The following is a 57,671-nucleotide window of genomic DNA, read 5'->3' on the forward strand; positions in this document are numbered from 1 at the left end:
CAAGATTAGTTAATTATCCTTCACTTGGCAACTACTGGAAGCTTGTTAAGTCAGATAGGGTGGTGCAAAATATTGGAATGACAAGAGAACACAGGAAGAATTTTTTACTATCCTCTATTAAGATGGCCGTTGCAACTTTATCAAGTCGTGTATTGGGTTTTGCTAGAGAAATTTTAATGGCCAAACTTTTTGGTGCTTCGGGGCTTACTGATGCCTATCAAATTGCTTTTCGTATTCCGAATATGTTGCGTGACTTATTTGCAGAAGGTTCTTTCTCATCTGCCTTTGTCCCAATATTTACTTCGGCCAAAAAAGATGGCGATGAACACGCTCGCAAGCTTCTATGGTCAATGGCCATTGTCTTACTAGCTATCACTTCGATTGTTTGTTTACTGATTTTTATCTTTGCTCCACAAATCATTCAAGTATTAACAAATGAGCTTTTTACTTCTGATGTAAATCGATTTGAATTATCTGTATTGTTAACAAGAATGATGTCACCTTTCTTAGCATTCGTTTCTGTGGCCGCACTTTTTATGGGAGTTCTTAACACTTATAAAATGTTCTTTGCTCCTGCGATGGCACCAGCTGTTTTTAATATCATTATGATCATTGCGATGGTGACATTACCAAAGTACTTAGAAGCAAAGAATCTTCATCCGATTATTTCTTTAGGAATAGGGGTTCTTGTTGGTGGATTTTTTCAGATGCTTATTCAAGTACCGATGCTATTTTCAAAAGGACTTGTAAAGGTTGATGGTATTGATCTTTTTTCAAGTGATGTAAAAGAAATTTTAAAACGAATGAGTATTGGAACAATAGGTGTTGCTGCAACTCAGATCAATCTTTTGGTTTCAACTTTCTTAGCTACAGGTACAGTTGTTGGAGCTGTTTCTTGGCTACAATATGCTTTTCGATTATTTCAATTCCCTGTAGGAATTTTAGGTGTTTCGATTGGAAATTCCAATCTCGTTTACTTCTCTGAACTTTGGAGGGGAGGCAAGGAAGAAGAAGCAAAGGCAGCACTTCAAACAAGTTATATAACAAGTCTTTTTGTTCTTATGCCAGCAATGGCCTTAATGTTTGCACTTGCCCAAGACTGCGTTGCAATTTCTTTTCAGCGTGGAGCCTTCGGTCTTGATGATACTAAGATGGTAACAGAAGCACTTTATGCTTATTTATTTGGACTTCCATTTTATGGACTCTATAAGGTGTTTTCTCCGAGTTTTTACACATTAGATAAACCAAAGATTCCTGTAATTATCTCTTCGATTGCTGTCGGAATTAATATTGTCTTCTGTTTTTCACTTGTTGGTACATACGGTTTTAAAATTCTTGCTATGGGGACATCTGTATCGATGATTTTTATCATCCTTATTCAGTCGATTCTATTATTTAAATTACTAGATCTAAGGCTTAATTTCTTCTTCCCGCTAAGATTTTTTAAAATTGGTTTAAGCTCACTATTGGCCTTTTATGCTACACAATATGTACGTGGCCACTTCCCAAATAATATTTTTTCGACTCTTGATAATCTCGCGGCCTTCGTTACTGCAGCGTGTGCAGGTGCTATTGCTTATGTTATTGTGCTGAGTGTCTTAGGGGATTATGTTTTAATTCAGCGCTTCTTAAATAAGATAATCCGCCGAAATTAGAATGGAAGTAATCATAAATTCTCTTGCTTGATGAGAGGCAAGTCGTTAAACTTAAAGAGATTACACATTTGGAGCAGTAAATGAGAACTAGTTTTGAAACACTCGAAAATTTAGCGAGTCATACAATTAATACACTTAAGGAAAAGGGTGTTATTGAATTCGATATTGCAAATCGTGAGAAGCTTATTGAATCAATGGCCACTGAATTTGGTGTATGTCTAGCAACTGATGAAGATATTCGCGATCAGGCTATCGAAGAAGTTGAAGAGAAGATGGGTGTAGATAATATGCCTGAAGACGTAACAGAGTCTGAAATGTTCAACCATGCTCGTAAAGAAATTATTAAGTCATTTAGTGGTGAAAATATTGGTGGTCTTTACTTAGTAGAGTCACTACATAATATTGCAAATCGTATGACTGCATTTTTAATTGATTGTGAATTCATTGATGATGTTTTTGGAACTGATGAAGAAATTCACAACTTCCTAGTACAGAATATTAGAACATTTAAGACTAGATAATAAAAAAGCTCCTTAAGGAGCTTTTTTTATTTCTTTTTAATATTGTGTAGCGACTGTTCGAAAAACGGACCTTCAAGCAAACCATTTAGAACCGAACTCTCACTTTCTAAAATGACAATACCATCATCAGTTTTTAGTAGAGCAGCATCGTAGTAGACACGAAGCTCATGTCCCTTTGTGGCCGTTCCTTCAACTCTTAGAGTTTCTATTCCTTGCTCATATAATTTCTCGAAAGATTTAGGCTCGTGGATAATTGTTGTATCTTTATCAAAGACGAGTTCATTATTAATAGCGAGCTCTTCAAATGCCGATTGTAAATCTGAATAGTTTTTATTAGTGAAGCTAAAGCGCGATTGCCACTCGTAGCGAGTATCAGTTCTTTCAAATATTTTTAATTCAGATTCATCTGTCGTTAGAGTCCACCAAGGGGGAATTGGAATTTCAAGCCCGTGAAAAGGGAAGCTGATAGCATTCTTTAAGGCGACTTTTTTTTCACCTTTAATAACAAATGCTGCATAAGTAGCAAAAATTAAAATGCAAATGAGGATGATCCACCAAAAAATATTACTCATAATCCGCAATTTATCCCTAATTTTTGGCTTCGTAAACGTAATATTAATCAGTTAAATCAATACTTTATAGAAAAAGTCGATAGTTTACTCAAGTTTCATTCATAAAGTGTCGTTAAGTAGTTGAGGATTGTTAAAGTTTTTATGGAGAAAACTATGAAGTTAAGACTTATTGGCACGAAAAGCATCTTATTGGCGATGATGATGCTAAATACATATGCTGAGATCGACATCAGTGATTGTATCTATTTAAGAGACAATGGCTATGAAGATGATGCTCAGGCATGTGTGACAAGAGCATCTCGTGGAAGCTCTGGAAGTAATGACTTCTGTGTCGATTGTTTACCTAAACTTCCTGAAAGAAATGAGTGGGCCGAAGTTGCAAAAGTTGCAATTCCTTCACTTGCAGCAATGGGGAGTGTTTTTTTCGCCACTAAACACCAAGCTGATTCTCAAGAGTCATGGGCAAATGCTTATGAAAATGGAATTAAATCATGCCACGGTCAAATCGATGGCTATTTAGATTATAACCTTGAAAGGGGTGCAAACCCAATTCTTCCAAAAGAGCAAACTTCAATGCTTAATTCTTGTAACGGTTATGGCTACGGTATGTACGCTGGTGGACTTGGTCTTACTGGTGGAACTTTTGGTGGAGTTGGTAACGGTTGGCTAGGTCAAGGTTACACTTCAGGATTCCTAGGTGGAATGGGTGGACCAAACTTTGGTGGAAATATCTATGGCAATGCCGGTTGGGGCATGGGTAACGGCATGGGTAATGGAATGGGGATGGGCAATGGCTTTGGTGGAAACTACCAAGCGAATGTTTATATGAACCCATTAGGTTCTCTTGCAGGTTCGGCACTTGCTGGACTTCTAACAGGTGGTAATGCTGGATTTGGTGTAAATATCAACGGCGGAATGGGCATGGGTGGACACCCAGGAATGTACCCAGGAAATATCTATGGTGGAATGTACCCTGGATTCGGAATGAACACGGGATTCGGAATGGGCATGGGTCAATACCCATATGGAACAGGTTTTGGAACTGGCTTTGGTGCTAATTTTGGCATGGGAATGGGCAATGGTTTTGGAATGGGGAATGGTTTCGGAATGGGCAACGGTTTCGGACTTAATACTGGTTTAAATTTTGGACTAAATATTGGTAACACTGGTGCGTTCCCAGGAATGAATACTGGCGCAGGTTGGGGGATGTACCCTGGATCTGGCTGGGGAATGTATCCTGGAACAGGTATTAATGCTGGTTTCAACCTTGGTTGGGGTGTTAATGGCGTAGGTAATGGTAACTGGGGTAATGGTGGAGTTTATCCAACATATCCAGGTCCTGGAAACGGTGGAGTTATCTCTGGCGGTTGGGGCGTCAATGGCGGTGGAAACGGCAATTGGGGTGTTAACGGCGGTTGGGCCAATGGCGGCGGAAACCCTGCATGTATGTGTATTTCAGCACCATGTGCTTGTGGAAATACTTTTCCTGGTGGAAATGGAAATATTAATGGCGGATGGGGAGTCAACGGAGGTTGGGGAACTGGCGCTAATAATGGTTGGGGTGTTAACGGAAACGCTGGTTGGGGAGTCAACGGTGGAAACGGTTGGGGCCTAAATGGTAATGCTAACGGAGGTTGGGGTGCCAACGGAAACTGGGGAGCAAATGGAAACTATAATAATGGTTATCAAGCACAACAGTTCCAGAGCTACATCAACGGACTTCAAGGACAAGCTGTTGCTCAAGGTAATTATCAAAACCAAGCGAACGTAATGTATGCTAACCAAGCTCTGTATCAGAACTTACAAAATGCTCAACAAAATATTTATGCAAATTCATATAATGGTTATTACAACTCTGGTACTAACTTTGGATCAATGGCCGGAGGGGCCCTTAATGGTCAATTTAGTGTCGGAATTGGTGGAAGTGCGGGAATGAATTGGAATTAAAAAATAATTTCAAGAGAGATGAGAGATAAAAAGAAAGCCTCCTGTATGGGAGGCTTTTTTATAAAAAAAAATAGCGCCAGTGGCGAACCGAGAAACCTAAAGGTTTCTCTCTCGAATACTATGTGCACCGAATAGGGGCGCACAAATAAAAAAAGAGGCTATCAGCCTCTTTGTATTGCGTTTGTTGCGAACCGAAAGACCTAAAGGTCTTTCTCTCGTGTACGTCTTCATTCCAAATGAAGGACGCACAAATAAAAAAAGAGGCTATCAGCCTCTTTTGTTATTTGTTATGCATAAGTATTTTAATTGAACCTCTGAAGAGGACTTCGATTTTATTAGCATCGAGACTCTTTTCAACAAGCCCTGGCCCAAAAGTTGGGTGAGCAAGTATGTCACCAACTTCAAATTTGTGACGAATATTATATGCAATAGGTTCACCTTCTAATTTTTGAAGCGCGTTTTCCCAAACATTAATAATTTTATCTTCAGTTGAAATTCTTTTTTTCGCAGGAGCTTTGCGACGAGTAGCACTTGGAGATGCTACCTTTTTTGGCTTGTATGCATGAGTTGCTTTACAAGTATTACACAGAACTTTGTATGGAGTATCTGCGTCTTTCATTGCTACAATTAAATGAGCAAGATCTAACTTACATTTGCTACAATATGTTACAATTTCCTTACCAACACCTAGTTTTGACATATTCTCTCTTCCTTTTGCTTAATTAGGTCAATTTAATGGCGAATAGGATTAAAGTAAAGAGAATAAAAGGTAATATGTAGATAATTATAATGAAGAAAAATACTTTAGCACTGCTGGAAAAAGCAAAACATTTACCGACAAAATCTGGATGCTATTTAATGAAGCGAAAGCGCGCTGGCATCGAAGAAATTCTTTATATTGGAAAGGCGAAAAACCTTCGTAGTCGAGTGTCTAGCTATTTTAATAGTTCTGAAAAATCACCAAAGACTCAAATTCTTGTCTCTCATATTCAAGACTTCGACTTTATAATGACTAAGACAGATGCAGAAGCATATATCTTAGAAAATAACCTTATTAAAAAGCATATTCCTAAGTATAACATCCAACTTAAAGACGATAAAAGTTATCCTTATATTCAAGTCGATATGAATGAAAAATTTCCACGACTTGTTTATACGAGAAGACCAAAGAGAAAGAAGAAGATTAAATTATTCGGCCCTTTTACAACGGGAAGTAACATCTTAAAAATTTCTAGAATTCTAACAAAGTCTTTTACTTTACGAGACTGTTCGATTGAAGAAATGAGAAAGAGGAAGCGCCCGTGTCTAATTTATCAAATGAAGCAATGTTCTGCTCCTTGTGTGGATTATATTTCTGAAAAAGATTATTTTAATGATCTTAACTACGTTATCAATTTCTTTGAAGGCCAAAGTCGTAATGTCTTAAAAATTTTAGAAGAGAGGATGTTTGAAGCTGCTGAAAGTGAGCACTTTGAAAGGGCCGCTGAAATACGAGATAGTATCGAAGAGTTAAAACAATTCTCATTAAGTTATGAAAAGCAAAATGTTGAACTTACGACTGAAAAAGACTTTGATATTGTTGCCTACCATGTTGGTGAATTAGAAATTGATATTTCAATTTATATGATGAGATCTGGAATCCTTCTTGGTCATAAAAACTATCACTTTGGAAAAGGTGATAGTGAGAATGAAAATCACGAGCTTTTTCAAACCTTCTTATTTCAATACTATTCAAATACAAAAGAGAAGCTACCAAGTCGTATTTATATTGATGAGAAAAAAGCTGATCTTTCAATGATTAGTGAAGCATTTAACGAAGTACTCGATCAAGAAGTCGAAGTCCAAAAGCCAATTGGGAAGATGAAAACTCTTTATGAGTTAACTCTTGATCATGCAAGAGAGCATCAACGCTTTAGAGTTAAAAATCTTGATGGACCATGGATTGGTTTAAATAAATTAAAAGAACTTTTAAATCTAAAAGAAACTCCTAAAATTCTTGAGTGTTTCGACGTTGCCATTTGGCAAGGAAAGTCACCAACAGCATCGCAAATTGTTTTTCGTGATGGAAAACCGGATAAGACTCAATATCGCTATTATCACTTAGAAGAAAGGCCAGAGGGCAATAACGATTTTGCCATGATGAGGGAAGTTTTAGCGAGAAGACTTAAGAAAGGAAAGCTTCCTGATGTCTTCATTGTTGATGGTGGGAAGGGACAAGTTTCAAGTTTTCTTGCAGTTCTTGAAGATTTCGAACTTGATATTCCTGTCGTGGGAATTGCTAAAATTAAAACGAGCAAACAAGACTCTTTTAGAGATAAGGAAGTTTCAAGTTCAGACGAACGTCTTATTATTCCTAATCGAATTAATCCTTATATCTTAAAAAAGACACCGTCTCTAATGAGAATTGTTGTGCAAATGAGGGATGAGGCCCACAGGTTTTCGAGAAAGCTTCATCATAAGAAGGAGAGAGATCGTATTTTTTCTTCGTGGTTTGATGATATTGAAGGAGTTGGTGAAAAGACTCTTAAAACAATTCATGAAAATATGGATTTAAATCTTAAAGAACTTTCGCAATTAAGTGTGATTGAAATAAGTCACAAGTTAGATATAAAAGAAGGGCTTGCTGAGAGAATCCATGCCAAGCTTATGGCCGAATTCCCTCAGAAATAACTGTCTAGTTAAGGTGGTGGATTTTTTTACGATTGCCGTGCCCGCAATCAGTACATCTCGAATTCTCGTGTATGTACAAGTTTTTATAATCCGATAGGTGTGTGTGAACCATTTTAGAGCCACAAACAGGACAATCATTTAAAACCTTATGTACTTGATCGGCATCACCAAATAACTCTTCAAAGTTTTCAAATTGGAAATCTGGATCGAATGACATTGTAGCAACTCCTTTAAATATTAATTACCACTGGGGATTTGAGATTGTGCAGAGTGTCCCAAGCAGTGGATGTAGTTGATTTATCGGCGGCTTAACAATGTTCTGAAATTTATGCTTTTTTTTTTAAAGACTTAGGGATATTTTACCCATAGGAAATAAAGTAATGGCGCAATTTTTAACCAAATTAACTAAAGATTTTAATAATATTTTAAAAGTCTCACGTGATGAGAAGCCGAATTACTGTGCCAAGTTATTTGAAAACACTCTTTGGTATCCTAAGTTAAAAGAGAGCAAACTTACTGCTAGCAAGGCTTCTTCGGATGAGCCTAGGGCCACACAAGTTGATTCTAAGCCGATTGTGGCCGCAGCTCAGCAAGAAGTTGCCAGAGCTGAAGAAACAGTCACAGCTCCAAAAATAGAAGTTCCTGTGGCACCTCAAAAGAGAAAGATTGATATTGCTGCCGCTTCAAATCCTAGTGAATCGACTCACACTCTGAAAGTTAATGATGATATAAATAAATTCCTTTCACAATATAATACATCTTGGAATCTTGAAACAATTCCTGGCTATCAGGATTATCAAGGCGAGGTAGATATTATCTTTTTTGGCCTTGATGAAATTGAAGAAGGGGAGCTCCCTGATTTTCTACCTTTATCAATGATTGAATCAGATCAAGATATTATGGGACGTATGATTAAGGCCATGAAGATCTCAAGTGGCCGCTTTATTCGTGTACCATTTATTAAAAAAGATGCCCGCGAGTTCCTCTTTACATGTTGTGCTCACTTTAAACCAAGATTACTCATTAGCCTTGGGGCTGCCGCAACAAATCTATGTTTAAATAAACGTGTTCGTCTTGCAAATGTTCACGGAGACTTCCATTCAGTTCAAATAGAAGTTGATGGAAATGCTCGGTTAATTGATGTCATGCCTTTATTTCATCCTAAATTACTAGAGGTAAATGAGTCCATGAAGAAAACGGCGTGGACAGATATGCAAAAAGCGATAAAATTTCTCTCAAGTTGAGTAGCTTAGTAAAATCATATATCATTTTATTAGATAAGTTGCTGGGCAAGGATGCCGCACAAATCAGGACGATCTTCGTTGAGAAATTTATTTATCTCTTTCATTATACTTTCTTCATTGAATTCTCTGGCGAGAATTAGCCCATTAGATAATTTACGATCAGGACACACGATAAAAGTTAGAGTAGCAAAAGACCTTGATAACGTTATGCTTGAAGGTGTTGATCTGACACGAAAAGTTGTTGCAACAAGGAATCGTAAAAGTTTTAAGGGCTTTAAGAAAATAAAAGTAAATTGCCAAAATTTACAATCTGCCAAGTCTGTTAAACCTCAGTACTTGGCCTCTCTTACATCGCAAACAGGACTAATTAGTTTTGATCGCAAGCAATTCATGGGGCAGATGCATATTGTAACGAGTGCCGATGGAAATTCTTGTGACGTTGTTAATGAGATGGATCTTGATGACTATATTGCAACACTTCTTGCTAAAGAGATGAACGCTTCTTGGCCAATTGAGGCCCTTAAAGCTCAAGCAGTTGCTGCTCGTACATACGCTCTTCATCACATGATGATTTCTGGACTTAAAAATGACACTCTTTATGATTTAGAGAACTCTGAAAAGCATCAGGTTAATGGAACATTTAATGATGTGACAGCAAGTACACTTGAAGCTGCAAAAGATACAGCAGGTCTTGTTTTAACAAATGGTGAAGGTAACCTTGTTCCTGCTTTTTTTCATGCAAGTTGTGGGGGAACAACATTAATCCCTTCTGATGTTTGGAGAAATGATGTTCACGGTTATTCAACTGTGAAGTGTGATTACTGTCAGAAAAAGAAGAATTGGGATTCTAAAATTACAAAGCTTCGATTTAAAAAATTTTTAAACTGGGCAATGAAAAAAAATTACATTGAACAACAAAGTTTAAAAAAGAAATTATTCTTGTATCCAGATAAAAGAGATGAAAAAAATCTTTACGTACAAAATGGTGTAAAGAAGATCAAAATCAAAAAGAGCTTATTCCGTCGCTACTTTGGCCGTGTTGAATTTCCTTCAAATCATTTCTATATGGTAGATGTTGGTGGAGCTGGTCTTCACTTTGTTGGAAAGGGCAATGGTCACGGTGTTGGTTTATGTCAGGTTGGTTCTTTAGGGCTTGCTCAAAAAGGAAAGGGCCATCGTGAAATTCTGGCCCATTATTTTCCGAAATTAAATATCTTAAAACTTTATTAGTTTTTAAATCATTAAGGACATGGTGTTGAGAAAGTCACATTCATCATAACAGGTCCTAGTGTTCCTTGCATTGGCTGAGAGTACTGGAAAGGTGCTGCCGTAATTTGAAAGTGAGCAGCATCTATTGTTGCCGCTGGACAATTCGCTCCTGTTCCTAAACTCATTCCTGTACTTAGCTGTATTCCTTGAAGTCCACGATCATCACCAATGATTGGGAACCTATAATTCTGATATGTAAAGTAACGTGAGCAAAGTGAGAGGCGAACATTGTATCCTACAACAGAGTTTCCATTAAGAACCTTTGTCATAATAAGAATATCACCGAAGCTATTTACTCCAACGTGATGTTGGTTTGATTCATTAGGAAGCATTCCTTCTTGTAAAGGACCATAAACAGAGTCATTATTATAAGAATATCCAGATTGAATATTAGCTACAATCGTTGCGCGTCTTTGACCAATCTTAAGGTAGTTTCCATAGCTATCCATGTTGAATCGATCATTACCATATTGCTGACAACTAAAAGCTTGAGCATTTACGAGACTATCGAATAAAGCCTGTCCTTGTGAGTCCATTCCTGTTGAGCCTGTATTTGAACCACTTCCACCTGTACCCCAGCCAGAGTAGTAGCCACCACTACCCTTAGAGTCTTGTCCACAGCTTGTTACAAGCATCGAAGCAATTGTCACAACCATTAATAACTTAAACTTTTTCATAATATCCTCAAATATTAGTTTTCACGCTATTTCTTGTATCGGTGAAAATTTAGGATTTCTTTAGAGATTGATAAAATTAATTAAGAATTTTTTTAAATTACCCGAAATAGTAAGTAATTATGACAGCTTATGAACAAGTAAAAGAATCAACATTTAAGATTATTACAGGCTCCTTTAAAGACTTTAAAAAGGATGATCAGGCGAAGTTTCGTTTAAAGATGGGACTAATTTTTGCAGTCATACCTTTTATCTCAATTTTTGTGGGATTCATTCTTAATTGGATTCTTTTAAAATCAACAATCATTTATATTACAGCTTATCGAAAGGATATTGATTATATCATCGATTCTCTTATTTATGACTATCTACAAATTGGATTAATGGAAGCCTTACCATGGATGATTATTTCAATTGCCTTCTTATTGGTAGCAGGAATTGTTCTTGCTCAACTGATGCTGAGACCATTTGATGAGATTGCACAATACTGTTTGGACTTTCTTGGAGCTGAAGAAAAAGTTACGAATTTCGATGGAGAGTTTAAATCTGAGTTAAGATTGTTATCAAGTTTTAGTGATTGGTTCTTTACCACCACTTCGACGCTGCGAATGAGTGGAAAATTAACTCAAATTGAAGTTCCTTCTAAATACAAGAGGATACACAAACCGGTCTTTGAAACCATGTTTTTTGTCCATAAGAGTATTTATGTGGCCATTACTTGTATTTTGACTGGGATGATTATTTTAATTATCAATTACGCTCTCTTTGATGCTGTGATTTCTGTAGTTAACGAAATCTTTACCAATGGTAAATTTGCTAAAGATTACTTTAGTAACATGGCCTTAATTCAGGACGACATTGTTGGTATTACAATAATTATTAATATTGTTTCTTATGGCTTTTTCATGGCCTATCTTTATAACAAAGTTGCAACGCCAGCATTTGGTATTTTTGCGACGATGCGATCATTCATTAGTGGACGATATACATCAAGAGTTCACCTTATCGGATACAAGTACGTTCGTCATCAGACGCGTGCCATCAACAAGTATTTGGACTATATGGAAAAAGAGTACTCAGTAAAAGATGATTGAGTATTTAACTTTGTTCAAGTAAAATCATAATAATAATTTGATGTGAAATTTGTTCATAATAACAAAAGGGATAGTAATGAAAAAAGCATTAGGCATTGTAATGTCATTAGTTTTACTTACGAGTTGTGTAGGTAAAGATGAAATCAAAAAAGCATTAAAAGATGATCCAACGATTTTAGCAGAAGCAATTAAAGCTAACCCTGCTGAAGTTATGGAAGCTCTTCAAGTTGCAGCTCAAAACGCAAAAGAAGCAATGGCGAAGAAAAGAGAAGAAGAGGAAAACAAAAAACTTCACGAGTTTATTGAAAACCCTCTTAAGCCAGAAATTAGATCAGATGAATCAGTTAGAGGTACTAAAGGTGGAATCATTACTCTAGTTGAATACTCTGACTTTCAGTGTCCTTACTGTACAAGAGGCTTTGATAATGTTGTTAAGCCAATGCTTGATAAGTACAAAGGTAAGGTTCAATTTGTTTACAAACACCTTCCACTTTCTTTCCACTCAGAAGCTAGAATTGCAGCGGCTTATTATGAAGCTGTAAGACTTCAATCAGAAGAGAAAGCATTTAAATTTCACGACATTCTTTTTACTCAAGAAGGTCAACAAAAACTTAGAAACCTAAAAGAAAAATACCTAAAGAAAACAGCGAAAGACTTAGGTGTTAATATGACTAAACTTGCTAAGGATGTTAAGTCAGATGCAGTTGAAAAAAGAATTGCTCAAGACGAAGCTGAAGCTAGAAAGTTTGATATTCAAGGGACTCCAGGTTTCGTAATTAATGGTGTACCAGTAAAAGGTGCTTACCCATTATCACACTTCGAAATGATTCTAGGTCTACTAAAAGAAAAAGGTAAACTAGATATCTAATCAGTGATCAAATTCAATTAAAATATGAAGGCCCACCATCGAGTGGGCCTTTTTATTTTTCCATGTTATAATATGATCATTGGAGGTTATTATGGTGAACTTCTTTGATCATAATCAGGTAAAAGTTAATAAAGAATTCTTTCGTGAAACGGCAAGACAAATTGATTATTCAATTGAAGATTTTCTTCATGATGATGTACCTCATTCTTTAGTTGAACAAAATGTTTTAAATACTGCATATATAAATCATCTAACATCTTTGTTAAAAATTAATTCAATTTTTGATTTGGCCCAAGAAGTTTTAGAGCTTGAAAGAAGCTTAGAGAAGCTTTCTCATCGTCTTCCTATTGATATAAAGATTCCAACAATGGAAACTTTTTATCATCAACTCGGACCTGTTTTTATACAACTTTTTGTCGAAGTAAGAGACCTTGAAGATCATAAAGAACTTGAAGGAGAGTGGCTAAAAGCAGTGAGAATCGCACTAGAGGAAGAGATAGTAGTTTGGCAAGAAAAAAACTTAAAATAAGTGTAAAAATAAAAAAAATCTTTAAAAGTTAAAAAAAACGCTAAAAAGCCTTGTCAAAGCGTGTTTCAAACTTCATCCTACTTTTACAACAACTAAATAACTAACTATTTGGAGTTAAAATGAACAGAAAAGAACTTGTAGAAGCAATCTTAAAAAACAAAGAATTAAGCCACCTAACTAAGAAAGATGCAGATGCATTCGTATCAACTACTCTTGAAACAATCAAGAAAGCAGTTAAGAAAGGTGACGATGTTTCACTAATCGGTTTTGGTACTTTCACAAAAGTAAGAAGAGCAGCTAGAACTGGTATCAACCCAGCTACTGGTGAAAAAATCAAAATCAAAGCTAAGACACTTCCAAAATTCAAGCCAGGTAAAGCTTGGAAGGAAATGTTCTAATTTTTGTTTGAAATTAGTTTCATAATAAGAAGCCTCCCTTAGGGAGGCTTTCTTATTTCTAGAGGCATATTTTGCCTATCACACCCTGTCAGCGTCAAAAAAACGTCGACATTTTGACACCACCACTTTTTTACATTTCTCATAAAGTCTTAAAATTGCAAAATTAATGGGCAGAATCTTCCGGAACATACTTTACTATCTTGTAGAAAATGGCCGCTAGATGTATAATTTTTGACGAGGCACAGTTTTTAAAGGAATTTTTTTCTGTGTGAAGTAAAGGATTTATAGATTATGGCAGATGGAAGTGCTGACAATTCATATCAAGGAAGTGGAAAGAACCCTCTACTAACAGTAGCTCTACTACTGAATATCGTATTAATGGGTGTTATCGCTTACTTTCAATACCAAACTCATTTAAAGATTTCACAGCAATCGTCTGTGGAAGATATTGTTAAGGCCCAAATGGCCGAACAATCTCAAGATAAAGATGTTGTAACTACTGGTGAAGCACAAGAAGAGGAAGGAAAGTTATTTCCACTTGATAGCTTTACGGCCAACCTTGCACAAGGCGATGGGCCACAACGATACATTAGATTAAATGCTGTTCTTAAACTATCGCTTAATGCGAAAGAAGAGGAATACAAAGCAAGAAAGCCTCAAATTAGAGATTCAATCATTAGTATTTTGAACTCTAAGAGGCCAAATGATCTTCTTAAAGTACAAGGTAAGGAATACCTTAAAGAAGAGATCAAATCAGCTATTAACTCTTATTTAGTTGATGGAAAAGTTTTAGATGTTTACTACGTTGGTTTCCAGATCAACTAGTTAATATAAAGTTTTAAGTTTAATTTTTGGCAGGATGCCAAGATCATCAAATCCTAGGAGGGGAACGATGGCACAGGTTTTAAGTCAAGACGAAGTCGACGCTCTATTAAACGCTGTTAACGATGGTGACGCAGATGATTTTCTAGGTGAAGGTGGAGATTTCGATGATGAAGCTGAAGACGAAAATATTCAGCCCTATGACTTAACTAATCAAGACCGAGTCATTCGTGGGCGAATGCCTATTCTTGAAATCATCTACGAAAGATTCATTCGTTCATTTCGTGTATCACTTTCAAACTCTCTAAGAAAGATCTCGACTATTTCGATGATCTCAACAGATCTTTTAAAGTTTGGTGAGTTTGTAAACACACTTCCGATTCCTTCGTGTATGTGTATCATGAAATTTAACGAGCTAAGAGGTCCGGCACTATTAGTATTCGAATCAAAGCTTGCTTATGCAATCATCGATTCTTACTTTGGTGGAACAGATCGTCCTTTCACAAAAATTGAAGGAAAAGAATTTACAGCGATTGAACTATCTTTCATGAGAAAGGTTATGGATATGGCCATTGCTGACCTTGAGGAAGCATGGGCACAAGTTCACCGTATTGATGCACAATACGTAAGAACTGAAATTAACCCACAATTCGTTGGTGTTGTTCCTCCATCAGATGTAATCATCGCAACAACTTTAGAAGTTGAATTCGAATCTGCTTCAGGAACAATTATGATCGTGGTTCCATACTCAACTATTGAGCCGATCAAGCAAAAACTTTCTTCAAATTACCAAACTGATAATGATATGGCCGATAGTATTTGGACAAGTGCTATGAATGAGCACATCAAAGATACTAAAGCCGAAATCGTTGTAAAACTTGGTGAAGCAGAGATGACTGTAGGAGACCTGCTTACTCTTCAAACTGGAGATATTATCCCTTTAAATCAAGAAGCTTCAAGTGAAGTAAAGGGAGCAATACAAGGTGTTGAGAAGTTAAGGTGTTTAATTGGTACATATAAAGGAAACAGAGCGGTGCAAGTTACACATGTTGATAAGACACCTAAAGTTTCTATGGATATTGATGTCGAATAATTAAGGGAGATATAGATGAGTGATCAAACAGAACTAAATAACCAAACACAAGGGCTTGAAAATTTCAATACTATGGAAGTTGAAAAACTTGCAGATGAAATCAGAGCTGGTGATGATGCAATCAATAAACTTAAGGTTCAAAACCTAGATTTTATCTTAGATATTCCTCTAAAGGTAACAGTTGAACTAGGTAGAACAGAAGTAATTATTAAAGACCTTCTTCAACTAGGACAAGGTTCGGTACTAGAACTTGATAAATTAGCTGGTGAGCCTCTAGAAATCCTAGTTAATGGAAAGTTAGTAGCAAAAGGTGAAGTTGTTGTTGTAAACGAAAAATTTGGTATTCGTTTAACAGATATCATTTCACCAATCGAGAGAATTGAAAATCTAAAGTAGTAGAAAAACGTAGGAACTAATTATGGCCAGACAACTTAAATTATTATTTTTAGCACTTTCACTTATTACGACGAATGCATTTGCTAGAGTTGAAGTAGGGAAGGTTAAGTTAACTAAAAATGGTTCAACAGGAGTTGTTACTGTTGGATTAAAAGGGAAGTTTGATACTACTCCTGAGTTAACAATTAAGGATGATATTATTCAAATTGCTCTTCAAGATGCAATCGTATGGCCAAAGATTGAGAAACAAGTATCTGTTAATGAAAAATTTGATACGAAGCTTCTAGCTTATCAATTTACTAAAGATGTTGCTCGAGTTCGTGCAATTCTCCCGTACGATATCAAGGGTAATGAAGATAAGGTAAGTTTAGAAGTAAGTGATAATGAAATTAAAATGTACTTTCCAATCACAACAAATAAAAAAGAAGTTGCAGTGACTAAAGCAGCTCCAGTTAAGAAAGCTCCTGTAAAGCAAAAGAGTGCAGAAGCTTATGATGAAAGCTACCTTGCAAAACTACTTAAAGATAAAGAAGAAGTATCAAAAAATAATAATAAGAATAACGTAAAGCTTGAAAAGACTAGTGAGTCTTTACTTGCTCTTGCCAAAGAGAAGAATGAGCAGATTGAAGATACTGTTAGCAATCTTTCTTCAGGTGTTGAAAAAGGTGGATTTCAGATGTCGACTTATATTTTTAAATTTATCGGCTTTTTTGCTCTATTTGCTGCAGGGATTTTCTTTTTAATGAACTTCTTTAGAAAGGGAATGTTAAAGAAGGGTGGATTAGGACTTTTCTCAAATGCAAAAATGGTTGAAGTTTTATCGACAACTTATCTTGCACCGAAAAGAAGCCTTCTTGTTGTTAGAGTACAAAAGCAAGTCTTTCTAATGGCACAATCTGAAAAAGGGATGGATTTCTTAACTGAAATTAAAGATACAACTGAGTTCTTTAAAGAAGGTGAGAAAGCGTTAACTGGATCTAACTTTGATACTAATTTAGATACTGCTAATTCAGGTTCTAAGGAATTTAAATTAAAAGAAGTTGCTATGAATATGAAAGAGGCGAGTAACTCGACGACTTCATCACAACAAGATATTTTAAATAGCCTTGCAGGGCAAGCAACTCAAGAAGAGAAAGTTAGCTTAACTGCTCAAATTAAGAAAAAAGTAAAAGACATGAAGTCTTTACAATAATTTTATTAAAAATAATTCAATAGGAAGTTGGATGAAGAATTTTTTAAGAGCATTATTAATATTTAGTATTGGGGGATGGCTAAGTACGATCTTTGCTCAACAATCAACTAACCTGGGACTTCCAGGTCTTTCTGTTAATTTCGGACAGGGTGTTGATCTCGTTGATACTATCGAACTAACTATTCTTTTTACAGTACTAACTCTTGCACCGGCGGTTTTAATTCTTTGTACATGTTTTACAAGAATTATCGTTGTTCTATCATTCATGAGACAAGCAATTGGTACGCAAAGTATGCCACCAAATCAACTTCTAATCGGTTTTGCACTCTTCCTTTCTGTATTTGTTATGCAGCCAACGGGAGAAGAGATTTATGCAACAGCTGTAAAACCTTATATGGATAAGAAAATTACGACAACTCTAGCAGTCGATCGCATTGAAGGTTCTCTGAGAAAGTTTATGAACAAGCAAGTTCGTAAAGCTGATATAGGTCTTTTCTACGATGTAACTAGTCGTCAGGCACCTCAGTCAATTGATGATGTTCCAATTCATTTTTTAATTCCTGCTTTTATTATTTCAGAGTTAAAGACAGCATTTCAAATTGGATTCTTACTATATATTCCATTTCTTATTTTAGATATGGTTGTGGCTTCAGTTTTAATGGCCATGGGGATGATGATGCTTCCTCCGGTAGTTATTTCTCTGCCTTTTAAATTATTACTATTTGTTCTTGTGGACGGTTGGCAACTTGTTACTGGATCACTTTTACGTTCATTTAATTAGGAGTAGTCATGGACTTTTTTTCTGACATCGCAAGACAAGCAATCACAATTGGACTAATGATTTCAGCACCAATGTTAGCAGGTGCACTTATTATGGGTATCTTAGTTTCAATTTTCCAAGCGGTTACTCAAATCAATGAGCAAACACTTTCATTTATCCCTAAGATCTTAGTTATTGTTGGAGCTCTTGTTCTAACTGCTCCGTGGATGACGGATCAGTTAACAACTTTTACAAAAGATTTAATTATTTCAATTCCTAGTCTTGTTACTGGAAGGTAGGCGAAATTAGATGACAATTCAAATTACTGACATTGTCCCAATCATTGCGTTCTGGTTAATTTTTACCAGATTGCTGGCCATTAATTTTCAACTACCTATTTATGATAACTTACCAATCCCAATGATTGTTAAGATCTTATCGACACTAGTCATGAGCTTTTGCTTCTACCCATATATCCAAGGAGAAGTAATCAAAGACATCATGTATGTAGGCAAGGACCAGTTCTGGGCGCTAACTATTATTTACACACTTATTGGATTGGTAATCGGATATTTGGTAAAATCAATTATGGGTATCTTCCTGTCAGCAGGTAGTATTATTACCCAGCAAATTGGATTTGCGGCCATTCGCTACTTCGATCCATCTTCGGGTCAGCAAGTAGGTCCTTTCGAAAGGCTAATACAATGGACTGTTCTCGTTATGGTTGTTTCTTCAGGTGCTTTACTACCAATGTTTAAAGGGATTTTTGAATCTTTTTATACAATTCATATTTATGATTTTGGTGTATTTGCGAAGTCACACATCTTCTATATCGAAGCATTCAAATCAATTTTTATTGCTGCAATTATGCTGGCAACACCATTAATTTTTACAAATATGCTCATCAGTACGGTTCTAGGAATTATTGCTCGTACTGTTCCACAAATGAATATCATTATGGTTAGCTTTGTCGTCAATATTGGACTAGGTCTACTAGTATTTACGGCAACAAGCGATGAGTTCTTTCAAGTAGCATTTAGAATGTATACTGAAAGACTTGGCGAGTGGTTTAACTTTATACTTTAAAGGGGTAAGTCGTGGCCGAAGATACAGATCAGGAAAAAACGGAAGATCCTTCCCAGCATCGAATTGACGAGTCGAGAAGAAAGGGTGAGGTCGCATCCTCAAAAGAACTAACAAGTGTGTTAGTGCTGGCCGCCTGTATCATGACATTAGGTCTTTCACTTCTTTTTATATATCAAGAAATGGAAGAGTTCATTAGATGGATTATGCATCTTGATCCAGCAACGGCATTTACAGAAAAATCGCTTAAGACTATTGCAAATAAAACGGCTACAACAGCTCTTATTTGTGCAGCACCTGTTTGTATTGTTTCACTATGTGCTGGTATTATTGCAAACGTTGCTCAAATTGGTTTCATCTATGCGCCAGAAGTTCTTGAGTTTAAACCTGAAAGAATTGATCCAATCAAGGGAACTAAGAATTTGTTTTCAATGAAGGCAGTTGTTGAGGCAATTAAAGGTGTCTTCAAATTCATAATCGTTCTTGGAATTGTTTACTTATATATGAAAGACGATATTGCTCAATTTGTAGGATTTCTACATGTTGATTTCTTTCAGGCTTTTGTTATTGGTAAAGATATTCTAATTAAATTAGGTTTCTCAATTCTTGCAGGACTTGTTGTTGTTGCTGTAGGGGACTTTGCTTATCAAAAATATGCTCATAAGAAAAAACTTATGATGACAAAAGAAGAAGCCAAGCGTGAGTCTAAAGAGCAAGACGGTTCTCCGGAAGTTAAACAAAGAATTCGCCAAATCCAAAGAGAACAAGCGCAAAAAAGAATGCTTGCCGATATTCAAACAGCAGATGTTATTGTGACAAACCCAACTCACATTTCGATTGTTATCAAATATGATCAAGAGACTATGATCGCTCCAGGAATTGTTGGAAAGGGTGCTGATCACTTGGCCTTAAGAATTAGAGAAATTGCTAAAGAACATAATATTCCAATCGTAGAAAATGTTCCTTTAGCAAGAGCACTATATAAGTCAGTTAAAGTAGGGGAAGGAGTCCCTCGTACCTTATATAAAGCAGTAGCTGAAGTTTTAGCATTTGTTTATAAACTTAAGAAAAAGCAAAAAGCTATAAGTTAATTAGAATTTAGGAATATATCATGGATGATATCTTTAAAAGATTAAAAGTTTTAACAGAGAATTCAGATCTCGCGGTAGCAATAGGTATTCTAGCAGTTCTTGCTGTTATGATTATTCCTGTTCCTCCAGTCGTTCTTGATTTACTTTTAGCAATTACTTTATCATTCTCAATTATTATTTTATTAGTTTCTGTTTATACTAAGAAACCTCTAGATTTTTCTACTTTCCCAGCAGTTCTTCTTGTAACAACTCTTTTTAGACTTTCATTAAACGTTGCTTCAACTCGTAACATTCTTCTTCGTTCAGGAAGTGAGGGAACAAGTGCTGCCGGTGAAATTATTAGAAGCTTCGGTGAATTCGTTGTTGAAGGTAACTTTGTTGTAGGTATTATCGTTTTTATCATTCTTGTTATTATTAACTTCATGGTAATCACTAAAGGTGCTGGAAGGGTTGCTGAAGTTGGTGCGCGTTTCACTTTAGATGCGATGCCTGGTAAGCAGATGGCCATCGATGCTGACTTAAATGCTGGTCTAATTAACGATGAGGATGCAAAAAGAAGACGTGCTGAAGTTGCTGAAGAAGCTGACTTTTACGGGTCGATGGATGGTGCTTCTAAATTCGTACGAGGGGATGCCATTGCTGGTATTCTAATTACTGCTATTAATGTTATCGGTGGTATTATTGTTGGTGTTGGCCAATATAATATGAACTTTAGCCAAGCAGCTGAAACATACACTCTACTTACCGTCGGGGATGGTCTTGTTTCTCAAATTCCTGCTCTAATTATTTCAACTGCAGCCGGTATTATTGCTACAAGAAATACAAGTGAAGATAATCTTGGTGCTCAAATGAGTAAGCAATTTAAGCTTCACCCGAAAGCAGTTCTAATCGCAGGTTGTGTTCTTTTAATTTTTGCTATGATTCCAGGACTTCCAAAATTACCTTTTATCACAGTTGGACTGGCGCTACTTTATGTTTCAAATAAAATGGAAAATCAAATTACTCAAGAGAAGCTTGCTGCTGAGACAGTTGTCGAAGATGAGAAGAAATCGACACCAGAATCACTTGAAGATCTACTTAATCTTGAACTTGTTGAACTTGAAGTTGGTTATGGACTAGTAAATCTTGTCGATTCATCTCAAAATGGTGATCTTCTTGAGCGTATTACTTATATGAGAAAACAATTTGCACTAGATTGGGGTGTAATTATCCCTTCTGTACGAATTAAGGACAATCTTGAGCTTGCTCCAGGTGGATATTCTCTAAAAATTAAAGGTGTTGAAGTTGCTCAAGGTGAACTTGTACCTGACCACTACCTTGCAATGGATCCAGGAAGTGTTATTGAACCAATTGATGGAATTGAAACAATTGAGCCAGTATTTGGTCTACCAGCTGTGTGGATTACTGAAGATCAGAAAGATGATGCTGGATTCAATGGTTATACTGTAGTGGATCTGTCAACTGTTCTGGCAACTCACTTAACTGAGATCCTGAGAACAAATCTACATGAATTATTTGGTCGTCAAGAACTTGTACGAGTTATGGATAATTTCAAAGAACACTATCCAAAAATTGTTTCTGATCTTGTTCCTGAGATTCTACCTCTTGGTGCCGTATTAAAGGTTTTACAGAATCTTTTAAGGGAAAATGTTTCCATCAGAGATCTTCGTACGATATTAGAATCGCTTTCTGAGCATGGGGTTAGAATTAAGGATACAGATCTTCTGACTGAAAATGTCAGACAATCGTTATACCGCACTATCACTGAGTCTATAAAGTCTGCCAATGGTGATTTGCCGATATTTACGTTAGATCGTAAAATAGAAGAACAGGTTGCTGGCAATCTCATACAAACAGAAAATGGTCAACAAGTTTCTTTAGACCCAAGAATTACCCAATCGATTTTGGCCAGTTTAAATGAGAAAATAGAGGAGGCCACAAACATGGGAGAAAAGATGGTTGTTCTTTGCTCACCAGTTATTCGTGGACACTTTAAGAAATTGACAGAAAAATTCATACCAAACTTGATTGTAGTAAGTCATAATGAATTAAGTCCGGATGTGAATATTAGGTCACTTGGAACGGTGAGGTTATAGGATGTACGTAAGAAAATTTGAAGCAGATTCTTTAGATGAGGCGTTAGCGAATATTAAGGCCGAACTGGGACCTGATGCAATTATTCTTAAAACGCAGACTAATAAAGGGATCAAAGGTGCTTTCAAAAAGAAAAAAATTGAAATTACTGCTGCGATCTCTGAAAAGAACTACACTAAGAAAGCTAAGGTTGATAACGTACTAACATCTGATCAAAAAAATTCTTTTTATAAAAACAATTCATCTTATATCGCAAATATGATTAATTCACATGACCAAAATACTAGTTCTCAAGCACAATCAAATTCAATCAATGGATATGGAAATTTAGGTCTTAATAGAAAGGTGAGTGCTGTTGAAGAGAACTCTTCACAATCAAATTCAGGTTTAGATGATTTCTTAAACTCAATTGATAGAGAAGAAGTAAAAAAAGCTGCCGCAAATACTGAATCTGAATATTTTAATGATTTCTTAAATGGAGATTTCTCTTTAGAAGAGGAAATTCAGGAAGAAGAAGTTATTGAAAGACCTCAAGTTCAAGCAAGGCCAATTCAGTCTCAACAACTACATGAGTCTCGTGTAAGTAATGATGAGGTTAGTGACTTAATTGAAAATCAAAGAAATAAAATCGATGATCTAGAAAAGAAAATTTTCGAATTAACACAAAGTGTGCAGGGGATGACTAAGCCTCAAGCTCTTGGTGTAAAAGAGATGGTAACAATTTTTAGAAGTTTAGATATCGAAGAAAGATATATTCAAAAAGTTGTTCGTAAAGCAAACTTTGAATTATCAGATGAAGAGAAAGAAAATCCAGATACTGTTTTTGAATTTGCTCTTAAAGAAATGATGGGAGAAGTGAGAACTGCGCTACCTCTATTTTCTTCTGTTGATAATGAGCAGTCTAAAACGGTTACAGTACTTATTTCAGATGCTTCTTGTGGGCAAAGCTCAATGTTAACAAAGCTTTCAGCTCTTAAGCAAGATTCGGTAATTATCAGAAATAAAGCAAATACAGGATTTAAAGATAATACTTCTTTCTCTGAAAAGTTCTTTAATGTTGAATCAAATATCTGTGAATCAATTTCTGAAATCGTTGCACAAACAAGAAAATCAATAGAAACAAAGAAAAATGTTTTTATCGACTACAAGGCGACAAATCAAGAGATCAATGAAATCAAGAAGTTCGTGGATGGTCTAAGACGCTCATTTGAAAATGTGGAAGTTTTAATCTGTCTATCGGGAATCAATACAGAGTTGTATAATAGAAAGGTGCTAAATCGTTATGCAAATATTGCAAATGGTTTAGTGGTAACACACTTAGATCAGTGCTTAAATTATGGATCACTCTTTAATCTAGCCATTGACTTTAGTTCGTTACCTTACAAGTTTTTTGGAACGGGTGAGATTGTTCCTGATGACCTAGAAGCTGCTACTGCCGAAAGGATTTTGGCCGGTATTTTTAAACTGTAGCTTTTTTTGTTATTAGATTAAATTTTTAAGTTTTGTTTAGGAGACAGGATGTCCAGAAACGATCTTTCAACATGGTTGTTGTCGCACCGTAGTGACGATAACTGCGAATTGAATGTTAAAAGCCCTCTTAATTACCTTAATGAAGAATGTGAAATTATTGCAGTTGGTTCAGGTAAAGGCGGTGTAGGTAAGACTACAACTGCTTTAATGATCGCAAATGAATTAAGTGCAAAAGGAAAGAAAGTTCTTTTAATCGATTGTGATTATAATCTTTCAAACACGGCCGTAAAATTAGGTCTTCCTTTGAACGATAACTTCTACTCACTTCTTTCTCTTGAAAAATCATTTGATGAGTGTCTATACAAACTTGGAAATATTCATCTACTAAGTGGTTGTAATGGAAACAGTGATCTGTTTGATACTAGTTTTGAGCACGATAAATTCATTATTGATATTATCGCTGCCCATAGAAGTGAATATGATCATGTAATCCTTGATTGCCCGGCTGGAGTGAACAAGGAGACGATCAATCTACAAGCTTATGCTGATTATCGTTTTATGGTTGTTAATCCTGACCGTTCATCTATCACTGATACTTATGCATTAATTAAAATCCTAAACCAAAAATACCAAATTAAAAATAATCACCTAATTGTAAATAGAGTTGACTCAAATCAACAGTATAGAAAAGTAGTGAAGTCACTAGTGGATACTGTTGCAAGCTTTATGCAAGCAAACTTAAGAGTATTGGGTGGTGTAAAGAATTTAGAAATCCCATCTGACAAATTTGATCACGCTCTTTTGAAAACGGAAAAGAATTCCCTTTCGAAATATTACACTAACATCATTAATAAATTTACCGACGAGGACAGTACTAGTCGAGTCGCGCCTGTATTACTGAAGGGATTCAGTCATTCAGGTAGTAACCCACAGCAACTAGCTTAATCAAGGAGTGAGAGAGATGTCATCGTTGGCCAGAAAATTAAAGAATTTAAAAGACTATAGATCAACTGTAGATCCAAAAGTAAAAGATGAAATCGTAGTGGAATACGCTCCACTTATTAAGTATATTGCACAAAAAATTGCCTCACGCCTACCATCAAATATTGAGCTAGATGATCTAATCTCATGTGGTGTTATTGGTCTTATGGATGCGATCGAAAAATTTGATCCTTCACGTGATAATAAATTTAAAACTTATGCTGAATTTAGAATTAGAGGAGCTATCTTAGATGAGCTTCGTTCTCAAGACTGGGTACCACGTTCAGTAAGAGAAAAGGCTAAGCTAATTGACCGCGCATATTCTAAACTTGAATCAGAGCTTGGACGTCCAGCTACTGATGATGAAATGTGTAAAGAGCTTGAGTGTTCTAAAGAAGAATTTCACTCAATGCTTAATAAAGCAAAATCTGTTTCTATCCTAAATATTGATGACTCTGCTACGTTTAATCGTAATGATAAGCGTGCAATGGCAGGTCTTAATGAAGACAGTAAGGCAATGAATCCATTTACTGCTGTTTCAAATAAAAACTTCAGAGATAAAATTAAAGAGGGAATCGAGCAGCTTCCTGAAAAACAAAGACTTGTTCTTTCACTTTACTACTATGAAGATTTAAACCTTAAGGAAATTGGTCAGGTACTAGATGTTACTGAATCACGTGTTTCTCAACTTCATACTCAAGCAGTAATGAAGCTTAAAGCTAAGCTACAAACGATGTTTGAAGGTTATGAAGAACTAGTAAGCTAATCACAATTTTATTCTAAAAAAACATACTTATTTACTCAGGCCCTTTTCATTAAAGGGCCTTTGTTTGCCTATAAAATAAATTAATTAACCCTTTAAAATTCACTCAAAAAATTGCATAATGGATGTAGAAATTTCTTACGTTCACAGGATGTGAAGGACCGTTAACATATGGAAGTGATTTTCCCATTCCGACATTTAGGAGACCTATAATGAAGCTTCGTTTCAGTAAGCCGTTGTTTATCTATTTCTCTGTTTCTCTTGTTCTAACGACAGCTCTTGTTTCATTTGGAGTTTGGTCCTTTTGGAAGAATGGCCCGGCCAACTTTGACCGAATGACGATGGTATATGAATCGACATCTAAATTTGATGAAGTTAAAAATTCAAATACACTTCAAGATATAAAAGAATTGGTAAGAGTTGATCGTTCAAAAGAGGCGACTTCAGAGTTTGATCAATTTGAAAATTCAATTAAAAGTTTAAATGAAATCGTAACTATTGCTGAATATGAAACACTAAGTGGTAACTTAAGTGAACTAAGAAAGAAACTTGATGATATTACGACTTCTGCAAATAAATCGACACTGATTAATGTTTTAAGAACAAAGATGATTGGCTTCCAAAATTTTGTTGTACATAATCAGTGGAGAACACTAACAAGAGTTTCAAATAAAATTAAAACTAAAATTTCTGTAGGTACGACAAAAAGCTCCAACTTTTATAGTTATGGAAATTTAAAGCGTTTACACGAATCAATCGTTGCAGATGTAGACTATATGGAAAAGGTTACAATGAAGTCTGTTCTTTCTGATGAAGATAAGAACTTAATTGTTGTTCGCCTTGGAACACTTAGAACTGAATTAAATCTATTAGAAAAATCATTAAATACACTACGTGACTTCGATAGCATTTGGAAAACAACGAATGAAAGTTATCTTGCATGGAGTGAGAAGTTTGGGCCAAAGCTTACATATCAAAAAATTGAACTTAACCAAACTTCTAAAACAACTCTTTATGGATTAATTGCTATTGTTGGGATTCTTATTACAATGTTTGCTGGTGGAATCTTTATGTACTTTTATTCTGAAAAAAGAGCGAAGAAATTATTAGAAATTACTTCTCTTGATTTAATTAAAGATGGTGTTATCCCAGTTAAAGCAAGTCTGAAGGGTGATTGGACACATCCATTTAAAGAAGAAATTGAAAAATATCGCGGTTATATTCACAAGAGAATGAGTTTCGGATCGATCTTTCAAGATGCTATGCCATTTTCATCTCTACTTCTGGATTCAAATCTAAATGCTGTTTGGGCAAACTCGCTATTCTATGAGCACTGGAGTATCGATAGCGCTAAAAAAGATATGAGTATCACATGGGATTATCTAAGTACTTTTACAAATCTTGGTGAGAATGATCCTGTTATTAGTGCAGTAAGAGATGGTATTGCTGGAATTTATCAAATTCAGGTAAAAACAGAAAACTCTAGCGAAGCTGCACCTTTTGAAATGTACGTTTCACCTGTTGAATATGCTGATCAAAAAAGAATTATGGTTATTTTCTATCCATTGAGAAGTTTAGAGGAAACTCTATCAAATCAAATGAAGTCGGTAGTGTCTCCTGTTTGGAAGTCTCTAGATGCTCTAGTTGAAGATAAGTTTAATGGAGAACTAAGAGAAAAATTACAGCAAGACTTCTCTGCTGCTGGAATTGATAACGTTTATGAGAAATTCACAAAAGTAAACGATCACTTCTTAATGCAAAAAGCTTCATTCTTAAAAGAGATTGAACTTTTAGAAAATAATCTTTTTGAACAATATAAAATTATTGATGATGTAAGAATTATTTTTGAAGGTCAAAAAGATCTTCAAAAAGATGCGATCAATAAATTCAAAATTGCTAAAGACAAAATCGTCTCTGTAGTTGAGATGAGAGCAAAGTTTGAGGAAATGAATCGTTATATGATTGAGATGACGAATCGTTTATTTGATGAGGAAATAGAATTAGCAACTCGCTCAAGTGAGATTGTAGAGATTATTAATGAGAATAAAGCAGCATATGCAGGACTTGTGAGATCTCGTGATCAATTTAAATCTCTTAAGTCACAAGTTGAATTATTTAGAGCAAGAAGTTCTCAAATTATCGATCAAATTCAACGTGGGGTTGCAAGTGAAACAACTGTTGGAAAGTTTGCAGGAGAACTAAGAGAGTTCAATTCAACTCTTGGAAGTTTCTCTAAAGTATCGACTCAGCTTGATGTTGGTCTTTCTAAAGTACAAATCATTATGGACAGTAAAGAAGTTCCAGATGTTGGAGTTATAAAAGATACGTTTAAGGCAATCAGAAATGAGATTAATGAAGTTGCAACTCAAACGCAGCACCTTTCACGTTTTGCTCAAGAAGAAGATGAGCAATTAATTTCTTCACTTCGTGGGCTTTATGGAAGTTTTCAGAATCTTCGCACTCAAAACGGCGAGATTGAACACACTGTCGCTGACAATAATCCAATTATTTAGAAATAAAAAAGGCTCCGTAGGGAGCCTTTTTTAATGCATATCAAAGTGATCAAGAAACATATTTAAATTCAAATCTTCAGGTTTTCCTGAGTTATCGATGACTGTGTCAGCAAGTTTTGCTTTTTCTTCAATATCGATTTGTTTTGCTAGAATTTTACAGGCCAAATCTTTTTCAATTCCGTCACGGGCCATAAGGCGCTCTACCTGCTTTGCTCTTGGGCAATAAACAACGGCCTTATGATCAATAAAAGAATCAAGATTCTTCTCATATAGGAGAGGCACGTCGTAAATGACAACTTTTGGTGAACCAAGATCTTTGAATGCTTTTAAGAAAGCTTCTGGAAGTTGGCGATAAATTAAACTTTCAATATCATTTTGAATTTGAATATCTTGAAAAAAGTACTCACGAAGAAGTTTGAAATTGATTGAATTGTCTTCTTCTACAACACGTGAATAGTACTTCTTCAAATGATCGATTGATTCTTTTGTTTTATAAACTTCTTTTACAAGAGCATCTGCATCGATAATAGGGAATCCTTTATCATGTAGTATTTTTGACACCGTCGATTTTCCGGTAGAAATACCTCCTGTTAGTCCAACAACTGGACAAGGCATTTGGTATAGACGTTTATCTTTCTTCAAAGTGATAAATTCTTTTTTAAGTTTAATTGGTGATGCTTTCATAATTAGTTACTTTTTTCTTTTTCTTTTACGCGAGACCAAAGGGTTTCAAGTTCGTCCTGAGAGCTTTCACGAATAACAATGCCTTCTTCTTTAGCAATGTCTTCAAGTTGATTGAATCTTCTTTTAAATTTTAAGTTTGCTTCTCGCAGCGTGATCTCTGGATCAAGATCGAGATGTCTTGCAAGTTGTGCAACTGAAAATAAAAGATCTCCCATTTCTTCTTGAACTCTTTCTTTATTAAGCTCACGTCCTGGAGTGATTTCTTCTTTTAGCTCCTGCCACTCCTCTTCGACTTTATACATTACTTGTGTGTAATCTTCCCAGTCAAAGTTTATTTTATTTGTTTTCTTTCCAATTTTTGCAGCACTTGTAAGGGCCGGAAAAGAGAGAAGTTCATTACAAATTTCATATTTTTTAAGGCTTTCTTCGTTTGCTTTTTCAGCTTTCTTTATTTCTTCCCAGCGTTGTTTAATTTCGGCAACGTCTTTTGCCTTATTATCTGTAAAAACATGAGGGTGTCGTCTTACCATTTTATCTGCGATTGTTTTGGCCACAGAGTTGAGATCAAATTTTGATTTCTCACTTGCTAACTGAGAGTGAAGGACTACTTGTAAAAGAACATCACCTAATTCATCTTCCATCTTACGATAGTCACCGTCTTCCACTGCATGCATGAACTCATAAGATTCTTCCATCAAATATTTTAGAAGTGACTTGTGAGTCTGCTCTAGATCCCATGGACAACCGTCTTTAGGATCTCTTAACTTTGCAACAACTTCTCTTAATCTTTCCATTTCGCTTAGTGACATAACTTCGCCTTGGTAATATAATCTATGTAACCTAAGACAGAATAATACACCCTTAAAAAGAGATTGGAAATAATGGCCCATAGCGCAACTATTCAAGTAAACAAATCAAGACTTATTGTTAACTTAGCTGACAATTCTAGAGCTGATTGGGGACTTAAGGCCTGCGAAAATATGTTAAAGGATTCGCTTATTGTCTTAAGTAATTTCCTTTATTCAAAGAACACTTGTTTAGACAAGAAAGTTCACGAGGAGATTGAAGTTGATCTTCACTTTTGTGGCGACTCTCGTATGAAACAGATCAATCGCGAACATCGCGGTAAAGATAAAACAACAGATGTTCTTTCGTTTCCAATGTATGAAAGTCTTCGTCCAGACAGTACGGATTTCGTTCTTCCTGGTCCAGTAATGCTTGGGGATATCATTATTAGTCGAAATGTTGCCGCAAAACAGGCTCGCGAATTTGATATCGAGTTAGAGCAAGAAGTTATTCACTTATTTTGTCACGGACTTCTTCATTTGTTAGGATATGACCATGAAATCTCACAAGAGGAAGAAGAAATTATGGAAGCTCTTGAAAAAGAGATTCTAATGAAAATTAAAAAATCTAGGCAAAAAAAATAGGAATTAAAAATGGAAGAAAGTATTCGCATTGCCCTTGGTGAAAAAAAATCACTAATGGTAAGTTATGATGAGAAGCTTGCAAGTCTAAGGAGGTCACTTTGATGTTGACCAAAAGTCAGCACGCATAGGTGAAATTCAAGATATGGAGGCCATGCCTGGCTTCTGGGACGACAATCAAAATGCTGCCAAAGTACAAAAGGAAAAAAACCTTTTAGAAGATGTCGTTAATACTTATACAAAATTAAAAGATCTATATGATGAATTTGAAATTTTAAATGAATACGCTGCTGAAGGTGATGAAGAATCTGCTACAGGTGCGATTGAGATTTCAGATGAATTCGTCGAAGCTTTCAATAAAGCGGAATTAAAAGTTCTACTCTCTGATGATGCTGACCCAAATAATGCGATTGTTAGTATAAATGCTGGTGCAGGTGGTACCGAATCTTGCGATTGGGCAAGTATGCTATTTAGAATGGTAAAGAGATGGGCCGAACATAAAAAGTTTAAGGTTCAACTTCTTGATGTTCAAGATGGTGATAGTGCAGGGATCAAATCAGCAACGATGTTAATTGAAGGCAATTACGCTTACGGAAATCTTAAATCTGAAACAGGCGTACATCGTCTTGTGCGTATTTCACCATTTGATTCAGCTAATCGTAGACATACTTCTTTTGCTTCAATTTTTGTTTCACCAGAAGTCGATGACGATATTGAAATTGAAGTTTTAGATAAAGATATTCGTATTGATGTTTACCGCTCTGGTGGTGCAGGTGGACAGTCAGTAAATACAACTGATTCGGCCGTTAGAATTACACACTTTCCAACTGGTCTTGTTGTAACTTGTCAAAATGAAAGGTCACAGCTGCAAAATAAAATTCAGGCCATGAAAGTTCTTAAGTCTCGTTTATATGAGTTAGAGCTAGAAAAGCAAAGAGCAGCGGCGGCTGAAGAAGAAGCTAATAAGAAAGAGATTGGATGGGGGGCACAGATTCGCTCTTACGTTCTACATCCTTATAAAATGGTTAAAGATCACAGAACTAACTATGAATCATCACAAGCTGAAAAAGTTTTAGATGGTGATATCGATGGTTTTATGGATGCATATTTAAGATGGTCAGTTGATGGGATGAAGGAAGAGTAATTTGAGTTTTTTCTATCTATTTAAAGATTTTCAATTACTTTTTTTTCGTGATCGATCGTCACGTTATTTTATTACGGCCACAATTATAGGCCTTATGTTTTCTCTTGCCGTTATTCTTTGTAGTTTGGCCCTGATGGATGGCTTTGGGGTAACTCTTAAGAAATCCCTCAATGCAGGAAGTGGTGAGATTATTCTTACGGCAACGAATGGATTCTTTGAGTTAAATGAAAATGAACAAAAGGATCTTGATAACTTTCCAATTCAAACTAAAATTCCAATGCTTCGTACACAATCATTTGTAAATAAAGATGAGAAGGGAAAGGCCGTCTTTGTCGTTGGTGTTAATGAAAAGATTAATCAACTCGATAATGGTCTAGTTGAGCCTGGCGAAAATGAAGTTATAATTGGTGATCTTCTTGCACAAGATTTAAAGGTTAAAGTGGGAGATACTTTAAAGTTCAGTTTTTCGGCGGGTAAATTAGGTGAGCGATATCTTCCAACAAATGCGGTTTTAAAAGTAAAAGATATTAAAACTTTTAAAATTCACGAATATCGAAATCGTTTTGTTTATGTGAACTTAAAAAAGATTCAAACTCTTTTGGGAGTTAAGGATCGTATTAACTTAATGAGCCTAAGGCTCAAACCTGAGTATCGAAGTCTTTCGAAGATCAATGAAGTTGTAGCTGATATGAAAAGTGTCTTCTACTATGAATATACTATCGCACCTTATTGGAGCGATTTTGCAACTTTCTTAAAGGCCGTTGAATTTGAAAAATATATGATTTCGATTGTTTTCTCAATTGTTGTTATCTTAGCTATCTTTAACTGTTTAGCTTTTATCATATTTTCAAAAGAGAGAAGGTCACAAGAAATCTTTTTACTATATGCTATTGGACTTTCTCCTAAGAAATTTAGAACACTTTGGATGGTTCAGAATATCGGGATTTGGCTTATTGCATTTTTAGGCTCTCTCGTTTGCGTAGAGATTTTTGATTATCTTCTATCAACTCTTGATATTTTTTCTCTTCCAACAGATGTTTATCACCTAAATCGAATTGAGCTATTCTTATCCCTAAGAGATATTTTTATTGTTGGATTAATTTCATTTATCTTTATTATATTCTTAACCTTTGTAGTTCTTAAGAGATTAGATTCAAAATCAATGGCCCAAGGCCTTAGAGAGGAGTTTTCGTAAATGGCAGTTTTAAATGTATCGAATGTTTACAAAGACTTTGGAAATTCTCATATCCTAAAAGGGGTTGATCTTGAACTTTCACAAGGTGAACAATGTGTAATTAAGGGATCATCGGGGTGTGGTAAATCAACTCTTTTGTATCTTATTGGGGGACTTGAGAATATTACTTCAGGTCAAATTACAGTTGATAACTTGAATATTGGTCAAATGAATGATGCGAAGTTAGCAAATTATCGTAATTCCAAAATAGGATTTGTTTTCCAATTTCACTTTTTACTTTCATCTCTAACATGTCTTGAAAATATTCTTCTTCCGGCCCGCTTAGGTGGACATGATGTGTCAAAGGTAAAGAAGTATATTCTCTCTCTGGCCAAGACTTTAGGTGTATCTGAGTGCCTTAAGCGCTACCCATATGAGATCTCTGGTGGGCAGCAGCAGCGTATCAATCTTATACGCGCTCTATCACTGCGTCCAAAGCTTTTACTGTGCGATGAGCCGACAGGTAATCTCGACTCTAAGAATTCAAAAATTGTTGCTGATCTTATCTTCGAATTATCAAGAGAGCTTGGAACAACTCTTCTTGTTGTAACGCATGACGAGGAAATGTCTCGTAAGTTTAGTCGTGTTCATACGATGATCGATGGAATCCTGCATTAATACATCACTTTTTTGTGCAGGATGTTCGTTTTTCTTTTTGTAACTTTGTAAGATTATTGATATTTTTTTACTCAAGTATTTTTTGTCTGCACACACATGACAGGATCGTGAGATCACGGAGACTAGATGATTAACTCTTGGAAGAGTTTTATATATATAATTGTTTTTTCAATTACCTTAAGTATTCAAGCAAGTGAAATTGGACCACGTGTTCGTCTGTTTAAAATCTCAAGTGTTGAAGTTCAAGGTTTAAAGAAGGTAGAGAAAGAAGCTGTTCTTGATAAGCTACGTTCTCGCGCTGGCCTTACTCTTACAAATGAAATTCTATTTGATGACATTAAAACAATTTATAACCTCAAGTACTTTGAGTCCGTAGAGGCTCATCAGGATGGCAATAAGCTAATCTTTCAAGTTGTTGAAAAGCCTATCATTGCTAAGATCGTTTTTAGTGGAAATGATGAAGTCGATAAAGACGACTTAAGTGAAAACTTAAAGACAAGAGAATACTCAATCCTAGACATTAACTCAATTCAAGCTGATGTTCGCCAAATGGAGAAGACCTACGAAGAAAAGGGCTTCTACCTGGCCAATGTTTCGTATGAAATTAGACATGTCGACAAAGAGAATGTTCACTTAGTTTATAAAATCAGTGAGTACGATAAGGTTCGAGTTAAGAAAGTGACTTTCTTAGGTCTAACTGCTTTTGCAGAAGAAGAAGTTAAGTCAATTATGGAGACAAGAGAGGAGAGTCTATTTTCATTCCTTTCTGGTTCAGGAAACTTTAAAGAACTAAATTTTAAAACAGATATTGAAAGAATTAAGTATTTCTATTCGACTAAAGGTTATCTTCAAGTCAACGTTGCTGTCCCTGAAGTAACAGTTTCAGAAGATAAGAAATGGGTATTCATTACTGTTAAGATTAAAGAAGGTCCTAAATTTGATGTTCGTGATGTTTACTTCCAAGGTGAGCTTCTCTTTACTGAAGATGAACTTAGAGAAAAAACAAAACTTAAGGCCGGAGAAGTTTATTCAGAAGAGCTTTTAAGACGTGATATTCAAACTCTTACTGAGTCATACCAAGACCTTGGTTATGCCTTTGCCAACGTTATCAGAAATATCCAACTAGTACCTGGTGAAAATAGAGTTGATATTCAGTACTCATTTGAGAAAGGGAAGCTTGCGAAGTTTGGTCGCATCTCTGTAACTGGAAATACTAAAACTCGTGATAAAGTAATTCGTCGTGAGCTTAAAATTCATGAAGGTGGGAAGTATTCTGGTTCAGGTCTTCGTGAGTCAAAAGAAAATGTTAATCGTCTTGGTTTCTTTGAACCAGGTAGCGTTATCTTCAATACTGTTTCATCTCCGGGACAAGACGATATTCTTGATGTTGAGATTAGTGTTAAAGAAAAGAGTACAGGACAAATTTCTCTTGGTGCTGGTTACTCAACGGCAACAGGTGGTTTCTTTCAAGCTTCTATTTCTCAAAACAACTTTAGAGGTTTAGGACAACAATTATCGTTCTCAACAAATATTGCAAAAGAGCAACAAAACTTCTCTCTATCATTTACTGAACCATACTTTATGGATTCGAAATGGACTCTAGGTGGAGAGGTGTTTAGAACAGTTGATACTCAACTTGATTCATACGATTATAAGAAGCATGGTTTTGCGGCCCGTATTGGTTATCCTATCTTCGAATACACAAGGCTATATACAACATATAAGCTTGAAGAAACTGAGCTTACAGATATTAAAGATCCAACAGTCGATGAGAACGAAGATGGTGTGACTTCTTCAGTTCGTCTTGCTGTTGTAAAGGATAAGAGAAATAACCGTTTTGAGCCTACTGATGGTTACTACTGGAACCTTGCTACTGAGTATGCAGGACTTGGTGGTGATAAAGAATGGTGGAAGAATGAAATTGATGTACGTTATTTCTATCCGGTATGGAAAGAGCTAGTTTTTAGAAGTCGATTCTACACTGGGAAAATTGAAGATAAAGGTGTTCCTGTACCAAGAAATGAGAAATTCTCATTAGGTGGTGCGAGAAACTTACGTGGTTATGACATCGAAGATATTGGTCCAAAAGAGACTGTTACTTATGATGATGATAATGACCCGGGAACTCCTAATGTTACTGAAACATTTAATACAGGTGCCCCGTTCACTGTGTTTACAACACTGGAGCTAGAGCACCCACTTGCCAAAGAAGCAGGCCTTAAATTTGTTACTTTCTTTGATGCAGGTACGGCCAAAAGGCTAGAAGATATCGATAAGATATATATGGATTATGGTTTTGGTTTCCGTTGGTTCTCACCAATTGGTGTTCTAAGATTTGAGTGGGGTATTCCTATTAACCCTGACCCAGATATGAATGCGGGAACAAAATTCCACTTTGATATTGGACAATTATTTTAATTCGTAAGGAGACGATATGAAAAATTTATTAGTAATTGGATTACTTTTCTCTTCATTAACAGCATCTGCAATGAATATCGGTCGTGTTGATGTTCAAAAAGTTCTTTTAACAGTTAAAGAGTCTAAAAAGATTAAGGATAAACTGCAAAAAGAAATCGATAAGAAGCAAGCTGAGCTTAAGAAAGAAGAAGAAGCTCTAGTAAAAGAAAAAGAGAAGTTTGAAAAACAAGCTCTTGTTATGAATGAAAAAACTAAGCAACAAAAAGGTCAAGAACTACAGAAGAAGTTCTTTGGTTTCCAACAGAAAATGCAACAGTACCAAGGTGAGCTTGCAAAAATGGAACAAAGTGCAAAAGGACCAATTTTAAATAAAATTAAAACTGTTGTTGAAGAAGTATCAAAGAAGAAAGGTCTTGATTGGACTTATGAGACTTCGACAACTCCAATTCTTTACATCAATAAAGTTACTGACATTACTGAAGATGTAATTAAAGCTTACGATAACAAACATAAGTAAATTGCTAATAAAAATAGACTCATGAAGGGAATACGAAGGTATTCCCTTTTGTCGTTTTAAAGGAGGGGATAAAATGTCCATTCTGATTAAAAATATTATCGAAAACGATAGCGATATGAGTTTTCTATCTGGAAATCTTGAGTACTCTGTTTCTGGGATTTCATCGATAGAAGAAATTATTGAAGAAAAAATTCTCTTCATTGGTGCTAAAAAATTTCTAGCTAAATATAGAGATGCTGGCGCTGGAGATAATTTAGCACTAATTATTGATACAAATCTTTTTGAATCGCTTGATGACTCTGAAAAGAAAGAACTAGAAAATAATTCGATAGTGTTACTTACTTCTTCAAATATACCTATCTCAATTACGAAAGCATCTAAATTATTTTTCGACGAAAAACTTGGGAGCTTAAATTACGATCTTGATGGCCGTAAAAGTAGCTTGGCCTCAATTCATCCTTCAGTAAAAATTGCTGAAAATGTTTTTGTTGGAGAGGGTGTCGAAATCGCAGCTGATTGTATAATCATGCCTGGCTGCGTGATTTTACCAAATGTTAAAATTGCCGAGAATTGTACAATTTATCCAAACGTGACAATTTATCCTCAAACTGTCATTGGAAAAAATTGTCGAATTCACTCTGGTACGACTATAGGTAGTGATGGATTCGGTTATAACTTTCATCAAGGTGTTCATCATAAGATTTGGCACTTTGGTGGAGTTGAAATTGGTGATGATGTTGAAATTGGTTCAAATACTTCAATTGACCAAGGAACATTCTCTCCAACACGTATCGGTAGTGGCGTAAAAATTGATAATCTTGTTCAAGTTGCTCACAATGTTAAGGTTGGAAACGGAGTTATTCTCTGCGGACAGGCCGGACTTGGTGGAAGTACAAAGATTGGAGATTATGCCGTTCTTGGAGGAAAAGCAGCTGTTGCAGACAACTTAGAAGTTGGTATGGCCGCTCAACTTGCAGGAGGATCGGTTGCTATTGGAAACGTGAAGCCGAAGGAAATCGTTGGTGGATACCCAGCAAGACCTATGCGTGAATTTTTACGAGGAATTGCTTTTTTACGAAAGAATATTTAACGGAAGGTAATGTATGCAATTAAACAAAGAACAAGTAATGCAAATTCTCCCTCATCGCGAGCCATTCTTATTTGTTGATGAAATCACAAGTGTAGAAGCAGTAGGTGAGGTAAACGAATTAAAAGATCTAGTTGGAGCAGTTGTAAAAGGACATTATACAACTCGTGAAGATCACCCTATTTTTGCAGGACACTTTCCTGGAAATCCAATTCTTCCAGGTGTTGTTCAAGTAGAAATGATGGCACAATTTACTTCATTTCAATTAAAGCTTTATTACAAAAATTTAGAAGAAGGTGAATTTGAAGTTGCGCTATTATCAATTGAAGGCGCAAAATTTAGAAAACCAGTTCATCCTGGAATGAAATTAGATATTGAAACTGTATGTACAAAAATGCGTACTGGTTTCTTACAAAATGATTGCAAAATCTATCACGAAGGCGACTTAGTAAGCCAGTGTCAGGTTCTTGCATCTTTTAAAGTAAAAGAAAATTAAGAAGGAGCCTCCATGAGCGAGAGATTTCACCCAACTGCAATTATTCACGAGTCAGCTGAAATTGGAGAGGGAACAACTGTTGGTGCGTATTGCATTATTGGTCCAAATGTAAAAATTGGAACTAATTGTGATATTCGCAATCACGTAATCATTAATGGTCATACAACAATTGGTAATAATAATAAGATTTATCAATTTTGTTCAATTGGTGAAGAGCCACAAGATCTAACATACAAAGAAGAGCATGCTACTTCTGTTGAAATTGGAAATGATAACGTTTTACGTGAGTACGTTTCAATTCACAGAGGAACAATGAAAGATCGTGAAAAAACGACTCTTGGAAGTAATTGTCTACTGATGGCCAAAGTTCACCTAGGTCACGATGTTGTTGTTGGTGATCGTGTTATTATGGCAAACTCAACAAACCTTGCAGGTCACGTGAAGGTTGGTAATAAAGTTATCATTGGTGGTGGTACAAATATTTCTCAATTTGTAAAAGTTGCTGAAGGTGCATATATCGGTGGTGCTTCAGCTATTGATAAAGATATTCCACTATATTGTACTGCTTATGGTAACCGTGCAAAGCTACGTGGGATTAATATTATTGGTCTTCGTCGTGCAGGTGTTGAAAGAAATGCTATTTCTGAAATTGTTGATTTCTTCCGTGATATGGAAGCTTCAACATACTCACCACGTACTTTCGTTGAGACTGAAGAGCTAATGAAGCCATATGCAAATAATGAAATCATCGAGCGCATTAAAGAGCATATTGTAACGACAAAAATGGGTATTGCTCCGTTTTTAAGCTAATAGGAATAAATTATGTCTAAAGTAAAAGTTGCTTCAATCGGTTATGGACACTTAGGCCAATGGCATGCTCAAAAAGCATACAACTTAGATAATTGTGAATTGATTGCCATTGTTGAACCATTTGCCGCTAACCAAGAAAAAGCAAAAGAAAAATATCCTGACATCAAAGTTGTATCTGATATCAAAGAAGTTATTGGAGAAATTGATGCTGCAGTTATTGCTACACCAACAAGCTTTCATTTTGAAATTGCTAAATTCTTATTACAAGAAGGTAAGCATGTTTTTTGTGAAAAGCCGGTTACGGTAACGGTTGAAGAAGCAAAAGACTTGAAGATTATTGCTTCTGAAAAGGGTGTTAAGTTACAGGTTGGACATAGTGAAAGATGCCATCAATTTTGGGAGCGTCTTGAAGAGTTTAAAGACATTACTGCAAACTCTAGTGTTTCTACAATTGTAAGAAATTCTCCATTTAAGGGAAGGGCCGCAGATGTTGGAGTTGTTGAAGATCTAATGATTCACGACCTTGACCTGGCCCTTATGCTATTTGGAAAACCTAAATCGATTAGAGCATATGGAATGAAAGTTCTCACTGATAAGTTTGATCACGTTAAAGCTCTACTTAGCTATGGTGATCGTCTTGTTACAATTGAAAATTCAAGAAATGATGTAAAGACTGAAAGAAGCGTTCAGATTAACTCAGCTAAGGGAATCCTTAGAGTTGATCTTTTAAATAATAAGGCATCTTATTCGACTGATATTAAAGCTGGAGAAGAGCAAGTAATTAATGAATTTGATTACGAAAAAAGAGATCACTTACTAATTGAACAAGAACGTTTCTATAATTCAATTTTAAATAATACGAAAGAATTTGTAACGATTGATGATGGAATTGCTGCAATGGAGTTAATTGCTGCAGTTAATGAATCACTCGAGAAAAACATTGAGGTTGAACTTAATTGAAAAGCTGCTTAATTATTGCCGGTGAAAAATCTGGTGAAGAACATGCAATGACATTCCTTGAGACTCTTACAAAGGGAGCTCCTGATACTCAATTCTTTGGAGTAGGTGGAGAGCTTATGAAAGAGCAAGGAGTCGAACTTCTTTACGATTTAAAAGATTTTTCAACTTGGGGAATTACAGAAGCAGTTAAAAAGGTTCCATTTTACTACGGTGCTTACAATCACATCATTGATGAAGTTAAAAAGCGTGGAACTAAAGTTGCTATCTTAATTGATTTTCAGACATTTAATCTTAAGTTGGCCATGAAGCTTGAAAAGCTAGGTGTCAAAGTTCTCTACTATGTTGCGCCTCAAGCATGGGTATGGAAAGAGTGGCGAACAAAATATCTTCAAGCTTCTGTTGATACACTATTCTGTATTTTACCATTTGAAAAAAAGTGGTTTATGGATCGTGGAGTAAGTAAGGCCATAACAATTGAACATCCACTACTTAAGAAGACAAAACCTCTGTTGGAAAATTTCCAAAGAACCAATGTCGATTTTAAGAATGGAGAGTTTAATATTTTACTTCTGCCTGGAAGTCGTCGCTTTGAAATTGAATTCATGTTGCCTCAATTTATTAAGGCATGCCAAAAACTTAGAGAGAGTTATAAATTTAAGCTTTCAATCGTTAAAGCAAGCTCTGTTGATGAAGAACTATTTTCTCGTTTTGAAAATGAATTTGATAAGATTTATGAAGATCGTGAATTAGATGAGGCGCTCAAAGCAGCAGACTTTTCTTTCGCAACTAGTGGAACAGTAAACCTATCTTTGGCCCTTTATGGGGTACCAAGCGTGATCGCATACGATCTTAATCTGCTCAATATGTTTATTGCAGAAAATATTGTTAAGTATAAAGGCTTCGTTTCTATTCCTAATTTAATTTTAGGTCATGAAGTTTATCCTGAGCTACTCGGCGAAGGCTTCAGTGAATATAATCTTGTTCGCAAGGCCAAAGACTTATTCGATGATGAAAAACGCTATGAATTTGTTTTAAGTGAACTGAAAAAGCTAAGAGATTTAACTGAAGGTGAGGATATAGAGGTTTCTCAATATCTTCTCGAAAAAATTAAAAGTGCTTATTTATAATGAGGAATCATGAATAATATTAATATAAAACTCATTAACTTTTTTTCCGTTGCTCTTACTCCTGTTAGTTTTTTGTGGGAGTGGATTTATCGTTTACGTCGTTTTGCTTTCAAGATGGGAATTCTAAAATCATCATCTTTTGAAGTACCAATTATTAGTATCGGAAATCTATCGCTAGGTGGAACAGGAAAAACACCTTTTACGCTTTGGATTGGTAATTATTTGAATGATATTTTAAATAAAAAGACGATGGTTCTAACGAGAGGCTATAAGGGCGAATTAGAGAACTCAAGTGGAATCATTAAAACGGGAAAGAAAATCAGTGAAAACCCTTTTGTTTTTGGTGATGAGGCACTTGTTTTAAGTCGCAATCTAAAGAATGCTAGTGTTGTTGTTGGTGCAGACCGAAGTGATAATTTAAGACGATATTATGAAGAAGAAAAAGCAGATGTTGTTCTTCTTGATGATGGGTTTCAGCATTTAAAAATCAACCGCAATTTGAATATCGTTCTTTTCGACTCTCTACTTCCAATGTCGAAGTATCATTGTCCTCCTAGGGGATACTTAAGAGAGGGCGTAAGTGCTCTAAGAGAAGCGGATATTGTTCTATTTGGTAGGGCAGATCTTGTAACTGAAGATAAACTTGAAAGGTTAGAAAGTTATATTCTTAAAAACTGTAAACCGAATACGCCGAGCGGTTTCTTTAAGTATGCTCCAAGTGCAATTAAGAACCTCTTACATGAAGAAGATTATGCTTTGACTGACTTAAAAGGAAAAAGTGTAATCTGTGTTTCTGGACTTGCATCTCCTGAGGCGTTCTTAAAGTTAGTTAAGCAACTTGATGCAAATATAGTTGACGATTTTAATTTTCCTGATCACCACCTTTATAAAGTTAGTGAGTTAGAAGGCTTAGTGGAACTAGCACAAGAAAAGGATGCCATCATTCTTACAACAGAGAAAGATATTGTTAAAATGAAGAGGTGTTCTAGTAGTGAGAGAATTCACTACCTGCAAATTGGTATCGAGTTTATAAAAGGTGAACAATTTGTAAAAGATAAAATCAACTCGGTTGTTAGAGGTTAGAGTGAGAAATATTTTTTCTTTAAGTCTTTTGGCTTTATTACTTTTTGGTTGTGCTGGTGCACTTATGAAAAGTGATAGCGATGATATGGATCTAGTGGAAATTTTCTCTGATGAGGAAAGTAAGACTTTAGAGAAGTTTAAAACGACTGAAGTCGAAGAGCCTGCTCCGACACCGACTCCCTTTTCTTCTTCAATTGAAGAGAAGGAGATTGAGAAAGTTGCAAAGAAAAAAGAAAAAGTTGTTAAAGCTAAGCCTGTTGTTAAAGCGGCTCCAAAGGTAAAAACTAATCCTCAAGAAAAAGAAGATTACCCAAAAGCATTTTTAAAATTTGATAAAGAATCAAAGAAATATTGGGATTCATATAAGCCGATCTTCTTTGTTGGTGAAGAATTCAAATATGAGATTACTTGGTCAATCTTTAAGGCGGGGATCGCAACGATTACAACACAACCGATGGCACTGATCGGAGAAAAAGAAGTTCTTCATGTAAATGCTCTTTTAGAATCTGCTGAATATTTTGAAGGTATCTATAAGCTAAAAGATACTCTTGATGTTTATGTCGATGCGGACCATGGAAAATTCTCTTCTTTAAAGTATGAAATGAAGCAGCGTGAATCAGGACAGGTTGTGGATGATCTTCAACTATTTGATCATGACGAACTGAAGACCTACTTTTTTTATAATCGTCTGAAGAAAGGAAAAACAAAGAAGATTAAGAAAGTAGACTCTCTACCACGATACTTTACTGATTCTTTTTCCGCTCTTTATTTTATTCGCGGTATTCCAATGAAGATTGGAACAAGCTTTGATTTTCCAATTATTACAAGAGGTAAGGCGTGGCTTTTAAAAGCGACTGTCGATGAAATAGAAGATATCACTATAATGGGAAAAGCTTATCAAGCTTATAAGATAACTGCCCAAACACAATTTCCTGGGGTTCTAAAGAAATCTGGCGATATAAATTTTTGGATTTCAACTGATGAAACTAGGACTGTACTTAAGTTCTCTGCAAAGGTTAAAATTGGAACTGTAAAAGGAGAGCTTATCTCTCATAAAGCGGGAAAGGATACTGGTAAGTAAAGTTAATGGTTAATATTTTTAGAAAACAACAAAATATTCTTTATGTTTCTCCAACCTATAGTTCAGGTTCGAAGGAGCGCATGCTCTTAAGAGATAGTATTTTGTTAAAAGAAATTGGCCATAATATCTTCATTTACTGCTTAAAAGACTCGTTCTTGCATAGAGAGTGTAAAAAGGCCGGGATCGATTGTATTTTCCATACAGGTACAACTAAGTTAAGAGTTTGGAATTGGTATAAGCTTTCAAAACTTAGAGGAATAATAAAGCGTTACGATATTAATATCGTTCACTGCTATCAATTAAATTTCTTATGGCCGCTGGCCTCGTTCTTAAGAAAGAGAAATTTAACAGCACTCTTTTTCACAATTAATTTTGAAGTGAGTAAATTCTATAAACAGTTTTGGTATCGTCGCCTGATAGGAAGAATTGATCTGATCTTTATTCCTTTTAGGGAGATGATTGATTCAATTAATACTCATATGGATGTGCCTGTACGTAAGATTTATTCTTCTGGCCTTGGTGTTGATAAGATTAACTTTGAGAAAAAATATACTTTTGATGAGGAAAACTTAATTCACCTTTCTTGTTGGGTTAATGATCACGAAGTTGAGTTAAATGATCTCTCAGTTTGCTTAGAGGCTTTATGGGCCTTGAATTTAGACAATGAGCTACCTAAGAGATTTAAGCTGCATATCTTCTCAAATCGAAAGTGGGAGAGAAATATCCTTTATAATCCGATAAAGGATAGAATTGCAGAGTATAAACTTGAAAATTACGTTGAATTTCATGAGCACGATAATATTTATGAAGTACGCTCTGATATCTGGATTTCGTACACGTCAAAATCTCCAATTGAAGACTACGCACTGCTGGCAATCCTTAAAGGAATTCCTACTGCTGTTCCGCGCAATGCTACGACGGAGGAACTTCATCGAATCTATCACGGCTCTCTTGCGACTTACCGTCAAGGTGATGCACGTGAGTTGAGGACTAGAGTTAAAGATATCGTCCAAAATAATACTAAGTATAAGGAATCATGTCTTAAGTCTCGTGATGAGCTATGGAATGAGCATGGTATCGATGGTTATAAATATAACCTATTTAAACTGTACGAAAAGCACCTGAACAAACGCCTAAGGTTCTATAATTAATAAGTTTTTATTGTTGACGTAGGGCCCCAAAAAACTTAAGATGCGCAAAATCAAAAAATTGTAAGTTGTCTTCAGTAGAAGAGATTTACACTAAGGGTTTCCCTTAGAATCAAAAAATATAAGGAATATTGATTGGACACAGTTAATAATCCTTCCATGAGGTAAATTATGACAGATTTAAACAATCTAAAACAATCTTGGATGCAAGGTTACGAAGTTGTTCTTGGTGAAGACATCGAGACAAGAGATGAAACAGAGTTTTCGAAACTACTAGATTCGACAGAAACTCCAACATTTACAGAAGGTGAAGTTTTCAAAGGTAAAATTGTTAACATCTCACCAGATTACGTACTTGTTGACATTGGATACAAGCAAGAAGGTCTTGTTCCAAAAAGAGAATTCACTAACTACGATGGTTCTCTAAAAGTTGCACTTGGTGACGAAATTGAAGTTTATCTTGATAAACTAGAGTCTCACCTAGGTAACCTAGTTCTTTCAATGGACAAAGCTCAAATCCTTAAAGCTTGGGATAAAATTTCTGAAGCATGTGAAGACGGTACTCCAGTTACTGGTACAGTTGTAGCAAAAGTTAAGGGTGGTCTATCTGTTGATATCGGTGTTAAGGCTTTCTTACCTGGTTCACAAATTGATGTTAGACCAACTAGAAACCTTGATAAATTCATCGGTAAAAAGATGGAATTCAAAGTTATCAAGTTTAACAAGAAACGTGGAAACATCGTTCTTTCAAGAAGAGCAATTCTTGCTGAAGAAAGAGGTAAACTACGTGGTGAAGTTCTTTCTCAAATTGAAGAAGGAATGGTTGTTAAGGGTATCGTTAAAAACATCACTGATTACGGTGCATTCATCGATCTAGGTGGAATTGACGGTCTTCTACACATCACTGATATGTCATGGGGACGTGTTAAGCACCCATCAAATATCCTTACTCTTGGTGACGAAATCGAAGTTAAGATCCTTAAGTTTGATAAAGAAAAAGAAAGAGTTTCTCTTGGTCTTAAGCAAGTTCAAGAAAACCCTTGGGAAGCTGCTCAAGATAAGTATGTTGCAGGAACAAAAGTTAAAGGTGAAATCGTATCTGTTAAAGATTACGGTATCTTCATCGAGCTTGATGACGGAATCGAAGGTCTAATCCACGTTTCTGAAATGTCTTGGACAAACTCTATCAAGAACCCAACTAAGCACTTCACTGTAGGTGAAATCGTTGAAGCACAGGTTCTAGAAGTAGACGTAGAAAACAAGAGAATTTCTCTTGGTATCAAGCAACTTCAAGAAAACCCATGGGATGCTCTAGAAGCTAAGTTCCCTGTAGGTTCAAAAGTTACTGGTAAAGTTAAATCAATCGTTGAATTTGGTATCTTCGTTGACCTTGGTGAAGAAGTAGATGCTCTAATTCACGTATCTGATTTCTCTTGGACTAAGAAAAATATCAACCTAAACGATGATTACAAAGTTGGTGATGAGATTGAAGCTGCTGTAGTTTCAGTTGATAAAGAGAACCAAAAATTCTGTCTAGGTGTTAAGCAACTTAAAGAAGATCCTTGGAAGAAAATTGAAACAAGACTTCCAGTTGGTACAATCGTTGAAGCTCAAATCGTTAGAGTAACTGATTTTGGTGCTTTCGTTGAACTTGAAACTGGTATCGAAGGTCTAGTTCACATTTCTGAACTATCTGAAGATAGAGTTGAGAAGCCAGAAGACGTAGTTAAGAAAGGTGACGTAGTTAAAGCTATGGTTATCTCTCTAGATAAAGATGCGAAGAAAATCGCTCTTTCTATGAAGTCTGCTCTAAACTCTGATACTCAGGGAATGCAACAAGAAGTAGTTAAGTCTGCGACTCTTGGTGACGTTCTTAAAGGTTTCAACCTTGGAAATGACGAGTAATCTACTACTTAAGTAGTTGATTATACGAGGCCACCCCTAGGGTGGCCTTTTTTATGTCCAGGATGGACGGTATGTCCGCGAAGGCAGGAGCCGAGAGCGGACGCATGCCCGCGGACGCATGTCCAGGATGGAATTTATATTTATTCTTTCTTCAAACTCAGTTCTCCGTTAAAATATATTTATGCACAAAATCACAAAAAATAACTCTGGCTTTACCCTGCTTGAGATTGTTATGGCAGCAGGCCTTTTAGCAATTATAGCACTTGGATTCGCTCGTTTCATGAAGACTCAAATGAAGTCGACAAAGACTGCAATTAATCAAACAGAGTTAAATAACTACGCTAATGCAATTAAGGCCTATATGGCAAAGCCTGGGATTTGTAAAAGGTCTCTAGGAAAGCTTGGGGTGATAGAGAATGATCTCATTCTTGAAGAGATAGTTAGACCTGATGGTAAGGCAAAGTACACGATAGGAGATAAGGTTAACGGAACGAATTTCGTTCTTTCTTCAATGTATATTTCGAACTTCTATGTGAACAAGGTAGAAGGACAAGACTTTCACCGTGCGGAATTAAAATTAAATTTAGAACTTAATCGTATGAATAATAATGCTTATGGTGGAAAGACGATTATTAAGCGATTTGAGGTTGATCTATTTGTGAATGATTCAAATCGAGTAGAGGACTGCGGGGTTCTGGGTGGAATATATTTACCAAAGATACCTTTTATGAATACTTCTTCGAGTTCCTCAACTGCAGAAGCAACTAGTGGTTCAGATTCAAACCCTAGCGAGAGTGAATCTAGTCAAGAGTCAGTAAATAACGATCTTTCGAAAAAGACTGATTACGATAAGGTCTTTGAGGAATCAATCAACGAAGCGGCCCAGAAAACTGGTCAATCACTGTCACAAGAAGATATTAGTAAGGCCGTAAAAAATAATCCTGAACTTCAAAAGGCAATGGAATCTTTAAAATCTCTTCAAGAGAATACAAAGAAGATGGAAGCTCTTCTAAATGAAGAACTTTGATCTTAATTTATTGATGAACCTTTCCATCTGGAAGACAAATTGAGCACCCTCCATCTTCTTCATCGATATGAGAGGCAATTTCTTCATCCAGCATTTCCTTAAGCTTTTCAACTGTTTCACTTGAGGCACCGAGAGATTCAATAAGAGTTTGCGAGACTGAAGGGATAACTAGCTTAATATCAAGGCCCATTTCTTCCAGCTCTTCAGATTTTTGATAAGCACGATCTGCGTCTTCCATTGAAAACTCATATAAGGTAGAATTGGATAGGTTATCAATAATTTTAATGCGGCTAGACATGTGGACTCCCATTACTCTTATTGATTAAATGTAACATACGAAGGCTTAATCGTGAAAATTAAAAAACTATTCTTTTTATCTAATAACCAAATGATGATTACTGCTATCGAGGCCTTAGGTAGGGAAGTCGGTGGAGATTTCTTCACGCTATCTAATGAAGAAGAGGCCTTTCATTTTATCAGAGATATTGTGCCTGAAGTCATCCTTGTGGATCTTTCGACAATCACGGCCGATACAATTGGAAAAATCGAATCAGAGTTTTGCCAAAATATCCCTGTTGTTCAACTTGTGACGAAGGGTGAAGAGGGTGCTCAGCGTGTTATAGAGGCACCGTTAGATATTGCAAATTTACTTTCTAACCTCGATCGTATTTGTGGAGACTTTAATGGAGAGGGATGAGTTTTACATGTATCTTGGCCTTGCCATTATAATTCTCGTAATCATAGGAACATACTATTGGCGATTTCATTCTTAAAAAATATATTCAAAGGAAAAACTATGTCTAAGATTCGTTGTGCTCACATTCTTGTTGATCAAGAATATGAAGCGAAAGATTTATTAAAAAAGCTTGAAGATGGAAAAACTTTTGAAGAACTTGCAAAAGATTTTTCTAATTGTCCTTCTGGGCAACAAGGTGGAGACCTTGGAGAGTTTGGAAAAGGGATGATGGTGGCACCATTTGAAAAAGCTGCGTTTGCACTAGAAGTTGGAGAGCTCTCTCCAATCGTTCGCACGCAATTTGGTTACCACCTAATTAAGAGAATCTCTTAAGACTTCTACTTCTGTTCTGGGCACTTGCTGTCCAGAACTAGTATTTGCCCTTCCTTATCATTTAATACTAAACAAGAACTTTTCTCATCTTTGATATTCTTAATGATTTCATTGTGAATGGCCATGCAATGTCCATATCCTGGAAGAGTGAAAATATCGTGTCCACGTGTGCTATATAGGTTTAGGCCATTGATAAAACCCTGACAGTCGAGAATGACCTTATCGTAGTTCTTATTTTTGATTGAGAACATGAAGTCCATATCTGTTTTAAAATAAGCTTCAACGTCGATTGTTTTAACTGCTGAAAAGGCAGACCAAGATAGCATAGATAGTAGTGTTGCGAGTATGATTTTGTTCATACTCGCTCATCGGAATAGTAAAATTTAAATTTAATTTTTTACTTAGACTTCGTCTAGTTCGTCTAGAAGGGGATCGTGAGGTCCGAGTTCAAACTTTTGTAACCCTAATGGATTATAAATAAAGTCAGGTACTCTAACTTGATAGTAGATCCCTTTTTCGTGATTACTTGTTTTAATGACGTTTGTTTTTGAAACCACAATTGAGTGTGCGGCCCCTGCATCATATGGAATAAAGAGATCGTAATTATTCTGCTTTTCTAAAAAGAAGTTAACGATGTATTCACGAAGGTTATCAATTTCATCAGTATTAAAACTAGAGATCACAAAGCTATTAGGATGTTTTCTCTTGATGATAGTTTCAGTAATCTTATCATTTAACTTATCTTTCTTATTGAAGACAATGAAGCGCTCTTTATCAGCAAGTCCAAGTTCACTTAGTACATTATTTGTAACTTCAAGATGCTTTTCGTAATTAGGATCACTAATATCACAAGCGATTATTAGAAGGTCCGCTTCTAGGGCAGATTCAAGAGTTGTCTTGAAACCATCAATAAGAGTGTTTGGAAGGTTTGATAAGAAACCTACCGTATCAATAAGGATCATCGGCGGCTTTGTATCTGGGTTTAACATCCTAAATGTCGAATCAAGAGTCGCAAATAGCTTATCTTCTTCTAAGACGTTTACGCGGCAAAGACGATTCATAAGAGACGACTTCCCAGCATTTGTATAACCAACAAGGGCCGTTGTAATGGCCTTTTTTGAGCGTTTCTTCTTTTGCTCAATACGAGATTTTTCAACCTCTTTAAGCTCTTTCTTATAAAACTCGATACGCTCGCGAATGATACGACGGTCAAGCTCGATCTGCTGTTCACCCTCTCCACCACGGACACCAATACCACCTTTTTGACGGCCAAGGTGAGACCAGAAACCGGCCAGGCGAGGAAGGATATATTGCAGACGTGAGATTTCAATTTGAATACGTGCTTCTTTTGTACGGGCGTGCTCAGAGAAGATCTCAAGAATAATATGGCAACGGTCAACAACCGACATTCCTGTTAGCTTTTTGATATTTCTAATTTGTGAAGATGTAAGCTCGCAGTCAAAAACAAGAAGAGTCGAGCCTTCAGCTTTTGCATCCATTGCGATTTCTTCAAGCTTTCCTGTTCCTAAGATTGTTCCAGGATCAACAGTCTTCTTATTTTGAATATACTGTTCACCTGTTTCAATATCCAGTGTACGCATTAGTTCTCTAAGCTCTCCAAGTGAACGGAGAGTGTCTTTTTCTGTCGCATGTTCTTTAAACTTTGGACAAACTAAAGAAACAAGAGAGGCCTTTGCCTCACGTGAAATAAAAAATTCATTATCAAGCATAAGTAATTTCCACTAATCTGTTATCGATAAGGCGAGTAGGTTTACTTCCTACAAAGTATGCACCAGCGATAACAACTTCTTTTGTATTTGATTCAACATCTTCTAAATTAGTACTATCAAGTACTTCAAGATAATCCCAATTTGAATCTTTTAAAGTTTCCTCAAGGATTTCGTTAAGCTGAGCCTGTGCTTCAACCCATGTCGTTCTTGCTAGAAGATTTTCTAGTTCATTTAATTTATTTGGAAGAATAAGAGCAAATTCTTTTTCTTCACTTGTCAGGTAGCCATTTCGTGATGAAAGGGCAAGGCCACTTTCTTCGCGTTTAATTGGCACTGTTTTAATTTCAAGTTCAAGATTTAAGTCATGGGCCATTTTCCTAATGACACAAACTTGTTGATAATCTTTCTGACCAAAGAAAGCCTGGCTTGGTTTAATTAGTGTGAAGAGTTGATAAACAACAGTTGTCACACCACTAAAGTGCGTCGGACGACTTTGTCCACATAGCTTTTGCGTAATACCATCAACTGATACCGTCGTGTTAAAGCCTGCTGGATAAACTTCACTATTATCTTTTGGTAGGAAAACTAATATATCAGCGGCACGATTACCTGCCGTTTCCTTGATTAGGTCAAGGTCTTGTTCTGGTGTTCGAGGGTAGCTATCCAGATCTTCATTTTCTCCAAATTGCTTTGGGTTTACAAAGATTGTGACAACAACTTTATCACAGGTTTCAAGAGCGTTTGTTAGAAGGCTCATGTGACCTGCGTGTAGATTTCCCATTGTTGCAACAAGGCCAAGAGAGTCGTGTGAGACTTCTTTCATTGCTGCAATTAAATCTGATCGCGTTTGAATTAACTTCAAGCTTTAATCCTTTTAAATATTTCTTTTGCTAACTCGATTTTTGATAGCTCACCAGTAAAGGCAATTACGCCATCGTTAAGGATTGTGTAGTAAGCTTCATTATTACCAAAGCCCTTTCGTGAACTCTTACAAAGGCCACTGTCGACATGAGTTCCGATTAAGAGTTTCGTTGGCTTACGATTATATTTTGATTCTAAGACTTCTTTAGAAAGATCTGTTTCAGCAGCAAATCCGACAATAATTTGATTCTCTAACTTATTGGCAACAACATGAGCAAGAACATCTTGGGCCTTTTCAAATTCTAAACTAGAAGATAGGGCTTCCTTCTTTAGTTTACCTTCTGCTGTCTTAAATTTTAGATCACTAATGGCGGCCGTTGAAATATAAGTATCAAATTGATTTTCAAGCGCAAGAACTGCTTCATACATTTCATCCGTTGTGCGAACTGAAATGATTTTAACTCCTGGAAGGCTTTTTAAAAATTGAAATTCTGGACATGAGTTTTGTCCTAGTAGAATTGTCGTTTGATATCCTAAGCGAAGAGATTCTTTTGCAATTTCATAACCTGTTTTACCAGATGATGGATTTGTTACAAAACGTACAGGATCAATTGGAGCAACAGTTGCTCCCGCTGTAATAACAACTCGTTTTGATGATTCATTTATTGATGGGTTGATAGCATCAAAATTGGCCAGGACCTCTTCAACTGCTGGAATTTTTCCCGCACCGACATCACCACATGCGAGTTCACCAGAAGCTGGTGGGTAGATAAAGATATTACTTTGCTTATTCAGCCTCTCAAGTAGGTCAATATTTTCTTGAGTGATTGGATTCGTCCACATTGACGTATTCATGGCAGGATAAATAATCGTTTGAAACTTATCCCATCCTGCTAAAAAGATTGATGTTAGTAGATCATCGGCCTTACCCATGGCAAGATTGGCAATTGTATTAGCACTGGCCGGATAAATATGAAGTGAGTCTGCCCACTTTGCTAGCTCAATATGAAGAACAGATTTTGTTTCGACACTTCCACTAAAGTCAGATTGCGCGCTATAGACTTGGGCGGCACCAAGGTAAGTATAGAGGTCAGCATGAACAAATTTCGTTGCTCCACTTGTTAAAATAACCTTTACCTCGTGACCTTTCTTTACCAGCCCTCTTACAAACTCAATTGATTTATAAGCGGAAACTGAGCCACATACACCTACTAATATTTTCATATATTTAACTTTCTGGTTGTTAATACTATGTGTCTATCTTATATATGTTTTTAAGGATTTAGGCCATTGAATTTGAAATATCTGAAGGTATTCGGAAGGCCTGTGTAATAAGTAACAAAGGTAAGTTTATGAAATTTGGTAAGTTCTCAATCATCTCACAACGTGACGTACAAGCACTGGGAGATACACTAGAACTAATCTACATAAATTACGATCATATCGTGTCAATGAAGCCAATTAATATCGTTATTGAAGGTGATGTTAAGGAAGGTTATTGGCTACGACTTTCTAATGGCAAGAAGTATCGCGCTATCGAAATTCCAGCAAATTTTAAAAAGAACTTTGTAGGTTAAAGTAGACTAAAGAGAGCATGATGAATTAGTTCGCTCTGGATTTCACCACAATCTTTTAATTTATGAGAATCACCACCAGTTAAAATGACTCTGTGTTGATTATATTTTTTCACTTGGGAAATAATCATCTCAAGATAGGCCATGTAGGCATGTGAGATGGCCTGTTCTGTATTAGTCATATCATTTATATCGATTTCACTTAGTAGGGGAAGATTCGCTGAAAATTCTGGGTATGATTTTAAGTAATTTGCCAGTCCTAAAAAGATCGGGCCACCAAGATGTTTTCCATGATCAATTTCATCAAATGTGATGAAGCTTCCTGTATCGACGAGTAGAAGTTTTTCGTTCGGAAAATTCTTTTGTAGGTAATGGGAAATTACCTTGCGATCAATACCTAGCTTATTTGGATCGTAAGTCGTTTTAAAATCCCTAATAAGATCATTCGCATTCTCTGCTCTTTCAGGCAGTAAGTCTGTTATTTCTTTTGAGACATTAGAATAGATAATTGGAGCACTCTCTTCAAATTTAAAACTAAAATCTGAGATATTTAATTTTTTAACATCTCTTAGAATGCTATCTTTAAAAACACCTATTTTTAAGAAAGTGTTTCCACTATCAATGGTGTAGGTCTGCATCGTCTGAATTATCCGCTTTTTTACTTTTAAGAATATATTCACTAATGAGTTTTAGTTTTTGTTCGTAGAAGTTAGCAATTGGCTTACAAAAATTTGGATACTTTCCAGGTCCCATCTTCAAGAGATCATTAATCACAAGAACTTGCCCATCTGTATTTTTTCCGGCTCCAATTCCAATTGTTGGAATTGAAAGCTCTCTTGTAATAATTGTCGCAATCTCATCAGTGACACATTCAAGAACAACTGAAAAACAACCAGCTTCTTCTAAAAGTTTTGCTTCGGCAAGTAGTCTTGCTTTATCCGAATCATCCTTACCGTGAGTATAGTAACCACCTTGCTCATGAACGCTTTGAGGCGTTAGACCAATATGGCCCATAACAGGAATCCCTGATTGAGTAAGTCTTTTGATGATATCTAATTGGTGAGGGTAGGCACCTTCAAGCTTAAGTGCTTCAGCTTGAGTTTCTTGAAATAGCTTTGTGGCATTTTCAAGGGCCTTATCAAAAGTTGTATATGAACCAAAAGGCATATCAACAATAACAAATTTATTTGGAGCACCTCTTCTTACTGCTGCACCAAAAATGGACATTTCTGTTAGGCTAACTTGAACAGTCGTATCATAACCAAGAACAACATTACCAAGGCTGTCGCCCACAAGAATCATATCAAGCTCAGTTTCATTTAACATTTGAGCTGTTTGATAATCGTAACAAGTAAGAACTTGTAGTGACTTTCCTGTTGCAGAAAGTTTTGATTTTCTAATTTTGCGAGTTGTTAGCTTCTTCATTCCCGTGAACCAATTTCTTTCCAAAGCTATTATAAACCTTGGTGATTTCTAAGTTATTCCACTCACTTATAACCTGAGAGAGCTGCTTTTGGAAATCAGTATGAAGAATTTCACGGGCAAAAGAGCCGTTTTCGATATTTTTATAGATTTTATTGAGCTTGTTCTGATACTCATCATCAAAAATCAGTGACTTGGCCATTTCTCCACCCATAAAGGCATTTGGAGAGATGAGCTTCATAAACTCGGTTGGGCCAAATTTTATCATGGCGTCAGCTATGAGTTTAACCTCATGCCAACATTCGATATAAGCAATCTCTGGAGTGTGACCTTTTGCAATCAGGGTTTCAAATGACAGCCTTGCAGCTTGGGGAATGACTGAGCATAGGATTGATTGCTCAGAAAAGAGATCACAAATAGTTTCTTCTTCGAAGCTTGCGACAATTGGGCCAACACTAATGCCTAAATCTTTTGATAGCTTTAGAAGTTTCTCATCTTCACAATTAACAACAGCAGTTAAGGGCGCATTTGTTTCGTAACCAAAGCGTAGTTCACTTGCAATAGCTTTTGGCGCCAAGAGAAAGTGCTCATGTGAAGGAATCTTTGATCGTAGGTCTTGGTACATAACACTATAGCCATGACCGTAAACTAATCTTTGCTTAAAATTCGTATCAGAGAATTGAAGAGAAGTTAAGATTTCTTCATGTGTATCATCTGGTGTTAGGATGATGATAAATTCATAATTAGCAATTTTCGAATTATTGATATCAATTGTTGGAAACCCCATCTTATTTGCAAGGGCGATTGAGCTGCTACCTTGGCGCAAGCCTATAGTGACTGATCGAGCAGAATCTCTTAGGTTAAGTGACCATGATTTTGCTTGAGAGCCAAAGCCAATAATTAAAATATCATTAGAAATATTATCGCTACTATTTTTCATCATAAAAATTAGATATCATGGATTGAAACAATAAGGGAAGTTATGGCACAGGAAGTAATCTATTTTTCTAAAAAAGGCTTAACAGCACGTGATGCATTAATTAATGAGGGAAATCTCTGGGGGAATTCTTTTTTTACAACAATACTTGTTAAAGAGGGAAAGGCGATTTTTTGGGATCAGCATCGTGAAAGATTAGAGAAGTCTTTTCAATATTGTTGGCCTAATGATTTTAGTAAATCTTTAATTGATGAAGTCCAATTGGCCACAGCTAAAATTCTTGATGAGTTTACTTCTATTGCTCATGCTTATCTAAGAATTACATTCTATCGTGAACTATCTGGAAAAATTCAATATTGGATTTGGACGGTAGAAAAATCGCAATTAACGAGTGCCTTAAAGATTATGTCTCGTTGCTATTATCCTGATCGAAACTTTCCCGACTTTTTAAAGCGCAGTAATTACCAATTTCAATTTCAATTGAGAAAAGAGTGTTTGGCCCAAGGTTATGATGACGTTCTCTTGCTTGATTCTGAATCATATATATTAGAGCTACCTACAGCTAATATTATTTTTAAGAGAGGGGATGAGTATATTACTCCCATTGCTGAGTTTGGTGTTCTTGATGGAATTTCCCTTGAGAGAATTAAGTTTATGCTAGAGAAATTAGGACGTCCGCTAAAAGAGATGCGCGTTCATGCAGCAGAACTACATGAATTTGAAAGTTGTTTTTCTACAAGTTCATTTAATGGCATAAGGCATATTTCAAGTATAGATGAAGTAGCTTATAATGAAGATACACAAATTAAGAAGTTAGTTAACGAGTTTTACGGAGAAATTTGGTGACAAAAGTGTTGAAGGTTAAATGCCCTGAATGCTCAAAAGAGTTTAATTATTATTCAAGTGAATTTCGTCCATTTTGTAGTGAGAAATGTAAAATGGTTGATTTAGGAATGTGGCTTACTGAAAATTATACAGTCGCAAGTAATGAGCCATTATCTGAAAGTGATTTAGAGGCCGTAATTAGAAAGAGACAGGATGAAGAAGATTACTAAGAGTGAACTTATTGCCATTGAAGGTGAGTTGATTAGAATTGCTCGTGGAGCTGGAAGAATTTTAAAACCTTATCAAAAAGATCTTTCAAATTTATCGATTAGTTATAAAGATGCTCAAGGCGCAGTCTCAGCAGCAGATCATGCTTCTGAGGGATATATTATAGATCAGCTCTATAAACTACATTCAGATATTCCTGTATTGGCCGAAGAAGACTTCTATCACAAGTACCAAGGTGATTATAAGCATCTTAAGGAATACCAAGATAGCGACTACCTTTGGGTTATTGACCCCCTTGATGGTACAAATAATTTTGTCCACGGCCTGGAACATTACTGTGTTTGTCTTTCGCTAACTTATAAACTTCAACCGGTTGTTGGGGTAATTTATATCCCTGAAAAAGGTGAGTTTTATTGTGCTACAAAAGGCAATGGAGCATATCTTATGAAGGGCAAAGAAAAGACTCAACTAAAAAAAACGCGCTCAAGAGATCGTGGTTTTCTATTAGCAACTGGCTTTGCCACAGAGAAGGGAAAGCCATTTAATGATGAGTTCAAAAAATTTAAAAAAGTCATGGTTAATATCTCTGCTGTTCGCAGACTTGGCTCAGCGGCCATCGATCTTTGTTATGTGGCCCGTGGAATCTTTGATGGCTTTTGGGAGAAGGGGCTGGCCCCATGGGACGTAGCCGCTGGAAAAATAATTTGTTCAGAAGCTGGTGCAAAAGTAACAGAGTATAATGGTCATGATCATAATATCTTCTCAGAGACAATTATTGTAGGCAGAAATCCCCTTTATGAGAAACTAAATGAAATGGTTTCTGATTAAAAAGCTCGGCCAAACACCTACTTTATAGGTTCATTTTTGCTATTTTTTCATATCTTTTAAATAGCGCTGATTATGTTAAAATAATCAAAGGTTTATATATTAAAAGGATTAAAAAGTGACGAATTCTATCACGAGATTATCAAGAGAAATGATGTACGTTAGTGACAACGTTTTTTATATTTTATTCTCTATTCTTATACTTTTAATTTGTATCATCGTCGTTTATTGGTTTTATACAAGAAAACGTATGCAGGAGTTACAACATCAAATTCCAGCAAATGTTCTAAAGAGCTATCTAGACTCAGTTATTCAAAACTCGAATGCTCTTAAGTCATCTCTTTTTAGAGGCGGTGGATTAGATACAGGAGAGGGGATTCCTTCTGTAGTTCCTGGGGGAAGTCTTCCAACAGGTAATGTTGATGGTGCACAGCTTGCAAGTAAGAATGCAGAAATTGCTGCACTAAATGGACAAATTGCAAATAAGGATTCTCTAATTAGAGACCTTGAAGCACAACTTAATGTTGTTGAGCAATCGGGTTCTAATTCTGATTCAGCTCAAATTATAACAAATCTAAATTCTGAAATTGCACAGTTAAAAGCACAAGTTGAAACTTTAAAAACTGCTAGTGCCACGGCCGGTGATAGTAGTGCTGAAGTATCAGCTCTAGCTTCTGAAAGAGATGAGCTTCAAGCTAGACTTAAAGAATATGAAATGATTGAAGGTGATCTTGCTGACCTTAGAAAGTTTAAGCAAGAAAATGAACAACTTAAAGCGCAATTAGCGGATTCTGGAGCAGCTCCAGTAATGCAAGAGCCTACTGAACCTTCAGAGCCTGAGATTGACTTAACTCCAGAAGCCGAACCTGAGGTTGATCTTTCTCCTGAGCCAGATGAATTTACTTCTCCTGAGGAAGAGCCAGTCGAAGCACCAGGGCCAGTTGAAATTCCTGAACCTGAGACGCTGATGGAAGAAGCTCCTGAGGTTTTCGAAGAATCTTTTGATGAACCGACAATGGATGCAGCCCCTGAACCAATTGAAGAAGCAGAGGCACCTGCTCCTGCGCCAGTGGCCGATGTTGCTGCTGAGAAAGCGCCTGATAATGAATCAGCTGAGCAAAAATCTGCAGAAGAACTTTTAAGTGAATTTGAGAAAATGCTAGGTTAGAATTAATTACTAAAATCTTATAAGTTTATTTGGACAAGGATGTCTTTTGAAAAAACTACTTCTTATTGCAACATTAATTGTTAGTTTTAACTCGTACTCTGCTGTTAATCACAAGGCACATCAAGCTGTCTTAACGCAGAAGCTAGAAAGACAATTCAAGTACAATCTAAAGTCTGCTGAAATGGATAAGCTTAAACAGCAAGTATTAAAGCTTAAAGGAAAGTCAGTAGCGGCACTTATCAATGTAATGAAGAACGAAAAGTATCCAGAGAAAAATCGTTGGATGGCCACTTTCTTACTTGGTAGAGTTATGGGAAAGAAATCAGCTCCATTTATTTCTAAGTTTGCGAAGCATCCTAACTGGGTTATGAGAATGGCCGCTCTAAAATCATTATTAGCTTTAAATCAAACAGATTATAAGGATGTTTATAAGCAATCTCTAAAAGACAATTCTCTAATTGTTCGCTATCAAGCACTAGAGAATGTTAAGAAGTTAAACCTTACAGACCTCGCTCCAAATATTTGGGCCATGCTATATGATAAGAGAAACTATCATATCAATGAAAA

61 protein-coding genes (2 of these 61 only partly in view) are annotated in these 57,671 nt (G+C 36.0%); 47 read left to right on the forward strand and 14 right to left on the reverse strand.

Going from position 1 to position 57,671, the window contains the following annotated elements; genetic code table 11:
* Both murJ and ACMAWV_RS11220 read left to right on the forward strand, forming a co-directional pair.
* Positions 1–1,655: the 3' portion of a murein biosynthesis integral membrane protein MurJ gene (gene murJ, locus ACMAWV_RS11215; RefSeq protein WP_412470354.1), read on the forward strand. It extends 7 nt beyond the left edge of the window; only the last 1,655 of its 1,662 coding nucleotides appear in the window; the start codon falls outside the window, past its left edge; it ends in the stop codon at positions 1,653–1,655.
* Positions 1,656–1,735: 80 nt separating this feature from the next.
* The gene (locus ACMAWV_RS11220) at positions 1,736–2,176 is read left to right on the forward strand and encodes a DUF507 family protein (RefSeq protein ID WP_103217767.1); all 441 of its coding nucleotides are present in this window, start codon (positions 1,736–1,738) and stop codon (positions 2,174–2,176) included.
* A 26-nt stretch (positions 2,177–2,202) separates the two neighbouring features.
* On the opposite strand, the gene ACMAWV_RS11225 is transcribed toward ACMAWV_RS11220, so the two are convergent.
* Positions 2,203–2,748: a hypothetical protein gene (locus tag ACMAWV_RS11225; RefSeq protein WP_103217768.1), complete on the reverse strand. Its 546-nt coding sequence runs from the start codon at positions 2,746–2,748 to the stop codon at positions 2,203–2,205.
* A gap of 153 nt (positions 2,749–2,901) precedes the next feature.
* Here ACMAWV_RS11225 and ACMAWV_RS11230 point away from each other — a divergent pair, with 153 nt between their 5' ends.
* Positions 2,902–4,695 (forward strand): hypothetical protein, encoded by a 1,794-nt coding sequence (locus tag ACMAWV_RS11230; RefSeq protein WP_412470353.1) that lies wholly within the window; start codon positions 2,902–2,904, stop codon positions 4,693–4,695.
* 280 nt (positions 4,696–4,975) lie between these two features.
* On the opposite strand, the gene ACMAWV_RS11235 is transcribed toward ACMAWV_RS11230, so the two are convergent.
* On the reverse strand, positions 4,976–5,395 hold the full coding sequence (locus tag ACMAWV_RS11235; RefSeq protein WP_103217770.1) for a hypothetical protein: 420 nt from the start codon (positions 5,393–5,395) through the stop codon (positions 4,976–4,978).
* Between the two features lie 89 nt (positions 5,396–5,484).
* Between ACMAWV_RS11235 and uvrC the strand changes: the two genes are divergently transcribed.
* Positions 5,485–7,365 (forward strand): excinuclease ABC subunit UvrC, encoded by a 1,881-nt coding sequence (uvrC, locus tag ACMAWV_RS11240; RefSeq protein WP_412470352.1) that lies wholly within the window; start codon positions 5,485–5,487, stop codon positions 7,363–7,365.
* A 4-nt stretch (positions 7,366–7,369) separates the two neighbouring features.
* Here uvrC and ACMAWV_RS11245 read toward each other — a convergent pair whose 3' ends face one another.
* Positions 7,370–7,582, reverse strand: coding sequence for a hypothetical protein (locus ACMAWV_RS11245; protein ID WP_021267851.1), 213 nt, complete (start codon positions 7,580–7,582; stop codon positions 7,370–7,372).
* 163 nt (positions 7,583–7,745) lie between these two features.
* Here ACMAWV_RS11245 and ACMAWV_RS11250 point away from each other — a divergent pair, with 163 nt between their 5' ends.
* A complete protein-coding gene (locus tag ACMAWV_RS11250) occupies positions 7,746–8,609 on the forward strand; it encodes a hypothetical protein (RefSeq protein ID WP_412470351.1) in 864 nt (287 codons plus the stop codon).
* A 78-nt stretch (positions 8,610–8,687) separates the two neighbouring features.
* Positions 8,688–9,839 carry a SpoIID/LytB domain-containing protein gene (locus ACMAWV_RS11255; protein WP_158246853.1) on the forward strand — a complete coding sequence of 384 codons (1,152 nt, stop codon included), beginning with the start codon at positions 8,688–8,690 and terminating at the stop codon, positions 9,837–9,839.
* A gap of 11 nt (positions 9,840–9,850) precedes the next feature.
* Here ACMAWV_RS11255 and ACMAWV_RS11260 read toward each other — a convergent pair whose 3' ends face one another.
* Positions 9,851–10,555, reverse strand: a complete 705-nt coding sequence (locus ACMAWV_RS11260) for a hypothetical protein (RefSeq protein ID WP_103217774.1) — start codon at positions 10,553–10,555, stop codon at positions 9,851–9,853.
* Between the two features lie 119 nt (positions 10,556–10,674).
* On the opposite strand from ACMAWV_RS11260, the gene ACMAWV_RS11265 reads away from it, so the two are divergent.
* The 17 genes from ACMAWV_RS11265 (at position 10,675) to ACMAWV_RS11345 (ending at position 27,699) form a co-directional block, all read left to right on the forward strand.
* Positions 10,675–11,646: a hypothetical protein gene (locus ACMAWV_RS11265; protein WP_103217775.1), complete on the forward strand. Its 972-nt coding sequence runs from the start codon at positions 10,675–10,677 to the stop codon at positions 11,644–11,646.
* Positions 11,647–11,722: 76 nt separating this feature from the next.
* Positions 11,723–12,514, forward strand: a complete 792-nt coding sequence (locus tag ACMAWV_RS11270; RefSeq protein ID WP_103217776.1) for a DsbA family protein — start codon at positions 11,723–11,725, stop codon at positions 12,512–12,514.
* Between the two features lie 91 nt (positions 12,515–12,605).
* Complete coding sequence (locus tag ACMAWV_RS11275; RefSeq protein ID WP_392993434.1) at positions 12,606–13,043, forward strand: hypothetical protein; 438 nt, start codon at positions 12,606–12,608, stop codon at positions 13,041–13,043.
* Between the two features lie 119 nt (positions 13,044–13,162).
* Positions 13,163–13,441 (forward strand): HU family DNA-binding protein, encoded by a 279-nt coding sequence (locus ACMAWV_RS11280; protein WP_021268333.1) that lies wholly within the window; start codon positions 13,163–13,165, stop codon positions 13,439–13,441.
* A gap of 291 nt (positions 13,442–13,732) precedes the next feature.
* Positions 13,733–14,266: a flagellar basal body-associated FliL family protein gene (locus ACMAWV_RS11285; RefSeq protein ID WP_103217778.1), complete on the forward strand. Its 534-nt coding sequence runs from the start codon at positions 13,733–13,735 to the stop codon at positions 14,264–14,266.
* 67 nt (positions 14,267–14,333) lie between these two features.
* Positions 14,334–15,356, forward strand: coding sequence for a flagellar motor switch protein FliM (gene fliM / locus ACMAWV_RS11290; protein ID WP_392993431.1), 1,023 nt, complete (start codon positions 14,334–14,336; stop codon positions 15,354–15,356).
* 15 nt (positions 15,357–15,371) lie between these two features.
* Positions 15,372–15,752: a flagellar motor switch protein FliN gene (gene fliN / locus ACMAWV_RS11295; RefSeq protein ID WP_021268549.1), complete on the forward strand. Its 381-nt coding sequence runs from the start codon at positions 15,372–15,374 to the stop codon at positions 15,750–15,752.
* 22 nt (positions 15,753–15,774) lie between these two features.
* Positions 15,775–16,944 carry a flagellar biosynthetic protein FliO gene (locus ACMAWV_RS11300; protein ID WP_103217780.1) on the forward strand — a complete coding sequence of 390 codons (1,170 nt, stop codon included), beginning with the start codon at positions 15,775–15,777 and terminating at the stop codon, positions 16,942–16,944.
* A 31-nt stretch (positions 16,945–16,975) separates the two neighbouring features.
* The gene (gene fliP, locus ACMAWV_RS11305) at positions 16,976–17,725 is read left to right on the forward strand and encodes a flagellar type III secretion system pore protein FliP (protein WP_103217781.1); all 750 of its coding nucleotides are present in this window, start codon (positions 16,976–16,978) and stop codon (positions 17,723–17,725) included.
* Positions 17,726–17,733: 8 nt separating this feature from the next.
* Positions 17,734–18,003, forward strand: a complete 270-nt coding sequence (gene fliQ / locus ACMAWV_RS11310) for a flagellar biosynthesis protein FliQ (protein WP_021267947.1) — start codon at positions 17,734–17,736, stop codon at positions 18,001–18,003.
* A 10-nt stretch (positions 18,004–18,013) separates the two neighbouring features.
* Positions 18,014–18,790: a flagellar biosynthetic protein FliR gene (locus ACMAWV_RS11315; protein WP_103217782.1), complete on the forward strand. Its 777-nt coding sequence runs from the start codon at positions 18,014–18,016 to the stop codon at positions 18,788–18,790.
* Positions 18,791–18,801: 11 nt separating this feature from the next.
* A complete protein-coding gene (flhB, locus tag ACMAWV_RS11320) occupies positions 18,802–19,878 on the forward strand; it encodes a flagellar biosynthesis protein FlhB (RefSeq protein WP_103217783.1) in 1,077 nt (358 codons plus the stop codon).
* Between the two features lie 20 nt (positions 19,879–19,898).
* A complete protein-coding gene (flhA, locus tag ACMAWV_RS11325; RefSeq protein WP_103217784.1) occupies positions 19,899–21,974 on the forward strand; it encodes a flagellar biosynthesis protein FlhA in 2,076 nt (691 codons plus the stop codon).
* Position 21,975: 1 nt separating this feature from the next.
* On the forward strand, positions 21,976–23,442 hold the full coding sequence (locus ACMAWV_RS11330) for a hypothetical protein (RefSeq protein WP_103217785.1): 1,467 nt from the start codon (positions 21,976–21,978) through the stop codon (positions 23,440–23,442).
* A 48-nt stretch (positions 23,443–23,490) separates the two neighbouring features.
* Positions 23,491–24,387 (forward strand): MinD/ParA family ATP-binding protein, encoded by an 897-nt coding sequence (locus tag ACMAWV_RS11335; RefSeq protein WP_103217786.1) that lies wholly within the window; start codon positions 23,491–23,493, stop codon positions 24,385–24,387.
* Positions 24,388–24,403: 16 nt separating this feature from the next.
* On the forward strand, positions 24,404–25,189 hold the full coding sequence (locus ACMAWV_RS11340) for a FliA/WhiG family RNA polymerase sigma factor (protein WP_103217787.1): 786 nt from the start codon (positions 24,404–24,406) through the stop codon (positions 25,187–25,189).
* A gap of 209 nt (positions 25,190–25,398) precedes the next feature.
* Positions 25,399–27,699 (forward strand): hypothetical protein, encoded by a 2,301-nt coding sequence (locus ACMAWV_RS11345; protein ID WP_412470349.1) that lies wholly within the window; start codon positions 25,399–25,401, stop codon positions 27,697–27,699.
* Between the two features lie 30 nt (positions 27,700–27,729).
* On the opposite strand, the gene coaE is transcribed toward ACMAWV_RS11345, so the two are convergent.
* Together coaE and mazG are read right to left on the reverse strand one after the other, a co-directional pair.
* On the reverse strand, positions 27,730–28,383 hold the full coding sequence (gene coaE / locus ACMAWV_RS11350) for a dephospho-CoA kinase (protein ID WP_412470348.1): 654 nt from the start codon (positions 28,381–28,383) through the stop codon (positions 27,730–27,732).
* A gap of 2 nt (positions 28,384–28,385) precedes the next feature.
* Complete coding sequence (gene mazG, locus ACMAWV_RS11355) at positions 28,386–29,192, reverse strand: nucleoside triphosphate pyrophosphohydrolase (protein ID WP_158246854.1); 807 nt, start codon at positions 29,190–29,192, stop codon at positions 28,386–28,388.
* A gap of 72 nt (positions 29,193–29,264) precedes the next feature.
* On the opposite strand from mazG, the gene ybeY reads away from it, so the two are divergent.
* The 16 genes from ybeY (at position 29,265) to ACMAWV_RS11435 (ending at position 46,465) form a co-directional block, all read left to right on the forward strand.
* Positions 29,265–29,813 carry an rRNA maturation RNase YbeY gene (gene ybeY / locus ACMAWV_RS11360; RefSeq protein ID WP_392993419.1) on the forward strand — a complete coding sequence of 183 codons (549 nt, stop codon included), beginning with the start codon at positions 29,265–29,267 and terminating at the stop codon, positions 29,811–29,813.
* Between the two features lie 27 nt (positions 29,814–29,840).
* A protein-coding gene (prfB, locus tag ACMAWV_RS11365) for a peptide chain release factor 2 (RefSeq protein WP_392993663.1) occupies positions 29,841–30,954 on the forward strand; the annotation gives its coding sequence in 2 pieces (ribosomal slippage) (positions 29,841–29,912 and positions 29,914–30,954; 1,113 coding nt in all).
* A gap of 1 nt (position 30,955) precedes the next feature.
* Positions 30,956–32,149 (forward strand): FtsX-like permease family protein, encoded by a 1,194-nt coding sequence (locus ACMAWV_RS11370; RefSeq protein WP_103217792.1) that lies wholly within the window; start codon positions 30,956–30,958, stop codon positions 32,147–32,149.
* Positions 32,150–32,806 (forward strand): ABC transporter ATP-binding protein, encoded by a 657-nt coding sequence (locus ACMAWV_RS11375; RefSeq protein WP_103217793.1) that lies wholly within the window; start codon positions 32,150–32,152, stop codon positions 32,804–32,806.
* A 126-nt stretch (positions 32,807–32,932) separates the two neighbouring features.
* Complete coding sequence (gene bamA, locus ACMAWV_RS11380; RefSeq protein WP_103217794.1) at positions 32,933–35,224, forward strand: outer membrane protein assembly factor BamA; 2,292 nt, start codon at positions 32,933–32,935, stop codon at positions 35,222–35,224.
* 16 nt (positions 35,225–35,240) lie between these two features.
* Positions 35,241–35,741 (forward strand): OmpH family outer membrane protein, encoded by a 501-nt coding sequence (locus tag ACMAWV_RS11385; protein ID WP_103217795.1) that lies wholly within the window; start codon positions 35,241–35,243, stop codon positions 35,739–35,741.
* Between the two features lie 73 nt (positions 35,742–35,814).
* Complete coding sequence (gene lpxD / locus ACMAWV_RS11390; protein ID WP_412470347.1) at positions 35,815–36,831, forward strand: UDP-3-O-(3-hydroxymyristoyl)glucosamine N-acyltransferase; 1,017 nt, start codon at positions 35,815–35,817, stop codon at positions 36,829–36,831.
* Positions 36,832–36,844: 13 nt separating this feature from the next.
* Positions 36,845–37,324 (forward strand): 3-hydroxyacyl-ACP dehydratase FabZ family protein, encoded by a 480-nt coding sequence (locus tag ACMAWV_RS11395; RefSeq protein ID WP_392993413.1) that lies wholly within the window; start codon positions 36,845–36,847, stop codon positions 37,322–37,324.
* A gap of 12 nt (positions 37,325–37,336) precedes the next feature.
* Positions 37,337–38,134, forward strand: coding sequence for an acyl-ACP--UDP-N-acetylglucosamine O-acyltransferase (gene lpxA, locus ACMAWV_RS11400; protein ID WP_103217798.1), 798 nt, complete (start codon positions 37,337–37,339; stop codon positions 38,132–38,134).
* Positions 38,135–38,146: 12 nt separating this feature from the next.
* Positions 38,147–39,094, forward strand: a complete 948-nt coding sequence (locus ACMAWV_RS11405) for a Gfo/Idh/MocA family protein (RefSeq protein ID WP_412470346.1) — start codon at positions 38,147–38,149, stop codon at positions 39,092–39,094.
* Positions 39,091–40,221: a lipid-A-disaccharide synthase gene (lpxB, locus tag ACMAWV_RS11410; RefSeq protein ID WP_103217800.1), complete on the forward strand. Its 1,131-nt coding sequence runs from the start codon at positions 39,091–39,093 to the stop codon at positions 40,219–40,221. Before ACMAWV_RS11405 ends, lpxB begins: the two co-directional genes overlap by 4 nt.
* A gap of 9 nt (positions 40,222–40,230) precedes the next feature.
* Positions 40,231–41,304 carry a tetraacyldisaccharide 4'-kinase gene (lpxK, locus tag ACMAWV_RS11415; RefSeq protein ID WP_103217801.1) on the forward strand — a complete coding sequence of 358 codons (1,074 nt, stop codon included), beginning with the start codon at positions 40,231–40,233 and terminating at the stop codon, positions 41,302–41,304.
* Between the two features lies 1 nt (position 41,305).
* Entirely contained in the window at positions 41,306–42,385 is a 1,080-nt protein-coding gene (locus ACMAWV_RS11420; RefSeq protein ID WP_392993404.1) for a DUF3108 domain-containing protein, read from the forward strand.
* Between the two features lie 5 nt (positions 42,386–42,390).
* The gene (locus ACMAWV_RS11425; RefSeq protein ID WP_103217803.1) at positions 42,391–43,536 is read left to right on the forward strand and encodes a hypothetical protein; all 1,146 of its coding nucleotides are present in this window, start codon (positions 42,391–42,393) and stop codon (positions 43,534–43,536) included.
* Between the two features lie 168 nt (positions 43,537–43,704).
* A complete protein-coding gene (locus tag ACMAWV_RS11430; protein ID WP_103217804.1) occupies positions 43,705–45,438 on the forward strand; it encodes a 30S ribosomal protein S1 in 1,734 nt (577 codons plus the stop codon).
* Positions 45,439–45,619: 181 nt separating this feature from the next.
* Entirely contained in the window at positions 45,620–46,465 is an 846-nt protein-coding gene (locus tag ACMAWV_RS11435) for a prepilin-type N-terminal cleavage/methylation domain-containing protein (RefSeq protein ID WP_412470345.1), read from the forward strand.
* Between the two features lie 7 nt (positions 46,466–46,472).
* Here ACMAWV_RS11435 and ACMAWV_RS11440 read toward each other — a convergent pair whose 3' ends face one another.
* Positions 46,473–46,703: a hypothetical protein gene (locus ACMAWV_RS11440; protein ID WP_103217806.1), complete on the reverse strand. Its 231-nt coding sequence runs from the start codon at positions 46,701–46,703 to the stop codon at positions 46,473–46,475.
* Between the two features lie 111 nt (positions 46,704–46,814).
* On the opposite strand from ACMAWV_RS11440, the gene ACMAWV_RS11445 reads away from it, so the two are divergent.
* Positions 46,815–47,162, forward strand: a complete 348-nt coding sequence (locus ACMAWV_RS11445) for a hypothetical protein (RefSeq protein ID WP_103217807.1) — start codon at positions 46,815–46,817, stop codon at positions 47,160–47,162.
* Between the two features lie 99 nt (positions 47,163–47,261).
* Positions 47,262–47,534: a peptidylprolyl isomerase gene (locus tag ACMAWV_RS11450; protein WP_103217808.1), complete on the forward strand. Its 273-nt coding sequence runs from the start codon at positions 47,262–47,264 to the stop codon at positions 47,532–47,534.
* A gap of 5 nt (positions 47,535–47,539) precedes the next feature.
* On the opposite strand, the gene ACMAWV_RS11455 is transcribed toward ACMAWV_RS11450, so the two are convergent.
* From ACMAWV_RS11455 to coaBC, 4 genes are read right to left on the reverse strand one after another with little or no spacing between them, the layout of a single operon-like run.
* Positions 47,540–47,893, reverse strand: a complete 354-nt coding sequence (locus ACMAWV_RS11455; RefSeq protein ID WP_412470344.1) for a hypothetical protein — start codon at positions 47,891–47,893, stop codon at positions 47,540–47,542.
* 42 nt (positions 47,894–47,935) lie between these two features.
* Positions 47,936–49,264, reverse strand: coding sequence for a GTPase HflX (hflX, locus tag ACMAWV_RS11460; RefSeq protein ID WP_103217810.1), 1,329 nt, complete (start codon positions 49,262–49,264; stop codon positions 47,936–47,938).
* Positions 49,257–50,126: a pantoate--beta-alanine ligase gene (gene panC / locus ACMAWV_RS11465; RefSeq protein ID WP_103217811.1), complete on the reverse strand. Its 870-nt coding sequence runs from the start codon at positions 50,124–50,126 to the stop codon at positions 49,257–49,259. The genes hflX and panC overlap by 8 nt, the downstream gene beginning before the upstream one ends.
* Positions 50,123–51,349: a bifunctional phosphopantothenoylcysteine decarboxylase/phosphopantothenate--cysteine ligase CoaBC gene (gene coaBC / locus ACMAWV_RS11470; RefSeq protein ID WP_412463415.1), complete on the reverse strand. Its 1,227-nt coding sequence runs from the start codon at positions 51,347–51,349 to the stop codon at positions 50,123–50,125. Before coaBC ends, panC begins: the two co-directional genes overlap by 4 nt.
* Before the next feature lie 128 nt (positions 51,350–51,477).
* Between coaBC and ACMAWV_RS11475 the strand changes: the two genes are divergently transcribed.
* Positions 51,478–51,702: a hypothetical protein gene (locus tag ACMAWV_RS11475; RefSeq protein WP_103217813.1), complete on the forward strand. Its 225-nt coding sequence runs from the start codon at positions 51,478–51,480 to the stop codon at positions 51,700–51,702.
* On the opposite strand, the gene ACMAWV_RS11480 is transcribed toward ACMAWV_RS11475, so the two are convergent.
* Genes ACMAWV_RS11480 through ACMAWV_RS11490 form a run of 3 tightly spaced genes read right to left on the reverse strand, consistent with a single transcriptional unit; the run spans position 51,699 to position 54,064 of the window.
* Positions 51,699–52,337, reverse strand: a complete 639-nt coding sequence (locus ACMAWV_RS11480; protein WP_103217814.1) for a type III pantothenate kinase — start codon at positions 52,335–52,337, stop codon at positions 51,699–51,701. The genes ACMAWV_RS11475 and ACMAWV_RS11480 overlap by 4 nt on opposite strands.
* Positions 52,318–53,124 (reverse strand): 3-methyl-2-oxobutanoate hydroxymethyltransferase, encoded by an 807-nt coding sequence (gene panB / locus ACMAWV_RS11485; RefSeq protein ID WP_412470343.1) that lies wholly within the window; start codon positions 53,122–53,124, stop codon positions 52,318–52,320. The genes ACMAWV_RS11480 and panB overlap by 20 nt, the downstream gene beginning before the upstream one ends.
* A complete protein-coding gene (locus ACMAWV_RS11490) occupies positions 53,096–54,064 on the reverse strand; it encodes a hypothetical protein (protein WP_412475808.1) in 969 nt (322 codons plus the stop codon). Before ACMAWV_RS11490 ends, panB begins: the two co-directional genes overlap by 29 nt.
* 39 nt (positions 54,065–54,103) lie before the next feature.
* Between ACMAWV_RS11490 and ACMAWV_RS11495 the strand changes: the two genes are divergently transcribed.
* From ACMAWV_RS11495 to ACMAWV_RS11515, 5 genes are all read left to right on the forward strand, one after another.
* Positions 54,104–54,904: an aminotransferase class IV gene (locus ACMAWV_RS11495; RefSeq protein WP_412470341.1), complete on the forward strand. Its 801-nt coding sequence runs from the start codon at positions 54,104–54,106 to the stop codon at positions 54,902–54,904.
* Positions 54,905–54,909: 5 nt separating this feature from the next.
* A complete protein-coding gene (locus ACMAWV_RS11500) occupies positions 54,910–55,113 on the forward strand; it encodes a DNA gyrase inhibitor YacG (protein ID WP_199177538.1) in 204 nt (67 codons plus the stop codon).
* A complete protein-coding gene (locus tag ACMAWV_RS11505) occupies positions 55,097–55,939 on the forward strand; it encodes an inositol monophosphatase family protein (protein WP_103217818.1) in 843 nt (280 codons plus the stop codon). The genes ACMAWV_RS11500 and ACMAWV_RS11505 overlap by 17 nt, the downstream gene beginning before the upstream one ends.
* A gap of 115 nt (positions 55,940–56,054) precedes the next feature.
* Entirely contained in the window at positions 56,055–57,104 is a 1,050-nt protein-coding gene (locus ACMAWV_RS11510) for a hypothetical protein (protein ID WP_412470340.1), read from the forward strand.
* A 46-nt stretch (positions 57,105–57,150) separates the two neighbouring features.
* A protein-coding gene (locus ACMAWV_RS11515; protein WP_103217820.1) for a HEAT repeat domain-containing protein crosses the window boundary here: on the forward strand, positions 57,151–57,671 show its 5' portion. The gene runs 244 nt beyond the window's last position; 521 of the gene's 765 nt are visible here — the first part of the coding sequence; the start codon lies at positions 57,151–57,153; the stop codon falls past the right edge of the window.

The sequence above is a fragment of the Halobacteriovorax sp. RT-1-1 genome, assembly GCF_047085455.1.
In the GTDB taxonomy this organism is placed as follows: domain Bacteria; phylum Bdellovibrionota; class Bacteriovoracia; order Bacteriovoracales; family Bacteriovoracaceae; genus Halobacteriovorax_A.

Coding starts and splice junctions, on each gene's coding strand:
- ACMAWV_RS11480 (WP_103217814.1), bottom strand. CDS start 52,337: ATGCAGACCTACACCATTGATAGTGGAAACACTTTCTTAAAAATAGGT.
- ACMAWV_RS11280 (WP_021268333.1), top strand. CDS start 13,163: ATGAACAGAAAAGAACTTGTAGAAGCAATCTTAAAAAACAAAGAATTA.
- lpxK (WP_103217801.1), top strand. CDS start 40,231: ATGAATAATATTAATATAAAACTCATTAACTTTTTTTCCGTTGCTCTT.
- ACMAWV_RS11335 (WP_103217786.1), top strand. CDS start 23,491: ATGTCCAGAAACGATCTTTCAACATGGTTGTTGTCGCACCGTAGTGAC.
- ACMAWV_RS11230 (WP_412470353.1), top strand. CDS start 2,902: ATGAAGTTAAGACTTATTGGCACGAAAAGCATCTTATTGGCGATGATG.
- ACMAWV_RS11435 (WP_412470345.1), top strand. CDS start 45,620: ATGCACAAAATCACAAAAAATAACTCTGGCTTTACCCTGCTTGAGATT.
- ACMAWV_RS11340 (WP_103217787.1), top strand. CDS start 24,404: ATGTCATCGTTGGCCAGAAAATTAAAGAATTTAAAAGACTATAGATCA.
- ACMAWV_RS11505 (WP_103217818.1), top strand. CDS start 55,097: ATGAAGAAGATTACTAAGAGTGAACTTATTGCCATTGAAGGTGAGTTG.
- hflX (WP_103217810.1), bottom strand. CDS start 49,264: ATGCTTGATAATGAATTTTTTATTTCACGTGAGGCAAAGGCCTCTCTT.
- coaBC (WP_412463415.1), bottom strand. CDS start 51,349: ATGAAAATATTAGTAGGTGTATGTGGCTCAGTTTCCGCTTATAAATCA.
- ACMAWV_RS11220 (WP_103217767.1), top strand. CDS start 1,736: ATGAGAACTAGTTTTGAAACACTCGAAAATTTAGCGAGTCATACAATT.
- flhA (WP_103217784.1), top strand. CDS start 19,899: ATGGATGATATCTTTAAAAGATTAAAAGTTTTAACAGAGAATTCAGAT.
- fliQ (WP_021267947.1), top strand. CDS start 17,734: ATGGACTTTTTTTCTGACATCGCAAGACAAGCAATCACAATTGGACTA.
- panB (WP_412470343.1), bottom strand. CDS start 53,124: ATGAAGAAGCTAACAACTCGCAAAATTAGAAAATCAAAACTTTCTGCA.
- ACMAWV_RS11285 (WP_103217778.1), top strand. CDS start 13,733: ATGGCAGATGGAAGTGCTGACAATTCATATCAAGGAAGTGGAAAGAAC.
- ACMAWV_RS11475 (WP_103217813.1), top strand. CDS start 51,478: ATGAAATTTGGTAAGTTCTCAATCATCTCACAACGTGACGTACAAGCA.
- ACMAWV_RS11265 (WP_103217775.1), top strand. CDS start 10,675: ATGACAGCTTATGAACAAGTAAAAGAATCAACATTTAAGATTATTACA.
- ACMAWV_RS11300 (WP_103217780.1), top strand. CDS start 15,775: ATGGCCAGACAACTTAAATTATTATTTTTAGCACTTTCACTTATTACG.
- ACMAWV_RS11440 (WP_103217806.1), bottom strand. CDS start 46,703: ATGGAAGACGCAGATCGTGCTTATCAAAAATCTGAAGAGCTGGAAGAA.
- ACMAWV_RS11495 (WP_412470341.1), top strand. CDS start 54,104: ATGGCACAGGAAGTAATCTATTTTTCTAAAAAAGGCTTAACAGCACGT.
- ACMAWV_RS11330 (WP_103217785.1), top strand. CDS start 21,976: ATGTACGTAAGAAAATTTGAAGCAGATTCTTTAGATGAGGCGTTAGCG.
- coaE (WP_412470348.1), bottom strand. CDS start 28,383: ATGAAAGCATCACCAATTAAACTTAAAAAAGAATTTATCACTTTGAAG.
- uvrC (WP_412470352.1), top strand. CDS start 5,485: ATGAAGAAAAATACTTTAGCACTGCTGGAAAAAGCAAAACATTTACCG.
- ACMAWV_RS11455 (WP_412470344.1), bottom strand. CDS start 47,893: ATGAACAAAATCATACTCGCAACACTACTATCTATGCTATCTTGGTCT.
- ACMAWV_RS11345 (WP_412470349.1), top strand. CDS start 25,399: ATGAAGCTTCGTTTCAGTAAGCCGTTGTTTATCTATTTCTCTGTTTCT.
- lpxA (WP_103217798.1), top strand. CDS start 37,337: ATGAGCGAGAGATTTCACCCAACTGCAATTATTCACGAGTCAGCTGAA.
- ACMAWV_RS11490 (WP_412475808.1), bottom strand. CDS start 54,064: ATGATGAAAAATAGTAGCGATAATATTTCTAATGATATTTTAATTATT.
- ACMAWV_RS11260 (WP_103217774.1), bottom strand. CDS start 10,555: ATGAAAAAGTTTAAGTTATTAATGGTTGTGACAATTGCTTCGATGCTT.
- ACMAWV_RS11425 (WP_103217803.1), top strand. CDS start 42,391: ATGGTTAATATTTTTAGAAAACAACAAAATATTCTTTATGTTTCTCCA.
- ACMAWV_RS11450 (WP_103217808.1), top strand. CDS start 47,262: ATGTCTAAGATTCGTTGTGCTCACATTCTTGTTGATCAAGAATATGAA.
- ACMAWV_RS11275 (WP_392993434.1), top strand. CDS start 12,606: ATGGTGAACTTCTTTGATCATAATCAGGTAAAAGTTAATAAAGAATTC.
- ACMAWV_RS11250 (WP_412470351.1), top strand. CDS start 7,746: ATGGCGCAATTTTTAACCAAATTAACTAAAGATTTTAATAATATTTTA.
- bamA (WP_103217794.1), top strand. CDS start 32,933: ATGATTAACTCTTGGAAGAGTTTTATATATATAATTGTTTTTTCAATT.
- ACMAWV_RS11395 (WP_392993413.1), top strand. CDS start 36,845: ATGCAATTAAACAAAGAACAAGTAATGCAAATTCTCCCTCATCGCGAG.
- fliP (WP_103217781.1), top strand. CDS start 16,976: ATGAAGAATTTTTTAAGAGCATTATTAATATTTAGTATTGGGGGATGG.
- fliN (WP_021268549.1), top strand. CDS start 15,372: ATGAGTGATCAAACAGAACTAAATAACCAAACACAAGGGCTTGAAAAT.
- ACMAWV_RS11405 (WP_412470346.1), top strand. CDS start 38,147: ATGTCTAAAGTAAAAGTTGCTTCAATCGGTTATGGACACTTAGGCCAA.
- mazG (WP_158246854.1), bottom strand. CDS start 29,192: ATGTCACTAAGCGAAATGGAAAGATTAAGAGAAGTTGTTGCAAAGTTA.
- fliM (WP_392993431.1), top strand. CDS start 14,334: ATGGCACAGGTTTTAAGTCAAGACGAAGTCGACGCTCTATTAAACGCT.
- ACMAWV_RS11270 (WP_103217776.1), top strand. CDS start 11,723: ATGAAAAAAGCATTAGGCATTGTAATGTCATTAGTTTTACTTACGAGT.
- ACMAWV_RS11235 (WP_103217770.1), bottom strand. CDS start 5,395: ATGTCAAAACTAGGTGTTGGTAAGGAAATTGTAACATATTGTAGCAAA.
- ybeY (WP_392993419.1), top strand. CDS start 29,265: ATGGCCCATAGCGCAACTATTCAAGTAAACAAATCAAGACTTATTGTT.
- ACMAWV_RS11225 (WP_103217768.1), bottom strand. CDS start 2,748: ATGAGTAATATTTTTTGGTGGATCATCCTCATTTGCATTTTAATTTTT.
- ACMAWV_RS11315 (WP_103217782.1), top strand. CDS start 18,014: ATGACAATTCAAATTACTGACATTGTCCCAATCATTGCGTTCTGGTTA.
- ACMAWV_RS11375 (WP_103217793.1), top strand. CDS start 32,150: ATGGCAGTTTTAAATGTATCGAATGTTTACAAAGACTTTGGAAATTCT.
- ACMAWV_RS11385 (WP_103217795.1), top strand. CDS start 35,241: ATGAAAAATTTATTAGTAATTGGATTACTTTTCTCTTCATTAACAGCA.
- lpxD (WP_412470347.1), top strand. CDS start 35,815: ATGTCCATTCTGATTAAAAATATTATCGAAAACGATAGCGATATGAGT.
- ACMAWV_RS11430 (WP_103217804.1), top strand. CDS start 43,705: ATGACAGATTTAAACAATCTAAAACAATCTTGGATGCAAGGTTACGAA.
- ACMAWV_RS11245 (WP_021267851.1), bottom strand. CDS start 7,582: ATGTCATTCGATCCAGATTTCCAATTTGAAAACTTTGAAGAGTTATTT.